Origin of the sequence: Citrobacter sp. wls714 (genome assembly GCF_005281025.1) — a bacterium.
GTDB lineage: Bacteria > Pseudomonadota > Gammaproteobacteria > Enterobacterales > Enterobacteriaceae > Citrobacter > Citrobacter werkmanii.
Genome location: NZ_SZWZ01000028.1, coordinates 115,344 through 173,014, shown reverse-complemented (window position 1 = coordinate 173,014; position 57,671 = coordinate 115,344). Strand labels below are relative to the sequence as shown.

At 50.9% G+C, this 57,671-nt stretch carries 54 protein-coding genes, 1 tRNA gene and 1 pseudogene (2 of these 56 cut by a window edge); 36 read left to right on the top strand and 20 right to left on the bottom strand.

Annotation, left to right across the window (positions count from 1 at the left end; translation table 11 throughout):
• A protein-coding gene (locus FDX11_RS05770) for a hypothetical protein (protein WP_137397615.1) crosses the window boundary here: on the bottom strand, positions 1–126 show its start. It extends 873 nt beyond the left edge of the window; 126 of the gene's 999 nt are visible here — the first part of the coding sequence; it begins with the start codon at positions 124–126; the stop codon falls past the left edge of the window.
• Positions 127–1,320: 1,194 nt separating this feature from the next.
• Between FDX11_RS05770 and FDX11_RS05765 the strand changes: the two genes are divergently transcribed.
• From FDX11_RS05765 to FDX11_RS25635, 5 genes are all read left to right on the top strand, one after another.
• A complete protein-coding gene (locus FDX11_RS05765) occupies positions 1,321–1,908 on the top strand; it encodes an inovirus-type Gp2 protein (protein WP_137397614.1) in 588 nt (195 codons plus the stop codon).
• Positions 1,909–1,997: 89 nt separating this feature from the next.
• Positions 1,998–2,204: an AlpA family transcriptional regulator gene (locus tag FDX11_RS05760; protein WP_137397613.1), complete on the top strand. Its 207-nt coding sequence runs from the start codon at positions 1,998–2,000 to the stop codon at positions 2,202–2,204.
• Between the two features lie 116 nt (positions 2,205–2,320).
• Positions 2,321–2,482, top strand: coding sequence for a hypothetical protein (locus FDX11_RS25730; protein WP_170975595.1), 162 nt, complete (start codon positions 2,321–2,323; stop codon positions 2,480–2,482).
• A 98-nt stretch (positions 2,483–2,580) separates the two neighbouring features.
• Positions 2,581–2,979 carry a hypothetical protein gene (locus FDX11_RS25725; protein WP_371414795.1) on the top strand — a complete coding sequence of 133 codons (399 nt, stop codon included), beginning with the start codon at positions 2,581–2,583 and terminating at the stop codon, positions 2,977–2,979.
• Between the two features lie 15 nt (positions 2,980–2,994).
• Positions 2,995–3,120 carry a zinc-ribbon domain-containing protein gene (locus FDX11_RS25635; protein WP_256372623.1) on the top strand — a complete coding sequence of 42 codons (126 nt, stop codon included), beginning with the start codon at positions 2,995–2,997 and terminating at the stop codon, positions 3,118–3,120.
• Positions 3,121–3,230: 110 nt separating this feature from the next.
• Here the strand turns inward: FDX11_RS25635 and FDX11_RS05750 are convergent, their stop codons facing one another.
• Complete coding sequence (locus FDX11_RS05750) at positions 3,231–4,889, bottom strand: sigma 54-interacting transcriptional regulator (RefSeq protein ID WP_137397612.1); 1,659 nt, start codon at positions 4,887–4,889, stop codon at positions 3,231–3,233.
• A gap of 175 nt (positions 4,890–5,064) precedes the next feature.
• Between FDX11_RS05750 and FDX11_RS05745 the strand changes: the two genes are divergently transcribed.
• From FDX11_RS05745 to FDX11_RS05710, 8 genes are all read left to right on the top strand, one after another.
• On the top strand, positions 5,065–5,430 hold the full coding sequence (locus FDX11_RS05745) for a hypothetical protein (RefSeq protein WP_040229907.1): 366 nt from the start codon (positions 5,065–5,067) through the stop codon (positions 5,428–5,430).
• A 61-nt stretch (positions 5,431–5,491) separates the two neighbouring features.
• Complete coding sequence (locus FDX11_RS05740) at positions 5,492–6,748, top strand: GTPase (RefSeq protein ID WP_040229904.1); 1,257 nt, start codon at positions 5,492–5,494, stop codon at positions 6,746–6,748.
• A gap of 369 nt (positions 6,749–7,117) precedes the next feature.
• Positions 7,118–7,237, top strand: a complete 120-nt coding sequence (locus FDX11_RS05735; protein WP_137397611.1) for a helix-turn-helix domain-containing protein — start codon at positions 7,118–7,120, stop codon at positions 7,235–7,237.
• A 77-nt stretch (positions 7,238–7,314) separates the two neighbouring features.
• Positions 7,315–9,996 carry a hypothetical protein gene (locus FDX11_RS05730; RefSeq protein WP_137397610.1) on the top strand — a complete coding sequence of 894 codons (2,682 nt, stop codon included), beginning with the start codon at positions 7,315–7,317 and terminating at the stop codon, positions 9,994–9,996.
• 17 nt (positions 9,997–10,013) lie between these two features.
• Entirely contained in the window at positions 10,014–11,012 is a 999-nt protein-coding gene (locus FDX11_RS05725; RefSeq protein WP_137397609.1) for an alkaline phosphatase, read from the top strand.
• Between the two features lie 39 nt (positions 11,013–11,051).
• Positions 11,052–14,315, top strand: coding sequence for a DUF1156 domain-containing protein (locus FDX11_RS05720; protein ID WP_137397608.1), 3,264 nt, complete (start codon positions 11,052–11,054; stop codon positions 14,313–14,315).
• A complete protein-coding gene (locus FDX11_RS05715) occupies positions 14,312–14,818 on the top strand; it encodes a 5'-nucleotidase (RefSeq protein WP_137397607.1) in 507 nt (168 codons plus the stop codon). The genes FDX11_RS05720 and FDX11_RS05715 overlap by 4 nt, the downstream gene beginning before the upstream one ends.
• Before the next feature lie 11 nt (positions 14,819–14,829).
• Entirely contained in the window at positions 14,830–17,553 is a 2,724-nt protein-coding gene (locus FDX11_RS05710) for a DEAD/DEAH box helicase (protein WP_137397606.1), read from the top strand.
• 284 nt (positions 17,554–17,837) lie between these two features.
• Here FDX11_RS05710 and FDX11_RS05705 read toward each other — a convergent pair.
• The 3 genes and pseudogenes from FDX11_RS05705 to FDX11_RS05695 all read right to left on the bottom strand — a co-directional run.
• Positions 17,838–17,951 (bottom strand): annotated as a pseudogene (locus FDX11_RS05705) (restriction endonuclease); the annotation flags it as partial.
• A 214-nt stretch (positions 17,952–18,165) separates the two neighbouring features.
• Positions 18,166–19,431, bottom strand: coding sequence for an integrase arm-type DNA-binding domain-containing protein (locus FDX11_RS05700; protein ID WP_137397605.1), 1,266 nt, complete (start codon positions 19,429–19,431; stop codon positions 18,166–18,168).
• Positions 19,432–19,617: 186 nt separating this feature from the next.
• Positions 19,618–19,702, bottom strand: a tRNA-Leu gene (locus FDX11_RS05695).
• Positions 19,703–19,922: 220 nt separating this feature from the next.
• Between FDX11_RS05695 and FDX11_RS05690 the strand changes: the two genes are divergently transcribed.
• A complete protein-coding gene (locus FDX11_RS05690; RefSeq protein ID WP_061382765.1) occupies positions 19,923–20,942 on the top strand; it encodes an NAD(P)-dependent alcohol dehydrogenase in 1,020 nt (339 codons plus the stop codon).
• Positions 20,943–21,078: 136 nt separating this feature from the next.
• Positions 21,079–22,581, top strand: a complete 1,503-nt coding sequence (locus FDX11_RS05685) for a helicase HerA-like C-terminal domain-containing protein (protein WP_042312864.1) — start codon at positions 21,079–21,081, stop codon at positions 22,579–22,581.
• Between the two features lie 39 nt (positions 22,582–22,620).
• Here the strand turns inward: FDX11_RS05685 and lptG are convergent, their stop codons facing one another.
• The 3 genes from lptG to FDX11_RS25235 form a co-directional block, all read right to left on the bottom strand.
• The gene (gene lptG / locus FDX11_RS05680) at positions 22,621–23,703 is read right to left on the bottom strand and encodes an LPS export ABC transporter permease LptG (RefSeq protein WP_042312673.1); all 1,083 of its coding nucleotides are present in this window, start codon (positions 23,701–23,703) and stop codon (positions 22,621–22,623) included.
• The gene (gene lptF / locus FDX11_RS05675) at positions 23,703–24,803 is read right to left on the bottom strand and encodes an LPS export ABC transporter permease LptF (protein ID WP_042312675.1); all 1,101 of its coding nucleotides are present in this window, start codon (positions 24,801–24,803) and stop codon (positions 23,703–23,705) included. Before lptF ends, lptG begins: the two co-directional genes overlap by 1 nt.
• A gap of 62 nt (positions 24,804–24,865) precedes the next feature.
• Positions 24,866–24,916: a hypothetical protein gene (locus FDX11_RS25235; protein ID WP_212723231.1), complete on the bottom strand. Its 51-nt coding sequence runs from the start codon at positions 24,914–24,916 to the stop codon at positions 24,866–24,868.
• Between the two features lie 153 nt (positions 24,917–25,069).
• Between FDX11_RS25235 and pepA the strand changes: the two genes are divergently transcribed.
• The 3 genes from pepA to FDX11_RS05660 all read left to right on the top strand — a co-directional run bounded on the left by pepA (position 25,070) and on the right by FDX11_RS05660 (position 29,978).
• On the top strand, positions 25,070–26,581 hold the full coding sequence (pepA, locus tag FDX11_RS05670) for a leucyl aminopeptidase (protein WP_038636783.1): 1,512 nt from the start codon (positions 25,070–25,072) through the stop codon (positions 26,579–26,581).
• A 98-nt stretch (positions 26,582–26,679) separates the two neighbouring features.
• On the top strand, positions 26,680–27,123 hold the full coding sequence (gene holC / locus FDX11_RS05665) for a DNA polymerase III subunit chi (RefSeq protein WP_042312678.1): 444 nt from the start codon (positions 26,680–26,682) through the stop codon (positions 27,121–27,123).
• Positions 27,123–29,978 carry a valine--tRNA ligase gene (locus tag FDX11_RS05660; protein WP_137365058.1) on the top strand — a complete coding sequence of 952 codons (2,856 nt, stop codon included), beginning with the start codon at positions 27,123–27,125 and terminating at the stop codon, positions 29,976–29,978. Before holC ends, FDX11_RS05660 begins: the two co-directional genes overlap by 1 nt.
• 82 nt (positions 29,979–30,060) lie before the next feature.
• On the opposite strand, the gene FDX11_RS05655 is transcribed toward FDX11_RS05660, so the two are convergent.
• Positions 30,061–31,251: a YjgN family protein gene (locus FDX11_RS05655; protein ID WP_137365057.1), complete on the bottom strand. Its 1,191-nt coding sequence runs from the start codon at positions 31,249–31,251 to the stop codon at positions 30,061–30,063.
• Positions 31,252–31,444: 193 nt separating this feature from the next.
• Between FDX11_RS05655 and FDX11_RS05650 the strand changes: the two genes are divergently transcribed.
• Positions 31,445–31,948 carry a GNAT family N-acetyltransferase gene (locus FDX11_RS05650; protein ID WP_137397604.1) on the top strand — a complete coding sequence of 168 codons (504 nt, stop codon included), beginning with the start codon at positions 31,445–31,447 and terminating at the stop codon, positions 31,946–31,948.
• Positions 31,949–31,974: 26 nt separating this feature from the next.
• Here FDX11_RS05650 and FDX11_RS05645 read toward each other — a convergent pair whose 3' ends face one another.
• The 3 genes from FDX11_RS05645 to rraB all read right to left on the bottom strand — a co-directional run bounded on the left by FDX11_RS05645 (position 31,975) and on the right by rraB (position 34,209).
• On the bottom strand, positions 31,975–32,805 hold the full coding sequence (locus tag FDX11_RS05645; RefSeq protein ID WP_137397603.1) for a topoisomerase II: 831 nt from the start codon (positions 32,803–32,805) through the stop codon (positions 31,975–31,977).
• A gap of 168 nt (positions 32,806–32,973) precedes the next feature.
• Positions 32,974–33,732, bottom strand: coding sequence for a tRNA isopentenyl-2-thiomethyl-A-37 hydroxylase MiaE (gene miaE / locus FDX11_RS05640; protein ID WP_042312687.1), 759 nt, complete (start codon positions 33,730–33,732; stop codon positions 32,974–32,976).
• Between the two features lie 51 nt (positions 33,733–33,783).
• Positions 33,784–34,209: a ribonuclease E inhibitor RraB gene (rraB, locus tag FDX11_RS05635; RefSeq protein ID WP_042312689.1), complete on the bottom strand. Its 426-nt coding sequence runs from the start codon at positions 34,207–34,209 to the stop codon at positions 33,784–33,786.
• A gap of 98 nt (positions 34,210–34,307) precedes the next feature.
• On the opposite strand from rraB, the gene FDX11_RS25720 reads away from it, so the two are divergent.
• Positions 34,308–34,403, top strand: a complete 96-nt coding sequence (locus FDX11_RS25720; protein ID WP_371414783.1) for a hypothetical protein — start codon at positions 34,308–34,310, stop codon at positions 34,401–34,403.
• Positions 34,373–35,380: an ornithine carbamoyltransferase gene (gene argF, locus FDX11_RS05630; protein WP_137397602.1), complete on the top strand. Its 1,008-nt coding sequence runs from the start codon at positions 34,373–34,375 to the stop codon at positions 35,378–35,380. The genes FDX11_RS25720 and argF (FDX11_RS05630) overlap by 31 nt, the downstream gene beginning before the upstream one ends.
• 100 nt (positions 35,381–35,480) lie before the next feature.
• Here the strand turns inward: argF (FDX11_RS05630) and FDX11_RS05625 are convergent, their stop codons facing one another.
• Positions 35,481–35,933, bottom strand: a complete 453-nt coding sequence (locus FDX11_RS05625; RefSeq protein ID WP_042312693.1) for a YhcH/YjgK/YiaL family protein — start codon at positions 35,931–35,933, stop codon at positions 35,481–35,483.
• Between the two features lie 672 nt (positions 35,934–36,605).
• Between FDX11_RS05625 and arcA the strand changes: the two genes are divergently transcribed.
• The 5 genes from arcA (at position 36,606) to FDX11_RS05600 (ending at position 41,910) form a co-directional block, all read left to right on the top strand.
• A complete protein-coding gene (gene arcA, locus FDX11_RS05620; RefSeq protein WP_137397618.1) occupies positions 36,606–37,826 on the top strand; it encodes an arginine deiminase in 1,221 nt (406 codons plus the stop codon).
• Between the two features lie 9 nt (positions 37,827–37,835).
• Positions 37,836–38,768, top strand: a complete 933-nt coding sequence (gene arcC / locus FDX11_RS05615) for a carbamate kinase (RefSeq protein WP_042312696.1) — start codon at positions 37,836–37,838, stop codon at positions 38,766–38,768.
• A gap of 54 nt (positions 38,769–38,822) precedes the next feature.
• Positions 38,823–39,827, top strand: coding sequence for an ornithine carbamoyltransferase (argF, locus tag FDX11_RS05610; RefSeq protein ID WP_137350082.1), 1,005 nt, complete (start codon positions 38,823–38,825; stop codon positions 39,825–39,827).
• Between the two features lie 55 nt (positions 39,828–39,882).
• Positions 39,883–41,286, top strand: a complete 1,404-nt coding sequence (locus tag FDX11_RS05605; RefSeq protein WP_042312700.1) for a YfcC family protein — start codon at positions 39,883–39,885, stop codon at positions 41,284–41,286.
• Between the two features lie 144 nt (positions 41,287–41,430).
• Complete coding sequence (locus FDX11_RS05600; RefSeq protein WP_042312701.1) at positions 41,431–41,910, top strand: arginine repressor; 480 nt, start codon at positions 41,431–41,433, stop codon at positions 41,908–41,910.
• Here FDX11_RS05600 and FDX11_RS05595 read toward each other — a convergent pair.
• Positions 41,907–42,029: a hypothetical protein gene (locus FDX11_RS05595; RefSeq protein WP_087857458.1), complete on the bottom strand. Its 123-nt coding sequence runs from the start codon at positions 42,027–42,029 to the stop codon at positions 41,907–41,909. The genes FDX11_RS05600 and FDX11_RS05595 overlap by 4 nt on opposite strands.
• Here FDX11_RS05595 and pyrL point away from each other — a divergent pair.
• The 5 genes from pyrL (at position 42,009) to ridA (ending at position 44,020) form a co-directional block, all read left to right on the top strand.
• Positions 42,009–42,110 carry a pyr operon leader peptide gene (pyrL, locus tag FDX11_RS05590; protein ID WP_003025819.1) on the top strand — a complete coding sequence of 34 codons (102 nt, stop codon included), beginning with the start codon at positions 42,009–42,011 and terminating at the stop codon, positions 42,108–42,110. The genes FDX11_RS05595 and pyrL overlap by 21 nt on opposite strands.
• Positions 42,091–42,144 carry a pyrBI operon leader peptide gene (locus FDX11_RS25715; protein ID WP_106875647.1) on the top strand — a complete coding sequence of 18 codons (54 nt, stop codon included), beginning with the start codon at positions 42,091–42,093 and terminating at the stop codon, positions 42,142–42,144. The genes pyrL and FDX11_RS25715 overlap by 20 nt, the downstream gene beginning before the upstream one ends.
• Positions 42,145–42,146: 2 nt before the next feature.
• Positions 42,147–43,082 carry an aspartate carbamoyltransferase gene (gene pyrB, locus FDX11_RS05580; protein WP_038636743.1) on the top strand — a complete coding sequence of 312 codons (936 nt, stop codon included), beginning with the start codon at positions 42,147–42,149 and terminating at the stop codon, positions 43,080–43,082.
• Between the two features lie 13 nt (positions 43,083–43,095).
• Positions 43,096–43,557, top strand: a complete 462-nt coding sequence (gene pyrI, locus FDX11_RS05575) for an aspartate carbamoyltransferase regulatory subunit (protein ID WP_003025816.1) — start codon at positions 43,096–43,098, stop codon at positions 43,555–43,557.
• Positions 43,558–43,633: 76 nt separating this feature from the next.
• On the top strand, positions 43,634–44,020 hold the full coding sequence (gene ridA, locus FDX11_RS05570) for a 2-iminobutanoate/2-iminopropanoate deaminase (RefSeq protein ID WP_000047544.1): 387 nt from the start codon (positions 43,634–43,636) through the stop codon (positions 44,018–44,020).
• Between the two features lie 91 nt (positions 44,021–44,111).
• On the opposite strand, the gene FDX11_RS05565 is transcribed toward ridA, so the two are convergent.
• From FDX11_RS05565 to mgtL, 5 genes are all read right to left on the bottom strand, one after another.
• Positions 44,112–45,398 (bottom strand): TRAP transporter large permease, encoded by a 1,287-nt coding sequence (locus FDX11_RS05565; RefSeq protein WP_003839607.1) that lies wholly within the window; start codon positions 45,396–45,398, stop codon positions 44,112–44,114.
• A 30-nt stretch (positions 45,399–45,428) separates the two neighbouring features.
• Positions 45,429–45,938 (bottom strand): TRAP transporter small permease, encoded by a 510-nt coding sequence (locus tag FDX11_RS05560; protein WP_061382759.1) that lies wholly within the window; start codon positions 45,936–45,938, stop codon positions 45,429–45,431.
• Positions 45,939–46,000: 62 nt separating this feature from the next.
• Positions 46,001–46,978: a TRAP transporter substrate-binding protein gene (locus FDX11_RS05555; protein ID WP_042312705.1), complete on the bottom strand. Its 978-nt coding sequence runs from the start codon at positions 46,976–46,978 to the stop codon at positions 46,001–46,003.
• Between the two features lie 375 nt (positions 46,979–47,353).
• Positions 47,354–50,062 carry a magnesium-translocating P-type ATPase gene (gene mgtA, locus FDX11_RS05550; protein ID WP_137397601.1) on the bottom strand — a complete coding sequence of 903 codons (2,709 nt, stop codon included), beginning with the start codon at positions 50,060–50,062 and terminating at the stop codon, positions 47,354–47,356.
• A 144-nt stretch (positions 50,063–50,206) separates the two neighbouring features.
• On the bottom strand, positions 50,207–50,260 hold the full coding sequence (gene mgtL / locus FDX11_RS25230) for a mgtA regulatory leader peptide MgtL (protein WP_137350111.1): 54 nt from the start codon (positions 50,258–50,260) through the stop codon (positions 50,207–50,209).
• Between the two features lie 190 nt (positions 50,261–50,450).
• Here mgtL and treR point away from each other — a divergent pair, with 190 nt between their 5' ends.
• From treR to FDX11_RS05525, 4 genes are all read left to right on the top strand, one after another.
• On the top strand, positions 50,451–51,398 hold the full coding sequence (gene treR / locus FDX11_RS05540; RefSeq protein WP_042312708.1) for a trehalose operon repressor TreR: 948 nt from the start codon (positions 50,451–50,453) through the stop codon (positions 51,396–51,398).
• Positions 51,399–51,508: 110 nt separating this feature from the next.
• On the top strand, positions 51,509–52,927 hold the full coding sequence (treB, locus tag FDX11_RS05535) for a PTS trehalose transporter subunit IIBC (protein WP_042312710.1): 1,419 nt from the start codon (positions 51,509–51,511) through the stop codon (positions 52,925–52,927).
• Between the two features lie 49 nt (positions 52,928–52,976).
• A complete protein-coding gene (treC, locus tag FDX11_RS05530) occupies positions 52,977–54,629 on the top strand; it encodes an alpha,alpha-phosphotrehalase (protein ID WP_137397600.1) in 1,653 nt (550 codons plus the stop codon).
• Positions 54,630–54,790: 161 nt separating this feature from the next.
• Positions 54,791–55,534, top strand: coding sequence for an oligogalacturonate-specific porin KdgM family protein (locus FDX11_RS05525; RefSeq protein ID WP_061382756.1), 744 nt, complete (start codon positions 54,791–54,793; stop codon positions 55,532–55,534).
• A gap of 4 nt (positions 55,535–55,538) precedes the next feature.
• On the opposite strand, the gene FDX11_RS05520 is transcribed toward FDX11_RS05525, so the two are convergent.
• Positions 55,539–56,198 carry a MurR/RpiR family transcriptional regulator gene (locus FDX11_RS05520; protein WP_042312717.1) on the bottom strand — a complete coding sequence of 220 codons (660 nt, stop codon included), beginning with the start codon at positions 56,196–56,198 and terminating at the stop codon, positions 55,539–55,541.
• Between the two features lie 180 nt (positions 56,199–56,378).
• On the opposite strand from FDX11_RS05520, the gene FDX11_RS05515 reads away from it, so the two are divergent.
• Positions 56,379–57,671 carry the 5' portion of a PTS fructose transporter subunit IIC gene (locus tag FDX11_RS05515; RefSeq protein ID WP_137397599.1) on the top strand. 117 nt of this gene lie beyond the right edge of the window, so the window shows 1,293 of its 1,410 coding nt (coding positions 1–1,293); it begins with the start codon at positions 56,379–56,381; its stop codon lies beyond the right edge, outside the window.

Below are 57,671 nucleotides of genomic sequence, written 5' to 3'. Positions count from 1 at the left end.
CTTGTTATTCCTGAAAGCGGTGAACAGATATTTCCTGCTGATGTCACCCCATGTATGTTCGGGTTTTTCATAAAACCGATCCTCCCTGCGTAATTCAAAAACCCGGAAATCATCCCATATCGTCATGCCTCGTTCTCCTTTTTGTCGCTGACAGGTGATACCATAGCCTGGGAAATTTAATCCAGATTGTACTCTTTTTTACTTTAAATGCAGCTGTATTATAGTCTTTTTTTTGTGGTTTTTTATTTACAATTGATATTGTAACTAACTGATTATAATGTGCTGCTATGATGTGGTTGTTGCTGAATTCGCTGATTGGATAAGGTTGATCTGATCTTCATTACTGGCAAGCAGTCAGTGTCCGTGGAACTGAGTGGGGGGAAGTAACGATATACAGTGGATATGTAAACGGGGGATGAACGGAGGAACGTGCTGTTTTCAGACTCCGGCAGCAGACCGGACAGAATGTGTTACGGATACGCTGTCAGGGTAAGCCGTTCGTAAGAGGAACAATACGATAACAGACAGCGCTTCCATATTTTGTTGGTGATAAATAAAAATAATAGCGGAGATCTTTTTTAGGCTGGAATGTTAAGGTGTTCCCTGAGTCTGCTACCCCCTGAGCAGTGAATGAATCCGGTTAGATGGGAGTGTGTCTGATTGTCCGGTATGTGCATTTCAGTTGTAGGTCCGAAAAAATATTCGTAAATATATTTTAGTTTTTCGGGTGTTCTGAAAAATGATAACTGGGTTATTTACTGCCTGCTGGTTTGTATGTTGTTTTAGCCTTTTTTCATAAGGAGCATTTTTGTCAGGATGCTTTTCCTTCCGGGATACTATCCTCTTCGCACTGGTTCGTTACGGGAGTTGATGATGGTGAGGAAAAATTTAATATGTTGTTTAGAACGTGTGTTTTGAGTATTGCTGGCTGTCACATCTTTGTACTAATTTAGGTATTATTATTTTTACTTAAAGAAGTTAATTATTTACGTTTAATAAAATAATCCATCTCAGATATATTTAAAAGAGATGCACTGCTTTAAGTAAGTACGATAACTCTCCATAACATTAAACAACAAACCATTCTCCTTCATCAAGTAATATACCCTGTCAGGTGATGCGCTTAATATTCTCTCAGAATCAGTTTCTTTTACAACTGAATTATATCATGACAGTGTTTTTCAGTATCGCATCATTTTGAATCGTCTCTCGTTACTCGTCATTCAGTAAACGCGGGTACATATTTTTGAACTGAGCATTTGAGTCATTAAAATTTGATATATCTCTCTTATCCAGTGTTAACCACAGGAGAGAAATAACATGACTTATCGAATTAATGATAATTATACCCTTAACGATGAATTGTTTCATGATCTGACGGATCATATGGAACGTATGCGCGACCGTTACTCTGACGTTATTCCTCTACGTATGGATTTCGCTTATAAGACGACCAGTCGCCGTTATGCTGATCGTTATCGGGATCGCTGGGATATGGACATGTACCGGCTGGCAGAAAGAGTTATGAGTGCGGGTGTTGTTATTGGTTATGTGTGGGTGATGGAGTTCACTTATCGGCATGGCCTGCACTTTCACGCCATGTTTTATCTTGATGGACAACGTAAGCGGAATTGTTACCGCTCTGCGCGGGTGATTGCTGAAGAGTGGCGAAGCATTACGGATGGTGAGGGGATATTTGAGAACTGCCAGAAGAAGGTTTACCACAAAGTTAACGGTGCCAGATGCCTGCACCACTCAGACTGTGAAGGCTATCGGGACCTGGCGTTTATTCTTAGCTATCTGGCTAAGCAAGAGCAAAAAGAAGACTGTGAAGCCCCTGTATTCTGGCTGAGTGAGATAAAGCCCAGAGGACGAGGAGGAAGGCCCCGAATCAGTAGTATTGGTTAAAAAATTACGTCAGCGCGTCATCGTTTGAAGAAGTCTGCACCATTCGAATACCTAGCTTCTTCTCCCTTACCACCAACGGAGAACAAACGATGACCACACCAACCAGTCTTCTTACCGACAAGTTTGTCGATATGGCGTTCATTACGCAGCTCACAGGCTTAACCGACAAATGGTTCTACAAACTGATTCAGCTCGGGGAATTTCCTAAGCCCATAAAGCTGGGCAGAAGTTCTCGCTGGCTTGAAAGCGAAGTGGAAGCCTGGCTGCAGCAACGCATAGCAAAGTCCCGTCAGTAAGCCGTCGAACGCAATCACATTCCCCACCTGATTTAAATCAACCAGTCGTATGCCTGCACTGCTGCCCTCCCCGGGACGGCTTAGCCCTGCGCGTCGTCCGGCTAAGGACCATTATTATGACCATTTACACCAAATCGTTTATCGCGCTTGACGGCAATCAGCTTCTTACAGGCGCCACCACTGCACAGATTTCCCCTTACGACCGCTACTCTTGCCACCTCTGCAGCAGTGCGCTGGCATTCCACCCTGAATGGGCCTCCAACCACCCGTGGTTCTAGCACACATGGGAAGATCTGACGGAGAACGGACGCCACTGCCCGTATGTGCCCCGTGAGCCGCTGGAGGCGCGACGGATACGCATGCTGCGTCGTTACCATTGGTACGCAAGGCCGACGGGCACCGCCTTGGTTGCTTCAGCGAGCGCTACTGCCTGCCCTGTCGTACCGGTGACCACAGTACCGAACGTTGCGCAGAATACACCTGCGTTATCTTCCACCTGCTATCAGGATCCCATGACAGTATTTACACCATGCAATTTCGCACTATTCGTACCGCCCTTGACCACGAGGGCGTAGTCACTCACCTCTGGGATTTGGCTCCGCATTCACGGGGGATCTGGTTCTACCGTTCCTGCAACAATCCCCTGCGTCTGCACTGGACGCATGACAGCGGAGGTTATTTCGAACATAACTTGGAAGACGCTGACGAACGCAGGTTAACGCATTGTGAGTACCGGAGCATTACCCAGGATAAATCGGTATCCACTTTTGACTAGGCTGTGAATGCACTGATGGAACGTGATGATATATACGCCACAGCGCCTTCAAAAAAGGATTACTTCTGCGTGCTCTGTCAGCATGAAGATTATGGTATTCGCTGCTGTCCGGAGTGCGGACGGCATATGCGCAAAAAATAAACATCAGATTCTTTGTTGACGTACCGCTGGTAACATTAATGCTCTAGCCAGTTGCTTTAGTGATATTTCCGGAAGTTTGTCACAGTTCATCAGACCATTTCAGCCCGCCCTTAAGAAGTGATCGGCTTATAGTTTTCAGGTCCCTTCCGTCCTGCAATCTCGGAGGTGATGATCTTCGTAATTTTGGAGTCAGCCAGAAATCCCTTACTGAACTGAGCTCTGTTTTCGCGAATGAATCCTTTCAGAGCATTGTAGGTTCGCAGACGATACACACCGAGTTCAGGCAGTGAGGCTTTCAAGTTGAAATGGTTTTTTTTGATAATGTTTTCCACTTCGCTGAATATTGTGGGGGCAGTTTGCTCGTTGTTGATTTGCTGTGCTTCAATAAACGAGGCAGGAATACGATTTGCTTCCTCTTTGAGCAGACTGTCAATAATCTCGTTGGTCACTCTGGTTCTGTCACCGAGGACAAAGAAGAGATCCCACGCAAAGCGTTCTAGTTGGCGAAAGTTTCCTGGCCAAGGAGCGCACAATATTTTATCTATAACACCCTCTTCATAAACCGTAAAAAGCTGCGACAGCGCCTGCATCGATTTTCCATCGCTGGCAAAAACGGGCTGGTTAAAGGATTTCCATCGGTAGAGCGTGAGGATGAGTGTTAACAACGCGTGAGCACGGTCCTCAGCAAACAGCTCGTTGAGTGATTTGAATTTCACTACGTCTCGGATACGGTGAAACAAATCGCGGCGTAACCGACCTTCGGCCAGCAGGCGCGAGACAGGCTCATTGACCGCGAGTACCACTTTGACATCGTATTTTGTCTTCGACGCATCCTCCCCCACTTTGCTGATCCAGACGTCGTTACTGATAGCGGACAATAAATCCAGTAACTGTGTTTGTGAGGCCAAACTTGCGCTTTGCAATTCATCCAGGAAGAGCACACCATTATGTGCTTCTTCAAAAAAGCCATTTTTGTCGATCGCGTCGGTAAATGCACCTTTCGTTGATCCCCGCATGCGGGTTTCCAGCAATGTTTCACTGACTGCGGCAAGGTTAATTTCAACCATTGCTTTACCCATCTTCGTAGCCAGATGTTTAGCCGCCGCGCTTTTTCCAGTGCCGGTATCTCCCTCGATAAGCAAGGGGCCATGCTTGATGTGAATACCTGTGTCTTCATCCAACCGTAATTGCGAAGTCCTGGCAAACAGCGACGCCAGCACGGTGTTGAAAATTGAAACATCTCCGCCGGTTTTATTTCCGGATTTTGCCAGTGCAATAGAGGTATTTCCTGCGCTGAGGAATGCAGAAAGGGAACGGATAAATTCGTTACGGTCATCCTCCCGATACAGCGCTGAGCTTGATGGCGAGCTGTCTGGCAACAAAAAAACCGTTTTGCGCGTCACGATAGTTCGCGCCTGACTGACAAAGAGGCGGTCATTAACCTGATCGTAGGGATCCGTTATCGCTAAGTCGGAAAATAGGTTATGTTCATTTTGTAATACAACACCGGGTCCTTGAGCGGTAATTAACGCGATCCACTGCATAAAGTTCGGATATCTTTTCTCCAGTGCTTTGATATTTTCCTGTTTCACAAGCAGATTCAGCGCCTGCTTCCATTCATCCATTACGGCCTGCGAAATCATGTCTGTGATATCACCGGTAAGTGAAACCGTCTGTTGGCGGGATGATTTCAAGCCGGCCTGATACCAATACAGCGCCAAATCGGCGGGACGTTTCTCTTCGCTAAAATTGATAATTCGAATATCCACAGTGTCGATTTCATCATTAAGTTAAATATTAAATAATGTTTTCATCACTAGACAATGAAGTCAACATAACATGAAATTTATAATTATATGATAAGTAACGATTAATTTTTTATTTGAAAGTTGGCACGCAATTCGCATTAGTTATATCACTACACACAAACGAAGAGATAAAACGATGAATATCCAAATTGCGAGTCCAGACCAGATCAGTAAACTGTTAGCCTTTATTGCCGTGAAAGCCAAAGGGACACGCTTCGAAATCCCGGCTAGCTTGCTGCAAAACGTTGAAAGCGAACTGCGTGATTTCTGCAAAGCGCACCGTATTACGGTTCAGTTTAAAGATGCTTCAACCGGGCGTGTGATTGTTTTTTGTGCCGCAGGGGCGGCAACCGGAACGGTGGTGGGGGCGATGTGCGGCGGCATGCTTGGCGCGTTGACCGGCGCGCTGCTCGGGAGTGCGGCAGGCGCAGCTTTAGCGCAGATGCGTATTACCATTTATCCGGTAGCGGGTAGCGATAATCTTGTCTTGGCATTAGCCTAACTTTATACAGTGAACGCAGGTGCAGCGGTATGGCGCAGTACCTGTTTAAAAGGAAAAAATAATGAACAAAACTCTTTCACTCGTTGATGTATTACAACGCTCGCTGGCACAGAACAAAGAAGATATTACGCCACTGCTTGGCTATCTTAGCACCACCAAGGAAGAATTGAAGGTACAGATGGAGCGCAGCAGCACCCGTTCCGATGCTGAAAAAATTGCCCATTACCTGCGCAAAATGGGCAGCAATGATATTGCCAGCCTGTTTCGCAGTGGCGAAGGTGTGGAATATGAAGAAATCGTCTGTGATGTTGGCGAAAAGCTTAAGGTTAAAGGGGTCAACAAAAACATGTCGGTAGAGCTCAACGAAGAGTTCATCATTCAGCATCTCTTTTCCGATGCACTGAAAAAAATGAGTGATGAAGAACGCAGTGCGTTAATGCGTTCGATGAACCTTTCCGAGAAAGATCAGGGAGCAATTCTGGCGGGTACATTAATGGCCTCACAGGTGATGCTGAACCAGTTTGGCGGCTTTGCGGTGTATCGGATGTCCGTTATTCTGGCCAACATGCTGGCCCGCTCGCTGATGGGTAATGGCCTCAACTTTGCGGCAAATGCTGCTCTGGTACGCGGTGTCGGTGCATTCCTGGGGCCAATTGGTTGGATAGCTTCCGGTGCATGGCTGGCGGTAGAAATTGCAGGCCCGGCGTTTCGTAAGACGGTTCCGGCGATCGTACATATCGCGATGCTGCGTCAGAACGTATTAAAACGCCTGACTATCAGCGTAGTGGGAGATGGTTCCGTCGGCAAAGATGCGCTCTTTAAAAGCGTATTCGGTGTTGATACCGGCAATATCAATCCCATTGCAGGGTCTACATCTGATACTAAAGTGTATGACCTTGGACACACAGGTACTATTAAACTTATTAACTTCCCTGGATTTCACGACGTGCGTTCCGAGGTCAATGACTTGGTGAATGATAATATCAAGCATACCGATCTGTTCTTGCTGGTGGTCGACGTCAACCGTGGTGTCTCAGGTCATGACGTGCAGACACTGGAGAAGTTAAAGGCGGAGGGCAAGCCTGTGTTGGTCTGTCTGAACAAGGTGGATATGTTGCGCCCGAATGATAAAGATAGGATGGTTCATGTCGCCAAAACACGCCTTCAGAACCCCTATGTGATTGAAACGGCCTTTGACCCTGATCCGCGCTTGTCGCAGGATGGTCCGATTGGCACACAAGTCGTGTTTGACTGGGTTGTAAATCAGTTAGAGGCACAGGGTAAAGAGACCGCGCACCTGAAAGCCGAGCAGAAATAACGTCTATATAACTAAACCAGGGGCATGCCCTGGTTTAGTTATTTTCTTCGGACTCAAAAGAACGCAACAGCGCACCCGCTTTGCCATAGCTGAATTTTGTGCCGTAATGATGGTAAGCATGAGGAGTCAGGGTATAGCATGTTACTGCGTTGCCCGGATTAACAATCCCGACGTACTGAGTTATTGCTGTCTCATCCATTATCCAGAATCGCATTACTCAAGATTTTTACGATGTCCCTGTCCGGGAGCTAGAGCGGTGGAGCTAGGTATTAAGCAAACACAGCCTTGACATTTAGAGATAATTTTGAAGAAAAAAGGACCTCCTTGTACTATACCGACAAAACATTGTACTCACTACGGACAACAAACATGAGTGAGCAAATAATGACCGTTAAGGATGTCGCGTCGTACCTCAAGCTCAACGAGCGTACTGTCTATCGCATGGCCACAGCAGGTAAGATACCTGCGTTCAAAGTGGTCATCTCGTAGCGTTTTAATAAAGAAGAGATAGATACCGGGATAGCGCAGCATCACAACCAAATATCAAGTAAAAATGAGATCTAACCATGCTAGGACTGAAGTTACGTGAAGAATTTTCCGGTCGTCGTATCAAAGGAACGATGATCGAAATGCATAACCGGAATGGCACTGGTGCGCTCGATAAGTCTGCAAGTGAATTTCTGAAAATCACTTACCCCTCAATCGACATGCTCAAGACTGTGGAAGCTGTACAAGCTGGCCGGGCTGAGCCTGTTGTAATTATCGGTGCGCGGGGCCAAGGTAAATCACACCTTATGGCCGCATTGTCACATATGCACCAGGATAAGGATGCAACAGTAAACTGGTTGAATGACTGGTCTACCCGACTGAAAAATCCAGACATTGCGGACCTTAAGTTACAGTATGGCATGCATGTCATTACCGAAAGCTTGCATTTGCAACGCTATAAGCATGTATGGGATGTTCTGTTCGACCAGCATCCGCACGGCAACATCATCAAAGCCAAGTGGGAAGTGCACGGTACCGAGGTGCCAAGTTATGACCTGATTCTGGAAATGGCAGAGAATAAACCATTCATCCTTATTCTGGATGAATTCCAAACGTGGTTTGAAGGCTTAACTAACTCCAACCAGTACAAGCGCAAGACCTGGGCGTTTAACTTCATCCAAATTCTCTCGGAAATATCTGAAAAGCACCCTGAGCTTCTGACGCTTGTGGTATCTGTGCGCGAAGGTAGCTCCGACGCGGCGCAGCAGCTGTTCCGCGTAAACCCAGTGCGGATCGATTTTAAAGGGCCAGAAGCCAAACGAGACAGACAGCGCTTGCTGCTCTATCGGATCTTCGAAAACAGGATGAACATCCCAGAGTCTGATATTGCCTCTTTGATTAAAACCCACGTGGATGAATTTCTGCGTTTAAGTCATATCTCAGGCTCTGAGCATGAAAAACACAGACTGCAATTCATTGAGGCTTGGCCATACTCGCCAAGACTTCTGCAATTGTTAGATGATCAGGTACTTATCGCAACAGAAACTCAAGAGACACGTGATCTCTTGCGTATTCTGGTGGATGTCTTTAAGGAATCAGGTGACGACACGGCCATACTTACACCAGCGAACTTCAGCTTAACCAGTGAAAAATCAGGCGTTACCTCACTACTGGATTCGGTAGCAAGTCAACTGCATAGGGATTTGCGTGAGAATGCACTGCGCAATCTTGAAGCTGTTAAAAACGGTGTACCTACTGCTCAGGTGCCGCATCTTGAGCCTATTCTTTCAGCTCTCTGGCTTCGTTCTTTGTCATTGGAAAATCATGCCGGTGCTGAACCGTCAGAATTGCAGCTGGATATTACCGAGCGCAAAGCGATAGATGACAATCTATTTGCCGCCGAGCTTGCAGTAATCGAGGACAACAGCTTCAACATTCACCGCCAAGCCAACCGTTTGGTGTTCAAGAATGAGGTGAATCCACAGGCCAAGCTGTTAGCACATGCTAAAAACGACAAGCTCTTTCAAAAGGATGAGGATGTAGAACATCTTGCCAAAGAGATTCGTTACGCCCTGGTTGGAGATGGCAATCAGTCGAGTATCTATCGAACTATTGTATTGAAGAAACAGTGGCGCACTGCGCCATGGTCGGATATTGAAGAAAAAGATCATCCTCAGCATTGGGATAACCGTATTCCAGTGATTGTTATGCCCAAAGCATCGCTGGATAACAAAGAGCTAGGTGAATGGCTGAAGAACCGTGTGGCCAAAGCAAGAAACACCGTGCGCTTTCTGCTGCCACGTGCGGGTACTGGCGATATTTTTTATGACAAGTCTTTGCTGGTATTAGCCCGTGCAGTTTATCTCGCTAGCGATTGGAAAAACTCAGAGCGTGAGTACTCTCAATTGCATCTGAAGTACCAGAAGGAACTGCGTGAGCAGTTGCAATCCCGCTTTGATCGTTTTGCAGTCTTGGTTGTGTGGAATTTCGCAGACCCATCTCAATGCGAGTTTGAGATTTCACAGCACGGCGCAGAAGGGTTACAGATCCTCGAAAAACTGGATGAGAAAATCCGCAGCGAGCTGTTCATTCCCGAAGAATTCGACACCATGCTGCTTGATGCCGCAACGAATAGCCGCAGCGTGGCCGAATTCATCGAACAGTTGAAAGAGCCAGCCCCAAAAGGTGCAGAAAGCATTCCTTGGCTGGGTGAAACAGCCGTTAAAGAGCGCATTGGCCGAGCTTGTGCAGAAGGCAAAATTGCTATCAATGCCAAAGGCAGTCTGTACGAGAAAAAGCCGTCAGAAACCACAGAAGATGCTTGGTTGCGAGTACGAGGAAAACTGGGCAGCGGTAAAGATTTGGAAGATACAACACTGCACCTGCCCGGAGGCTCTGTTGGCTCAGGCGGTTCAGTCCCTGTTCAACCTGTTCCCGGCGTGCCAGAAGAAATCAACACCGGTGGTGTTAACGAGCCACCCTTAGGCTCAGGCAGTAGCAGCACAGCATCCGGTACGACACCAACACCAGGATCGCTTTTCGGTGGTTCCAGTGGTGGTTTCGTTGCCCACCACAGTGCGCAAAATACCTCGACACTGAGCCTGCTCGGCAAGCTTGAGCAATGGGGAATTAACAAAGGCAGTAAGGTGAAGGACGTTAAGTTATCCACCTCACAGCTCACTGGAGCTCAATTAGAGCACCTGCTGAAAAACTTACCGGATGGCGTTACTTACTCTCTGGATCTGGATAAAGAACAATAATCGACGAGCGAAAGTATATGGATAAGTCACTGATCGCTGATATACACAGGCTGCCACCACAGGAAGCGTGGCTGAAAATTTTTTCGGCTCTCTGGCCCCTTTTTGCGGAACCGATCAGGCAGGATCTGGCAGATGCAAGAACAACCGAACGGGATAGAGCCATCAAACCATTGGATGATGTGTTGGCAGGCAGTGCCTGGGATTTATGGGTATCGTTCGAGAGTGCTTCGCCAAAAACCGTAGATGCTCTGAAAGCATTCTGGCAACGCCATACAACACCGAAAGCCATTCTGATTCTGGACGCATTATCGCTGCGAGAGGTGCCTTGGATTCTCGAAAGTGCACAACAGCGTGGCTATACCGTTCACAGCGCCGGTGCAACTGCCTCTGAGCTACCCGGTGATACCACGCCGTTTGCTCGGGCAATGGGGTTTGGGCAGCGCGCTAGATTGCAAAACAACCAGGGGAATAGTGCTGCGTTCCCTGAGGCCTTCACAGAATCCACCGACCTGCCATGGATAGATTGTGCATCCCTGATTAAGGCTGATCCCAACATTATCTTCTGGCATCACTGGCCTGATGAACGTATGCACCACTTGGCTGAACAGGGGGCTGGTTACCGGGTGTTGGCTAAAGAAGCCGCAGCTGTATTAATTGGCGATGAATTCTGGGCTTTCATCGACAAACTTGCCACAGGCCGTCGTCTGGTTATTACTGCTGACCATGGGTATTCAAACCCTGCGTTGTTTCCTGATGTTTACCCGGAAGACCAAAAAGCCTATCTAAAAGGGCAATTTAAGTCTGGTCGTAATAACGAAATAAAAGACGCAAAAACCGAACAACATTGGGTTCCGCCATTATCTCAGGTACTGACGACGCAGCATGGCAACTGGAACATGGTGCTGGGCCGCAAAAAATGGCGTTCACAAGGCGGCTACCCAAGCCTTGCCCATGGTGGACTGAGCCTATTAGAAGTGGCTGTACCCTTTATCGAACTGTCGAAACCGAATAATTAATGGTCAGCATTCTTTGCTGGCCTTTGGATAAGTAATTTTATGGCATCTAACAAAACGAAAGCAGAACTGACAGAAGAATTGGTGGCAGAAGCCGTTAGTGCCGGTAAAAAAGCACAACTGGAATCGGTCGATTTTTCTGACCCCAATCGCCCTTTAACCTGTCTTGAAATTGATTTTCCGATTCTGCCAATTAACCAGATTGCGCAGATTGAAGGTAATGCGGGCAAACCAATCTACCAGATGAGTAAGTGGTGGGCACGTCGCCGTTCCAGTGTATTCCGCTCTATGTTGATTGCGGCTGCTACCAAAGCGCCCGATGAACCATCAGAATCTGCCAAATTAGTTTGGGATAACTATTACGCCAATCACCAGAACAACCAAGCGTTCAAAAAATTGAAAGTGGCTGATATTTTCATGGGAGGCGGTACCACATTGGTGGAAGGTGCTCGGCTCGGCATGCAGATGACCGGCAACGATCTCAACCCGGTAGCCTGGCTGGTTGTAAAGAACGAATTAGCTGATGTCGATCTGGATGAGGTGAACAAACTATTTGATCACGTCGAACATGAAGTAAAACCCCAGATCATGCCGTTTTACGCCTGCGAAGGCCCTGATGGCGAAAAAGGGAAATGGACACAGCGTTCTACTGGCAAAGTCATGGGCAATGATTTTGATCCACTGGCTCTGACACCTGAGGAGCGCAAAGATTACGCATACGAAGGCCCGGAGGTCATTTATACCTTCTGGGCTAAGCACGGCCCTTGTGCTGCCCCCGGATGCGGACACCGTACTCCATTGATGACATCCCCAGTGGTAGCGGTCAAATCTCTATCGGTTAAAACTTGGCAGGATGTTGAATGCCAACACTGCGGATCAAGCTTTGATATTGAGCGCCAGGAAGCCCGCATGGCTCCTAATGTTCCGCTGGTCGTAACCGATTCAGAAGCTCCTTACGCCATCATGGACAGCGTTGGCAACTACCAATGCCCTCATTGCCAGCATCCGTATCACGATGAAGCTGCGGCGCAAAAAGGCGAATCCCCGCGTTTACTTAAGAAGATGAGTAAAAATAAAAAGATTGATTTGTCTCTCCTTGTTCATCCTGATTGGCTGAAAGGTTCTTCAAAGGCTGACGATACAGGAATATTTGGCGGCACCTCCTTAAGCGAAGTTGAAGCAACGCAGCGTTGGAATCTACACAGAACAAAGACACTGAAACTTCTTGAAGTGCGCGGTAAATTGCCTGAAGAAATTATTTGTCCGGATTTAGGGTTGGTAATAAACACTCAGCAAGGCACCATTCCTAAGAAATCTAATTTCACTTGTCAGGAAAGTACATGTGGTCGTCAGCAAGATGTACTCGACAGCATCAAAGCTTCTGGCCAAACAGGCCCAATGGCTGCTTACGTATTGCAGTGTTATTCACCTGGTCGTGATGCAACAGGTGCACCTTATAATGGCCGCTACTTTGCTCCATCAGACAGCAATGCTGCCAAGCGACAAAATTTGGCGGTATCTGAGTGGCAAAAAAGGAAAAATTCGGATTTGCGAGGTTATTGGCCCGAGTCTGAATTGCCTTATGGATTTATGACACACCACTTGCAAGGCGGCGTTCCCAATCATGGTTTTACACACTGGAACACCATGTTTAACCCGCTTCAGCTTCTTATTCATGCACAGATTCTCAAGGCTATCGATACATCTCATGGATTCAGTGACACCAGTAAAGAAATAGTTTTGGGTGCATTTCAGCAATATCTGCGCAATCAGAATATGTTTTGCTTCTGGAATAACAATGCAGACAAAATGGAGCCGATGTTTAGCAATAATAACTATCACCCTAAATCTACTGTAATTGAGAACTCAGTATTTTCTAATTTAGGGAGAGGGAATTGGGCATCATGCAGAGCAAACACTCTGAAAGGTCTAGGGTGGTGCAAACAGCCATGGGAAACCGTATCTAACGAGATGCTGAGCAATATGTCCGACGACATCGGCAAATTGGTCAGCGGGAAAAGCTCCAAAACCATGCCAAATGACCCTGTGTTACCGGGTACCTTAGTAACCTGTGGTTCATCGACGGAATTAAAACAGTATGCTGATCAATCGTATGATCTCGTAATTACTGATCCACCATTTGGTGGTCTGCTGCACTACGCTGAGTTAGCGGATTTCTTCTATGTGTGGCTACGTCTGCTGTTGAAAGATAAATACCCTGAGGTTTACGCAGGGGAATACACGCCAAAAACGCTGGAAGCTGTTTCTAACAGAGCGCGCCATCCAGATGACCCAGATGCGTTCTATAAGCGTCTGCTGACCGAATGTTGGCGGGAGGCGAATCGTCTGTTGAAACCGGGGGGCATTTTGGCTTTTACCTTCCATCACAGCGAAGATGAGCCATGGGTTGATGTATTAGAAAGCTTGTTCGACGCGGGCTATTATCTGGAAGCAACCTATCCTATTCGCAGCGATGAAACCAAGGGCAAAGGTGAGTTTGGCTCCAAGACTATTGAATACGACATCATTCATGTATGCCGCAAGCGTACTGAAGCACCCAGCAAAATCAGCTGGGCGCGCCTTCGTCGCAAGATTCTCGCCGATGTGCGTCAGCTACAAGGCTTGTTAGAACATCACCAGTCAAAAGGTTTGCCAGTAGCAGATATTCAGGTCATCAAGCGCGGTAAAGCTTTGGAATATTTCTCACGCCACTATGGCCAGGTGTATGTTGAGGAAGGCCGCGAATTCACGGTTAACGAAGCGTTGGTAGGGATTAACCAAATCCTAGATGACCAATCAGAATCAGAATCGGGTGGTACCCCGGTAGTGTGTGAGCCAAACACCCGCCAATTCCTGCGTATTTTTGCACGCCAACCCTCAGTAGAACGTGATCAGATGCAGAAATTCCTACGCGGTAGCGGTATAGCTCCTTCTACTTTTGTCGCTTTGGGCTGGGCCACTGAAACCACTCGTCCAAAGGCATTTCATTGGCGCTCGCCACTAGAATTCGCGCAAGAACGAATGGCCAGCAATCGCAGTGTGAGCCGTGACTTCGATCAGGCGATGTTGCTTGTTGGTGCCTGTTACCCGGAAAGCGGCATCAACACCAAGAAAATTCTGGATGAAGACTTTAAGCCTCACCCCGCATTAGGGAACCTATTGGATTGGCTTGTTCACAACGGAGCCGACTCTTCTATGCGCAATGCCTGTACTTTGGCAAGGCAATTGTTTAATAGATGGGAAGCAGATCATCAGCAGATTATGCAGGCACAAATATCATTGTTTGGTATGGAAGATGAAGTATGAGCGATGTTCTGACCAACGATAAATGGAAACGACGCGGTATCTCAGTGCTCTGGTGTGGCAAAACTTTGGCTGAACTAAATGCTGCTAGCCAGGTTATCAGCCTTCGTCAATTCATCAGCTACTACGAAGCGGGCTGGCCGGATGATATGCCACTGCTAAATGACGATGGCTTATACGTCGCAGGGTTGGACGTAGCAGTAGACGCTTTATCGCCAGGAGATGCACTGGAATGGCTGGAGTCAGAGATTTACGAAATGATCTACGACTTCCAGAACCATGCTGATGCGGCGTTGATTTTCTGGATGCCAGATCAGGGCCGCTGGAAGGAAGATCTGACCACCAGTACCTACCACTGGTGCTTGGCTGGTAAATACAATGCTCAGATGTTTCCGTTAGGGCAATGCATCTGGAACGGTGCACAGAAAGATGTGCGCCGTATTGAATCCTCCTCTGGTGGAAAAACTAACGAATGGCTGGGTTTATACCTAGAGCGGATCAGCTAATAGGGGTAGCCATGAATTTTCAACCCGGTGAACGTGTCAGTCATTATGAATTTGGCCAAGGTGTTGTTATCTCAGTTGGGGGCGGTTACGCCCGTGTCTTTTTTCCCCAAGGTGAGCGGCAGGTGCCTTTCAGCACCTTGGTGGCAGCACTCAGTCATAATGAGCGCGTGGTGGCCAGTATTGGCAAACATGCAGATAGCGACACGAAAGCGTGGCTTTCCTGGAAAGCGCATGAATTACCGCTTCAGGATTCCGCCAGCTCATTGACTTCGGCCAAGATTGATTTGCTACCCCATCAGGTAGTGCTGACTCATAGGGTTGCCTGTGCGAGCCCGCGTCGTTTTCTGATTGCCGATGAAGTGGGATTAGGAAAAACTATTGAAACCGCATTGGTTCTGAGGGAATTGGCCAGTCGTGGTGAGCTGAACCGGGCGTTGATGGTTGTTCCGGCGGGTCTGGTTAACAACTGGCACCGCGAGCTGAATGAAGTTTTCAATTTAAACTTTGAAGTCTTCGGGCACGAAGGCGATGTCAGCGATCGCCGCAGTAATGCGTTTGCGAAGCATAATCTGCTGATTGCCAGTATCGACACCTTAAAGCGCCCGGCGAGAATCAAGAAAATACTCGAGGCACCCCGTTGGGACTTAATCGTTTTTGATGAAGCGCATCACTGTACTGCATATAAGCAAGGTGGCAAAACGCGCAAAACCCAGAACTACAAACTGGCGGAAGCCTTGCGCGACCACAGTAGAGATATGATTCTGCTGTCAGCCACACCACACCAGGGCGATCATTTCCGTTTCTGGAAGCTGATTGATTTACTTGACCCCACGTTGTTTTCCAGTGAAACCGAGATGGTGGAAGAACGTCACCGCTTGAATCCGATTATTTTTCGCCGCACCAAAGCCGATGCCTGCAAAGCTGATGGTTCCACGCTGTTCGCTAGGCGCTGGGTTCATACCGAAGCTTTTTCGATGTCAGAGCAAGAGCGCGATTTCTATAACGCCTTGAATGAATACTTGCGCGACGGTTTTGCTCTGGCCAAGAAGCAGGGCGGGAAAGGAACTGCGTTGGGCTTTGTAATGACGATCTTCCAAAAGATTGCAGCGTCCAGCTTTGCTGCCGTGCATCGCACTTTGAGGCGAAGACTTTTGGCCCTGACTGTTCATGAGGGCTTAATGCACGATGAGAATCTCGATATCGACGCCAGAGACATTGCGTTTAACGAGGCAAAAGAACAAATTCGCGTCGAATTTGATTTTGGTAATGATCGTCTGTCTGACCTTGAGATCGACCGCATACTGAATGACATCAAGCGTCGTCTGCTCAAAAAGATCAATGAAGAGCAGTTGGCCGCTGTATCCGATATTTTTTCCGTTGAGCTGGAAACTGCCGCCGCTGAAGATGCGGCCATGGATGCTGTGGCTTACGCGCTACCAGAAGAGCGGTTCCGCATTAAAGAACTACTGGGGCTGTTCCCTTCAGCCCGAGAAACTAAAGTAGATAAGCTCATTGGAGCTTTGGGTGTGCTGTGGCAGCAAAACCCAGAGGAACGCATTGTGATATTTGCCACCTATCTGGGTACGGTGGAAATGTTGGGTGAGCAGATTGAAAAGGCATACCCAGGCCAAGGCGTTGTTGTGTTGAAAGGTGGCGATCACGGAAGTAAGCTCGCGGCGGAAAAACGCTTCAAGCAAGCAAATGGCCCTCGTGTGATGATCTGTACAGCAGCCGGTCGGGAAGGTATCAACCTGCAACATGCACGGGTGTTGTTTAACTTTGACCTGCCGTGGAACCCAATGGATATGGAACAGCGCATTGGCCGTATTCACCGCTATGGGCAGCGTGATACGGCACAGGTTTATAACCTCGTTCTGGGTGACACTATTGAAGGCCGCATTTTCCTGCTGCTTGATGAAAAGCTGGAGGAGATTGCCAAGGCGCTTGGCAAAGTGGATGAGAAGGGTCAGGTGGAAGAAGATCTTCGATCACAAATCCTAGGCCAATTATCGGAGCAGGTTAACTATCAGCAACTTTACTCGCAGGCACTGCAAGACCCTGAGCTGAAGCGTACCCGACTGGAGCTTGAGGCGGCCATGGATAATGCCCGCCATGCCAAGGATGCGGTATTCGAACTATTCCAGGATCTGGATGGTTTCAGTTTGGATGACTATGCACCACTTTCAGATACCGGGGAATCCATAGATGACCTGATCAGGTTTATGCAGATGGCGTTACCATACGAAGGTGAATCCATTGAGATTCGCGGACAAAAGCAATTTGCATTGGTAAAAGATGGTTTCGAGCAAATGCTATTTACCACGGATCGAGAAGAAGCAACCAATTCAGAAAAATTGCATTTGGTTGGTTTGGATCACCCAGTGATTGCAGAACTGCTCGATAAATACCGCAATCTTGATCCTGAATACCTTAGTTTCTATTCTAGTGAGCTGAATTCTGGTGAAACCGTTTCTGTGTGGGAAGTAAGGGCTGCCAACGAAAAAGGACATAACATTCACTCTATCATGAAACTTGCTGTCGATGGAGATGGTAACCGAATACCTCATTTAGAAAAGCAAATAGATACTGTGTTTAAAGCTAAGGGGAAGAACAGCGCTCACGGAGTGGATTCGCATAAAATTGAAGCCGTCTTGGAGCGTGAACTTCATCATCGGAATATCGTGAAACCTGAGCAGTCGTATTCAGCCAAGCTGATCGGTTTAGCATGTGGTTGATTTAATGAAAATCGTTTCGGAACAGCTGGTGACAAAATTGAGCTTTTGTCACCAGTCGGATGCTAACCTATGGACAAAATGGAAATAGCCTGTAATGTAGAGAAATCTTGGCCTAAAGCCATCGCCATCAGTGGTGAAGATTACGGGTGAAGCGGCACCGGTGGTTTTCTGGCAACCAACTATGGATAGTTACCGGAAAAATACAGATCGCTGGAATCCATTCATACTGAAGTTGGTAACAACAAACGTGGAGCAAAAAATCATTACTGGCGAGAGATCATGCCGTGGCGTGAGAGGACGTGCAGCAACAATAATGGCTTATGTGGCGCACGCTGTTCGCCTTTGCGCCAAATAGTAATATTTGATATCGCTTGCTTTAGGGTTTTATCAGAGGTCATTGCGTTGGAGAATCCATGAGTACATGTTTGCGATGATGCTAGCAACTATATGTACATTCAAGGCATTATTGCAGACATCCTTTTTGTCTGGCGGCTTTGTACCTGGCAGATGGAATTCTGATAACACGGTAAAAAATACAACTACCAACCAGTCCTAAGTGGGCTGGTTGGTCTTTTTAATATAAACATCAACCGAGAAATAAAGGCATTCAACTCATTCGCCATTACCCCGATTTATCTTCGCATAGTCAAACGGACTCACCGCTTTCTCACGGTTCGCATCCAGAAAATCAGCCCACCACTGTAGCATCAACCTGCGCTCATCCAGATGCTCGGCCTTATGAATATAAGCCGCGCGCACAGAGTTACGCTCCATATGGCTCATCTGCCGTTCAACCACATCCCTCGACCACAGTCCTGATTCAATCAACGAACTGCACGCCATTGTCCTAAAGCCATGCCCACAAACCTCTACCTTTGTGTCATAACCCATAACACGCAGGGCCTTGTTCACCGTGTTTTCACTCATCGGTTTGCGATGGTCGTGATCGCCAATGAAAACAAAATCGCGATCACCACTAAGCTTATGTACCTGTTTAAGGATTGCTAACGCTTGACGAGATAACGGCACCAAATGAGGTGTACGCATTTTTGAGCCACGCTGGGAGTGCTTTACCCCTTCAATAGCTTCTCGCTCTGCTGGTATCGTCCACATTGATGTTTCAAAATCTATCTCAGACCAACGAGCAAAACGTAGTTCACTGGAACGAATGAAGACCAGGAGGGTTAACTCAACGGCAAGACGAGTCAAAGGCCTACCGGTATAACTGTCAATGCGCTGAAGGAGTTCAGGAGTACGTTTCAACTCTAACGCAGGCCTATGCTGCCGGTTACTTGAAGCAACAGCACCAACCATCTCCTGAGCAGGATTATAGTCAAGCAAACCGCTCTGTACTGCATAACGCATAATTGCTGTAGTTCGCTGTTGCAACCGTGACGCAACCTCAAGACGTCCAGACATCTCCACGGCTTTTATTGGGGCTAACAAGTCCCGCGTTTTAAGTTCGGCAATATTACGTTTGCCAATGGTTGGAAAGAGATTGTCCTCCAGGCTTTTCAGCACTCGTCGGCTATGTTCTTCCGACCACTTTTTATTTGTGGCATGCCACTCAATAGCAAGCTGTTCGAAAGTACGTGCTTCTTCCTGCTCAACCTTATCATTTTTCTTTTTATCTCCCGGATCGATGCCGTTTGCCAACAACTTACGAGCCTCATCACGACGAGCTCTGGCATCCGCAAGAGACACCTCAGGATAAACGCCCAAAGCCAGCATCTTTTGCTTCCCGCCAAAGCGGTACTGCAGACGCCAGTATCTTGAACCATTTGGATGGACGAGAAGATGCATACCGTTGCCATCAGTAAGCTTGTATTGCTTATCCATTGGCTTGGCTGTTCTGACTTTGATATCTGTTAGAGCCATGCTTATCCCCTCCCTGTTGGTACAAGCATTATCGAACCGGAAATACCATCATCTGTACCAACATCTGTTGGTAGATGTACGTTGAAGTCGGTTGACCTTGAGAGAGTTAATATAACGGGAATGATGGGTAAATACTGAATTTTAGGCACAAAAAAAGACGTCCGTTGACGTCTATTGATGTTCCGATGGTGCCGAAGGCCGGACTCGAACCGGCACGTATTTCTACGGTTGATTTTGAATCAACTGCGTCTACCGATTTCGCCACTCCGGCACGGAAGGGATGCGGAAAACGTTGTGGATTATACCTGTCATGCGCCACCATGCAAGCACCTGCATGTGTCTGGCTCGCTAAGTGTTGAAAATTTCAGCATTACCTTTCTTAACTGTAACCATCATCACAGTTTGCCACCTCCTTAATCCCCCCTTCTGCGAAGCGCCCGGTTTCCCCATGCTCTACACTTCCAGTTCAACACCACACTGAGGGAAACACGATGTCGATGATAAAAAGCTACGCCGCAAAAGCGGCGGGCAGCGAACTCGAACTCTATGAATATGATGCGGGCGAGCTTAAGCCGGAAGATGTCGAGGTACAGGTCGATTACTGCGGTATCTGCCATTCCGATTTGTCGATGATCGACAACGAATGGGGGTTCTCTCAGTATCCGCTGGTTGCCGGGCATGAGGTGATTGGTCGCGTGGCGGCGCTCGGCAGCGCGGCGCAGGATAAGGGGCTGAAAGTTGGCCAGCGCGTCGGCGTTGGCTGGACGGCGCGCAGCTGTGGGCATTGCGACGCCTGTATCAGCGGTAATCAGATTAACTGCCTGCAAGGTTCCGTTCCCACAATTCTCAATCGGGGTGGCTTTGCCGAGAAGCTGCGGGCAGACTGGCAGTGGGTGATCCCGCTGCCGGAGAGCATCGATCTGGCGGCAGCTGGCCCATTGCTGTGCGGCGGTATCACGGTGTTCAAACCGCTACTGATGCACCACATCACTGCCACCAGCCGCGTCGGGGTGATCGGCATCGGCGGGCTGGGGCATATCGCCATTAAGCTGTTACACGCGATGGGCTGCGAGGTGACCGCGTTCAGCTCCAATCCGGCGAAAGAGCAGGAGGTGCTGGCGATGGGAGCGGATAAGGTGGTCAACAGCCGCGATCCGGATGCGCTAAAAGCGCTGGCGGGCCAGTTCGATCTCATCATTAACACGGTTAACGTCGACCTCGACTGGCAGCCCTATTTTGAAGCGCTGGCCTACGGCGGTAACTTCCATACCGTCGGTGCGGTGCTGAAACCGTTGCCGGTACCGGCATTTACCTTAATTGCCGGCGATCGTAGCATCTCCGGTTCGGCGACCGGTACACCCTTCGAGCTGCGCAAACTGATGAAGTTCGCCGGGCGCAGCAAGGTATCGCCGACCACCGAACTGTACCCGATGTCGCAAATTAACGAAGCTATCCAGCACGTGCGCGACGGCAAGGCCCGCTACCGAGTGGTGCTGAAAGCCGACTTCTGATTATCTCTGCCGGGGGGAGTAAACCTCCCGGCTATTCCCGCCACTTTGGAATTCTCCTCGCAATCTCCGCAATTTAGCGGTGAAGAGTGCGTCACGGTTGCCTATACTCCAGGCAGGATAAATGGAGGAAATCTCAATGAGCGCACCCCTGCTAATCGCCCGCACGCCGGACACCGAACTGTTATTACTCCCAGGCATGGCCAACCGTCACGGGCTGATTACCGGCGCGACCGGGACCGGTAAAACCGTCACGCTACAGAAACTGGCCGAATCGCTGTCTGAGATTGGCGTGCCGGTATTTATGGCTGACGTAAAAGGTGACTTAACCGGCGTAGCGCAGGAAGGACAAGCCTCTGAAAAGCTGCTCGCCCGCCTGAAAAACATCGGCATTACCGACTGGCAACCGCATGCTAATCCGGTCACGGTGTGGGATATCTTCGGCGAAAAAGGCCACCCGGTGCGGGCCACGGTGTCTGACCTCGGGCCGCTGCTGCTGGCGCGTCTGCTGAACCTCAACGATGTGCAGTCCGGCGTGCTGGATATTATCTTCCGTATTGCCGATGACCAGGGTCTGTTGCTGCTGGATTTCAAAGATCTGCGGGCCATTACGCAGTACATTGGCGATAACGCTAAATCGTTCCAGAACCAGTACGGCAACATCAGTAGCGCCTCGGTGGGCGCTATCCAGCGCGGACTGTTGTCACTGGAACAACAGGGAGCGGCGCACTTCTTTGGCGAGCCGATGCTGGATATCAAAGACTGGATGCGTACCGATGCCAGCGGTAAAGGGATGATCAACATCCTCAGCGCCGAAAAGCTGTACCAGATGCCCAAACTGTACGCCGCCAGCCTGTTGTGGATGCTCTCCGAGCTGTATGAACAATTACCGGAAGCCGGCGATCTGGAAAAACCGAAGCTGGTGTTCTTCTTCGATGAAGCCCACCTGCTGTTCAACGACGCTCCGCAGGTGCTGCTGGATAAAATTGAACAGGTGATCCGCCTGATCCGCTCGAAAGGGGTCGGCGTGTGGTTCGTTTCGCAAAACCCGTCCGATATTCCGGACAACGTACTCGGCCAGTTGGGGAACCGCGTGCAACATGCCCTGCGCGCCTTCACGCCGAAAGATCAGAAAGCGGTGAAAACCGCAGCGCAAACTATGCGCGCCAACCCAGCCTTTGATACTGAAAAAGCCATTCAGGAGCTGGGCACCGGCGAAGCGCTAATTTCCTTCCTTGATGCCAAAGGTAGCCCGTCGGTGGTGGAACGGGCGATGGTGATTGCGCCGTGCTCGCGCATGGGACCGGTAACCGACGACGAGCGCAACGGGCTGATTAATCACTCCTCGTTGTACGGAAAATATGAGGAAGAGGTCGACCGTGAGTCCGCCTATGAGCGTTTACAGCAAGGCGTACAGGCCAGCACCGAGCAGCAAAATACCCCTCCCGCCAACGGTAAAGCGATCGACGTGGATGGCGGTATTCTCGGGGGGTTGAAAGATATTCTGTTTGGCAGCACCGGACCACGCGGCGGTAAGCGCGATGGCGTAGTACAGAGCGTGGCGAAAAGCGCGGCGCGACAGGTCACTAATCAGATAATTCGCGGCATGTTGGGAAGTTTGATGGGCGGCAGAAAACGCTAGCAGTGAAATGCCCCTCCCGCACTACGGGAGGGGCGGATATTATGACTTACGCAGCATCAGCCACAGGCTTATCAGGAAGAAGCTGGCGCTAGGCAGCAGCGCGCCGATAATCGGCGGAATGCCGTACACCAGCGTTAATGGGCCAAAGATTTGGTCCAGCACATAGAACACAAAACCGAAGCTAATCCCTGTCACCACGCGCACGCCCATCGGGACGCTACGCAGCGGGCCAAAGATAAACGACAGCGCCATCAGCATCATGACCGCCACTGACAGCGGCTGGAAGACTTTGCTCCACATATTGAGCTGGTAACGTCCGGCGTCCTGGCCGCTCGACTTCAGGTACTTCACGTAGTTATGCAGACCGCTAATCGAGAGCGCATCAGGGTCCAGCGCGACAACGCCGAGCTTGTCCGGCGTAAGGTTGGTTTTCCAGGTCCCGCTAACCATCTGCGAACCGGTGATTTGCTTTGGATTGGTCAGGTTAGATTCATCCACCTGCGACAGACGCCAGACCTTCTGCTCCGGGTCAAACGTCGCGCTCGCAGCATAGCGAACGGACTGCAAACGACGCTTATCGTTAAAGGAGTAGATGCTAATCCCGCCTAATTCGGCGTCGCCTTTCACCCGCTCGATGTAGACAAAGCTGTCACCATCTTTCGCCCACAGACCCTGCTGGGTAGAGAGCAGCGAGCCACCGTACATCTGCTGCGCACGGTAGTTACGCGCCATCTGTTCGCCCTGCGGCGCCACCCATTCACCGATGGCCATCGTCAACAGCACCAGCGGAATCGCGGTTTTCATCACCGACAGCGCCACCTGCATACGGGTAAAGCCGGAAGCCTGCATCACCACCAGTTCACTGCGCTGAGCCAACATGCCCAGCCCCAACAACGCGCCGAGCAGCGCCGCCATCGGGAAGAAAATCTGGATATCTTTTGGTGCGCTGAGCAGGGTATACAGCCCGGCGCCCATCGCATCGTAGCTCCCCTGCCCGGCTTTTTTCAGCTGGTCGACAAACTTGATGATCCCGGAGAGCGACACCAGCATGAACAACGTCATCATGATGGTGGTGAAAATGGTTTTACCGATATAGCGGTCAAGTACACCAAAGGGCTGCATTATACCGCTCCTTTACGCATAAAACGGGCACGCAAGCGGCGCATCGGCACCGTATCCCAAAGGTTAAGTACAATCGCCAGCGCCAGATACGCCAGGTTAACCGCCCACATCCAGAACACCGGATCCAGCTTACCTTTGCCGCCATTCGACTTCAGCGATGTCTGGACCAGGAAGAACAGCAAATAGAGCAGCATTGCGGGCAGCATCGACAGTACGCGCCCCTGACGTGGGTTCACCACGCTCAGCGGTACGACCATCAGCGCCATCATAAATACAGTGAATACTAATGTGATACGCCAGGTCAGCTCCGCGCGGGCACGATCGTTGTCGGTCGTCCACAGCGTACGCATATCCATCTGGTCGGTATCGTTTGGATCCAGCGCCACGGCCTGATGGCCGATAATCGCCTGATAATCCTGGAAGTCAGTGATGCGGAAATCACGCAGCAGCGCGGTCCCTTCAAAGCGCGTACCCTGGTTCAGCGTCACGACCTGGGAGCCATCGCGCATCTGGGTAAGATGTCCGGAATCAGCCACCACCACCGAAGGACGGGCATTACCTTTCGGGCGGATTTGCGCGAGGAACACATCTTTGAAGTTGCTGCCGTCAACGCTTTCGATAAACAGCACCGAACCGCCGTTAGTCGCCTGCTGGAATTGCCCCTGAGCAAGCGCGGCCATGCCGGGGTTAGCTTTCGCTTCCGCCAGCACTTCGTCCTGATGCCTGGAGGACCATGGTCCGGCCCACATCACGTTAACCGCCGCAATAATACTGGTAAACAACGCCAGCACCATCGCCGCTTTCACGAGCACAGCCTTGCTCAGCCCACAGGCGTGCATGACCGTAATTTCACTTTCGGTATACAGTTTGCCCAGCGTCATCAGCAGCCCGAGGAACAGGCTTAAGGGCAAGATAAGTTGCGCCATTTCTGGCACGCCCAGCCCCAGCAGCGAGAGCACCAGATTCGCCGGGATATCACCGTCAACCGCCGCACCAAGGATCCTGACTAACTTTTGACAAAAGAAGATCAAAAGCAGGATGAATAGGATCGCAAGTTGGCTTTTGAGCGTTTCCCGAACCAGATATCTTATGATTATCACTTTAAATACGCCCGTAAAAACCCGTCTTTTGCCGGAATTTAGCTTGTTTCATGGCTTAAACGTCATTTATTCTCTTGAGTCGTCGAAATCGTCGCTAAGATCATTATACTCAACGGATCCACCTCTCAGAAATTGTTCTGACGTGCCAATGCCGTAATAACGTTAAGATTAACACGAAGTCACCGCAACAGCGGGAATGAGTTACGAAAGCTTGCAATTCTATCCGTAGCCACCGCCGTTGTCTTTAAGATTCAGGAGCGTAGTGCATGGAGTTCAGTGTAAAAAGCGGTAGCCCGGAGAAACAGCGGAGTGCCTGCATCGTCGTGGGCGTCTTTGAACCACGCCGCCTCTCTCCGATTGCAGAGCAGCTCGACAAGATCAGCGATGGGTACATCAGCGCACTGCTGCGTCGTGGCGAACTGGAAGGCAAACCAGGTCAAACCCTGTTGCTGCACCATGTTCCTAACGTCCTGTCTGAGCGAATTCTCCTCATCGGTTGTGGTAAAGAGCGTGAGCTTGATGAACGTCAGTATAAGCAGGTCATTCAGAAAACGATAAATACCCTGAATGATACAGGCTCAATGGAAGCCGTCTGCTTCCTGACTGAGCTACACGTTAAAGGTCGCAATAACTACTGGAAAGTGCGTCAGGCGGTTGAGACGGCCCAGGAAACGCTGTACAGCTTTGATCAGTTGAAGACTAACAAAAGCGAACCACGTCGTCCGCTGCGTAAAATGGTCTTCAACGTACCGACCCGCCGCGAATTGACCAGCGGTGAACGTGCCATTCAGCACGGCCTGGCGATTGCCGCCGGGATCAAAGCGGCAAAAGATCTCGGCAACATGCCGCCGAATATCTGTAACGCCGCCTACCTGGCCTCTCAGGCGCGTCAGTTGGCTGATAGCTATAGCAAAAATGTTGTCACCCGCGTCATAGGTGAGCAGCAGATGAAAGAGCTGGGCATGCACTCCTATCTTGCGGTCGGCAATGGTTCGCAAAACGAGTCGCTGATGTCGGTGATTGAGTATAAAGGTGTCGAATCCGAAGACGTACGCCCGATCGTGTTGGTGGGTAAAGGGTTAACCTTTGACTCCGGCGGTATCTCCATCAAACCTGCCGAAGGCATGGATGAGATGAAATACGATATGTGCGGCGCGGCAGCTGTGTATGGCGTGATGCGCATGGTGGCAGAGCTACAGTTGCCAATCAACGTCGTCGGCGTACTGGCGGGCTGTGAAAACATGCCGGGTGGTCGCGCGTATCGCCCGGGCGATGTGCTGACGACCATGTCTGGTCAAACCGTTGAAGTGCTGAACACCGATGCTGAAGGCCGTCTGGTGCTGTGCGACGTGTTAACCTACGTCGAGCGTTTTGAACCGGAAGCGGTCATTGACGTGGCAACGCTGACTGGCGCGTGCGTGATTGCCTTGGGCCATCACATCACCGGCCTGATGTCGAACCACAATCCGCTGGCGCACGAGCTTATTGGCGCGTCTGAGCAGGCGGGCGACCGCGCGTGGCGTCTGCCGTTGGGTGATGAATTCCAGGAACAACTGGAGTCCAACTTTGCGGATATGGCTAACATAGGCGGCCGTCCTGGTGGTGCTATCACCGCGGGCTGCTTCCTGTCGCGCTTTACCCGTAAATATAACTGGGCGCACCTGGACATCGCGGGTACCGCATGGCGTTCCGGTAAAGCCAAAGGCGCCACCGGTCGTCCGGTAGCGCTGCTGTCGCAGTTCCTGCTTAATCGCGCCGGATTTAACGGCGACGAGTAAGTTTGAGATTACCCCGTAGGCCGGATAAGCGCCGCGCCATCCGGCCTACGGGGTGCATCATGGCAACGCATTTAAATTCACCACAAGAAGCCCCATATATGAAGAATGCGACGTTCTATCTTCTGGATAATGACACTACCGTTGATGGCTTAAGCGCCGTCGAGCAACTGGTGTGTGAAATTGCCGCAGAACGTTGGCGTGCTGGCAAGCGCGTGCTGATCGCCTGCGAAAACGAAAAGCAGGCCTTTCGTCTTGATGAAGCCCTGTGGGCAAGACCGGCAGAAAGCTTCGTGCCGCATAATCTGGCGGGTGAAGGTCCCAGAGGCGGCGCACCGGTAGAGATTGCCTGGCCGGAAAAACGCAACAGCAGCCCGCGCGACCTGCTCATCAGTTTGCGCGTTGGCTTTGCAGATTTTGCCACCGCTTTCACAGAAGTGATAGACTTCGTCCCTTACGAAGATTCTTTGAAACAATCGGCACGCGATCGCTACAAAGCTTACCGCGTGGCTGGTTTTAACCTGAATACGGCAACCTGGAAATAATGGAAAAGACATATAACCCACAAGATATCGAACAGCCGCTTTACGAGCACTGGGAAAAGCAGGGCTATTTCAAACCTAACGGCGATGAAAGCAAAGAGTCCTTCTGCATCATGATCCCGCCGCCGAACGTCACCGGCAGTTTGCATATGGGTCATGCTTTCCAGCAAACCATCATGGACACCATGATTCGCTACCAGCGCATGCAGGGCAAAAACACTCTGTGGCAGGCCGGTACCGACCACGCGGGTATCGCTACCCAGATGGTGGTTGAGCGTAAGATTGCCGCTGAAGAAGGTAAAACTCGTCACGACTACGGTCGCGATGCGTTCATCGACAAAATCTGGCAGTGGAAAGCGGAATCCGGCGGCACCATTACCCGTCAGATGCGCCGTCTCGGCAACTCCGTTGACTGGGAGCGCGAGCGCTTCACCATGGACGAAGGTCTTTCCAATGCCGTGAAAGAAGTCTTCGTTCGCCTGTACAAAGAAGACCTGATTTACCGCGGCAAGCGCCTGGTGAACTGGGACCCGAAACTGCGCACCGCCATCTCTGACCTGGAAGTGGAAAACCGCGAGTCCAAAGGCTCGATGTGGCACATCCGCTATCCGCTGGCCGACGGCGCGAAAACCGCAGATGGTAAAGATTATCTGGTCGTCGCCACTACCCGTCCGGAAACCATTCTCGGCGATACTGGCGTGGCCGTGAACCCGGAAGATCCGCGTTATAAAGATCTGATCGGCAAATTCGTGATGCTGCCGCTGGTTGACCGCCGTATTCCAATCGTTGGCGACGAACACGCCGATATGGAAAAAGGCACCGGCTGCGTGAAGATCACCCCGGCGCACGACTTTAACGACTACGAAGTCGGTCGTCGTCACGCCCTGCCGATGATCAATATTCTGACCTTTGACGGCGACATCCGCGAAACCGCGGAAGTGTACGACACCAAAGGCGAAGAGTCTGACGTTTACTCCAACGCGATCCCGGCTGAATTCCAGAAGCTGGAACGTTTTGCTGCCCGTAAGGCGATCGTCGCTGCCGTTGACGCGCTGGGCCTGCTGGAAGAAATTAAACCGCACGACCTGACTGTCCCTTACGGCGACCGTGGCGGCGTGGTTATCGAACCGATGCTGACCGACCAGTGGTACGTGCGTGCTGACGTGCTGGCGAAACCAGCGGTTGAAGCCGTTGAAAACGGTAGCATTCAGTTCGTGCCGAAGCAGTACGAAAACATGTACTTCTCCTGGATGCGCGATATTCAGGACTGGTGTATCTCCCGTCAGCTGTGGTGGGGTCACCGTATCCCGGCATGGTACGACAACGACGGCAACGTCTACGTTGGCCGTACAGAAGACGAAGTGCGTCAGGAAAACGACCTCGGCGCCGACGTTGCGCTTCGTCAGGACGAAGACGTTCTCGATACCTGGTTCTCCTCCGCGCTGTGGACCTTCTCCACCCTCGGCTGGCCGGAAAATACCGACGCCCTGCGTCAGTTCCACCCAACCAGCGTGATGGTTTCCGGCTTCGACATCATCTTCTTCTGGATTGCCCGCATGATCATGATGACCATGCACTTCATCAAAGATGAAAACGGCAAGCCGCAGGTTCCGTTCCATACCGTCTACATGACCGGTCTGATTCGCGACGACGAAGGCCAGAAGATGTCCAAGTCCAAGGGTAACGTTATTGACCCGCTGGATATGGTCGACGGCATCTCCCTGCCGGAGCTGCTGGAAAAACGTACCGGCAACATGATGCAGCCGCAGCTGGCTGAGAAGATTGCCAAGCGTACCGAGAAGCAGTTCCCGAACGGTATCGAGCCGCACGGCACCGACGCCCTGCGCTTTACCCTGGCGGCGCTGGCTTCGACCGGCCGCGATATCAACTGGGATATGAAGCGTCTGGAAGGTTACCGTAACTTCTGTAACAAGCTGTGGAACGCCAGCCGCTTCGTGCTGATGAACACTGAAGATCAGGATTGCGGCTTCAACGGCGGTGAAATGACGCTGTCGCTGGCTGACCGCTGGATCCTGGCTGAATTCAACCAGACCGTGAAAGCGTACCGCGAAGCGCTGGATAACTTCCGCTTCGATATCGCCGCGGGCATTCTGTACGAGTTCACCTGGAACCAGTTCTGCGACTGGTATCTGGAGCTGACCAAGCCGGTAATGACCGGGGGTTCCGAATCTGAACTGCGCGGCACCCGCAATACGCTGGTCACCGTGCTGGAAGGTCTGCTGCGCCTGGCGCACCCAATCATCCCGTTCATCACTGAAACCATCTGGCAGCGCGTGAAGGTCATTTGCGGTATTACCGCCGATACCATTATGCTGCAGCCGTTCCCGGAATATAACGCCGCGCAGGTTGATGAAGCCGCGTTGGCCGATACCGAATGGCTGAAGCAGGCGATCGTTGCCGTGCGTAACATTCGTGCGGAAATGAACATCGCCCCGGGTAAACCGCTGGAGCTGCTGCTGCGTGGTTGCAGCGCTGACGCGATGCGTCGTGTGAACGACAACCGCAGCTTCCTGCTGAACCTGGCGCGTCTGGAAAGCATCACCGTGCTGCCTGCCGATGACAAAGGTCCGGTTTCCGTGACCAAAATCATCGACGGAGCTGAACTGCTGATCCCGATGGCTGGCCTCATCAACAAAGAAGATGAGCTGGCGCGTCTGGCGAAAGAAGTGGCGAAAATCGAAGGTGAGATTGCCCGTATCGAAGGCAAACTCTCCAACGAAGGTTTCGTCGCTCGCGCACCGGAAGCGGTGATCGCCAAAGAGCGTGAGAAGTTGGACGGTTACGCAGAAGCGAAAGCGAAGCTGATTGAGCAGCAGGCGGTCATCGCCGCGCTGTAACACTGTTTGCCGGATGGCGCTACGCTAATCCGGCAAACAGGCACAAAAATTTAAGGCCGGAGCATGCTCCGGCCTTGTTGTATCAGATGAACGGGAAGTAGGTCATCACACCACGAGAAAGCCACATCGCCGGGCCGGTTTCCAGCGCATTGTCGTCGTTAGTCAGCGCCAGCGAATCCAAATCGCCCTGAACATGGGAGTTGCTGGCCAGCCAACTGACAAGCCACATTTTCATCCACGGATAAGCCAACCCAAGCGTTATACCCGAAATAAACATCACCAGCACAAAACGCCAGACCAGACCATGCGCCGTTACTGAAGAATGAAAACGAATCTTACCCTCTGCCAGTACCAGGTTATTCATAAACAGATTGCGTAGCGTGACATATAAATAACTTACGGCGACAATAATCCCGACGAAATAGAGGAAATAGCAAGCCATTATTCTGCTGTGATTTTCCATGATAAACGCGTCATCAGCCACGCCTAACACAGCCAGCATCACCATTTGCAGAAAAATAGGAGCAATCAGCCAGGCTATCACCACAACAAATGGCAGCAGTACCAGCACGGCTTTAATACAACCTACAACGCACGCTTTCATATTAACGTCAATGGCAAAACGGTGAATACCAAAACTCCCGCCATTACCAACCAACTGCATCCATTTTGCATAGGTAATACCATAGGTGATACCCATACCGACAATGCCCACCAGCGCAATAAACGCTATTCTGATCAGCGTTCCCGTGCTGCCATCCAGCCATTCTGTAGCCAGGCTCAGAAGATAAACCACACCCCAGTTAACCAGAGAAAGCACCACTGGCACGAGCAGCATAAAGAGCCAGGCCTGTAATTTTGAGCAGGAAAAACCAAAGCAGACACCGTTAAGCGATGTCATCGCCGCCTGATATTGCAGGCTTTTTATTGCCATTAACGGAATGGCCGCTATCAGTAAGCCGATCAAAGTAAATCCAATGAGATGACTACCGTGAGCGATGAAACTCACGCTCGCGCCATAAATCACCATGATCAACAGGAAGCTAACAAAAATAGCGCCACCCGTTGCCTTATAGGTAAAAGCCTGACCATTAAGAGTCATATTCTCATAAATATAACGGCGACATTTCACTATCGCCCACGGCATATAAATACCCAGGGTAATGCAACTCAACAAAAAATTGATAAGACAAAGCACAAAATACTGCCATCCTTTACCGGTAAAAACAAATGTGTGGCTTTGATTCTCCTGACCACGAACAAACTCATTCATGAATAATATCCCTAACATGCATTCTATTAATAGAAAAAATAAAAACCAGCATTTAATTACTGGTTCGCTTACGATACTATTTTTAATTACTTAATGTTTTTTATTTTTCTCCAATTAAGGAACGTCTTGCACACGACAGAAGAGAGTGGTATTAAATAAATATATAAATGTATTTTTAGAATTGAGCCATATTATGAATATTGTGCTGTCCTCCACGCTGAAGCTACGTCGAATCACCGAAACAGACAATGCCGCCATCGCTGCGGTAATCCGTCAGGTTTCCGCAGAATACGGGCTTACCGCTGATAAAGGCTATACCGTCGCCGACCCTAATCTGGATGAGCTGTTCCAGGTTTACAGCCAGCCGGGCGCGGCCTATTGGGTCGTTGAGCAGAATGGTCAGGTGGTGGGCGGCGGCGGCGTCGCGCCGTTAGGCTGTAGCGAGCCGGACATTTGCGAGCTGCAGAAGATGTATTTCCTGTCGAGCGTACGCGGCCAGGGGCTGGCGAAAAAGCTGGCGCTGATGGCGCTGGATCACGCCCGTGAGCAGGGTTTCAAGCAGTGCTATCTGGAAACGACCGCGTTTCTGACCGAGGCTATTCGCCTGTATGAACATTTAGGCTTTGAGCATATCAGCGAAGCGCTGGGCTGCACCGGGCACGTGGATTGTGAAGTACGGATGTTAAAGCCCCTCTGACCTTACGCTGAGGGGCTATGGCAACCTTACTGCATCTCAGCTGAAAGCATCAGACGAATCACGCCGGCCGAACGCGCGGTCGGCAGCTTCAACACCTGTAACCAGAGATCCTGCACTATCTCACAGGCAATCTTCTCTTTGCCGACAGCTTTAGTCGGATCGGCCATGATTTGAATATCCGGTCCATAGCGCTGTACTAGTCCAGGACTTATTGCTTGCAGATCCTGCAACGCCAGCTGTTTCTCTTCTGCCGTGACCGTATGTTTGTTCGGACCATAGGCAGCACGCATCATACTCATATCACTCGCCATACGACGGTTCATGATCTCATGCGGAATCAGACGTGCCGGGTTAATCCCCCCTTTTACTGCCGGAAACAGGAAGCGGAAGCATTCGTCATCACCTATTTTGGCCACGGCGGCGATCTGCTCAAGATTAATTTTCATATATTCAATGACATTGGCATCAGGAGCTTGCTGCAATCGTGCCATCTGCAACTGAAGAATCTGCGGCTGTATCGCGTCGATAACCTGCTGTTCGCTGCTCCCCGCTTTCTTCATCTGCGCTGCCTGGCTGATAATTTTTTGTGTCAGCGCGGGCTCCTGTTCCTTAATCACCTGAAACGCCGGATTAGAGAGCATCGCCTTTTCAAACTGCTGCTCTTCGGTCAGACCATAATCCGGGTTTTCACGTGGGATCAGGTAGTGCACATCAAACAGATTCCACGCAATAATCGCCACCACAAAGACCACCGCGCCTGAGATCTTGCCCAGCCAGCCTTTTTTACGAAACATGCCAACGACGATGGCAATCACCACCCCGATATAGCCCGCTAACCATACGTGTGCCCAGTTCATTAACCATCCTTATGCAAAACAATCTCTGGTAAGGGGATATATTTCCCCCTTCGTGTGTTTTGATTATTACGGCAGCTGCGAGCGATTTCCAGCCACCAGATTTTGCTAGCGGAAATGGGGGAAGAGGTAATACGCGCGATGATTGAACACCGCACGTCACGGAAAGAATCAAGCCGGTACGCCGCTGTGAAAGCGGAACTCGTCGTCAGGAGAGGTAATCAGCGCGGCTTCGACTTCGCCAAAAAATCGCACCCGGTCGCTGATATCATCAGCAGAAACCTGCTGCGCCAGCGCCAGATAATCCTGATAGTGCCGCGCCTCGGATCGCAGCAGCGACAGATAAAACGCCTGCAAATCAGCCTCCAGATACGGTGCCAGCGCGGCAAAACGTTCACAGGAGCGGGCTTCGATATACGCCCCGCAAATCAGCTTGTCGATCAGCGTCAGCGGCTCGTGGGTGCGTACCTCTTTGAGCATGCCTTTGGCGTAACGGCTGGCGGTAATTTTGATGTAAGGAATATTGCGGCTCATCATCGCCTCGCGTACCTGCGAGAAGTGATGTAGCTCTTCTTTAATCAGCAACACCATGCTGTCGATAAGCTTTCGTCCCCACGGGTCGTCGGTTTGCGGCATGACGCTTTTGCTTATCTGTTTATTCAGCGCGATAAAATCCGGCTCATCCCCTTCTCTGAAGGCAAAGGCCTCATAGGGTTTCAGCCAGTCCAACAGCGCCTGCGATCCCTGTTTATCCGCGACATACTTACGCACCAGCAGCATTGCCGTTTGCGCCGCTTTCAGTTCGCAGACGAGGTGATCGGTCAATAACAGCGGCAGATTCGCCGGGTCTCGCGCTTTATCAAGCCAGGCCTGGGGCGTTTTGCATTTCAGGAAGTTGTGGATCGGGGAGAGTATTTGCGGGTAATCCATACGTTGTCCTTGGCCTGCGGCAGCCTGTGCTACCGCAGGTCAGCAGATGACTTAGTGACGCACGCCGTCATCATCTTCGTCGACGAGGTCTTCATCGTCGCCGTCTTCACCTTCTTCGCCGTTCGGGTCTTCAAAATAAGTGCCCCAACCGTCGTATTCCACTTCAAATTTTTCAGCCAGGTTCATCAGTTGCTCAACCTGCGCGTCAATCAGCTCGGCATTCAGGGCGCATTCGCTGAGGATGTCACAGCAAATAACCGTGTCGCCTTCTTCCACTTCCAGCTCTTCCGGCTCGGTCACTTCATAACCCAGCTTGAAGGCTTCTACTGCCGCTTTTTCCAGGGTTTCAAAGTCGTCCGCGGAAAGGTGATGCTCAATGGTGTACAGCGCGTCTGGATCGCTGCCATCTTCGAGTAACTCTTCAATAATCAAGCGTGTTTCTTCACGCTGCTCTTCCAGTAGTTCCGGGTTTGCCATGGCTCGTTCCTCATAATGTCCTGCCGATACTCTTATTGTCACATACCGCTGTCATTGCCTCCACCTTTCCAAGAAAGATTTGTTAAACAAGGTTGCAAATGAATAAACATCCATATAAATTGAATTTTAATTCAATAAATGGCTTAAGCCATGTGAGGAAACCATGTCTACGTTTTATCAGAAGCACTTTTTGAAATTGCTCGATTTCACCTCTGCTGAACTCACGTCACTGCTCAAGCTCGCCGCGCAGCTCAAGGCAGATAAGAAAAACGGCACCGAGGTCGCTCAACTCACCGGTAAAAATATCGCGCTCATCTTCGAAAAAGACTCGACTCGTACTCGTTGCTCTTTCGAAGTTGCCGCATACGATCAGGGCGCTCGTGTGACATATCTCGGGCCAAGCGGCAGCCAGATTGGACATAAAGAGTCGATTAAAGATACTGCCCGCGTGCTTGGCCGCATGTACGACGGTATTCAGTATCGGGGTCACGGTCAGGAAGTGGTGGAAACGCTGGCGGAATATGCCGGGGTGCCGGTGTGGAATGGATTAACTAACGAGTATCATCCCACCCAGTTACTGGCGGATCTGTTAACTATGCAGGAGCACCTGCCGGGTAAAGCATTTAATGAGATGGCGTTGGTCTACACCGGCGATGCCCGTAACAATATGGGCAATTCAATGCTGGAAGCCGCCGCGTTAACCGGGTTAGATCTGCGTCTGGTTGCACCGCAGGCCTGCTGGCCGGAAGAGAGTCTGGTGGCAGAATGCAAAGCGCTGGCACAGAAAAACGGTGGCAATATTACGCTGACCGAAGATATCGCCACGGGCGTAAAAGGTGCAGACTTCATCTACACCGACGTATGGGTGTCAATGGGCGAAGCGAAAGAGAAGTGGGCCGAGCGTATTGCGCTGCTGCGCAAATATCAGGTAAACAGCGCGATGATGGCGTTCACCGGCAATCCGCAGGTGAAATTTCTGCACTGCCTGCCCGCGTTCCATGATGATCAAACCACGCTTGGCAAACAAATGGCGCAACAGTACGGTTTGCACGGCGGGATGGAAGTGACCGACGACGTCTTTGAGTCACCCGCCAGCATCGTATTTGATCAGGCGGAAAACCGGATGCACACTATTAAAGCGGTAATGGTGGCGACGCTTTCCAAAAAATAACGTTGCATGATTGATTTGCCGGATGGCGATGCTAAGCATCTTATCCGGCAATCTGCACCGTTGTGCCTGATGGCGCTACGCTTATCAGGCCTACGGTCCGTCACTCAACCAACAGCTTAACCACCGCTTTGCGTACCAGCGCCGGAGCACCGACTGCGCACAGCGGTTTGTGCACTTCCCCCGGATAGAACACCACAAAGTCACCCTCGTTCAGCACCACCGTTTTCTCCTGTGCCCCTTCCGGCAGGAAGGCAATATCTTTATCCGCCAGCCAGTCAGTTTCCGGCGCGCCCGCAGGCTGCGTACTAAAGGCCATGCCTTCCTGCCCTTTGAGCAGGATCTGAATATCCAGATAGCGGGCATGATATTCGGCACGGCGCTGTGCAAACGGCTCCGTCATATCTTCGGCAATCAGATAAAACAGGCGATCGCCATCGATGTCGTGCTTACCCTTTTCCGTCGCATCCGTAACATGCGTTTTAATGTGCTCAATCGCCTGACGCAGCTCTTCCGGCAGCCAGGCACCCAGGTTGTGAATATTGCCGACAATCATCTCAAACCCCTTAATTAAAACATCGTTTCATTTTTGTTGTTATACGAAAAAACGGCCTGCCATACCACTCCTAATTACCGATATTTTGCGGCAACGCATGTTTATCGCTGATGATGTTAGATAGTTGTTAACCTAACGCATCAGGTTATGCATAAACACTGCATAACTCTTACCCTCTCATTTTTCTCTTTGCTGGTAACTTGCTGGTTTTGAAAGTGTTATGATAAAACCCAGCCGTCGATCACAATTCACACCTCCCCCACTCGCTTTGTTCGCCACCATATTTATTTGGCAATAAACTGTCCCGTACAAATAATAGAATCACAGAACCGCATAAACATTCACCTCATAATAAAAAACACATAAAAATCAATTGATTATTAAGTGTATATATTTTTAAAAATGTACATGAAATTAACATAGATAAATAACAAGACATATTCATGCGTAGCAATTCAGTTATTGTATTTATTATTTTTTAAAATCTCAGAGCCATCTCATATATTAGGAAAGCAAATTCAAATATCGAACCGACTGTGAAACAAATCACGTTTCCGTATCAAATAAGATCTAAATATAGATTCTGAAATCAGCTGAAAAATCATGACTGCAATAAATTGCATTTGCAGCCATCTCCTCTTTATTTTTTAAAATCGTATTAAAGGAATAATGATGGAAAAGCATTATGTCGGTTCTGAAATCGGTCAATTACGTAGCGTGATGCTGCATCGCCCTAATCTCAGCTTAAAAAGGCTGACGCCATCCAATTGTCAGGAGCTGCTTTTTGATGATGTGCTTTCGGTAGAACGTGCAGGTGAAGAGCACGACATTTTCGCCAACACGCTGCGTGAACAGGGAATTGAGGTTCTGTTACTCACTGATTTATTGACACAAACTCTGGATATTCCAGACGCTAAAAGCTGGCTGCTGGATACGCAAATTTCTGATTATCGCCTTGGCCCCACTTTCGCCGCCGATGTCCGCGCCTGGCTTGCGGACATGCAGCACCGGGAACTGGCACGGCATTTAAGCGGCGGGCTGACCTATGGCGAAATCCCAGCGTCAATCAAAAATATGGTGGTTGATACTCATGATATTAATGATTTTATTATGAAGCCATTGCCCAACCATTTATTTACCCGCGACACCTCCTGCTGGATATATAACGGCGTGTCGATTAATCCGATGGCTAAAACTGCCCGGCAACGAGAAACTAATAATCTGCGGGCGATTTACCGTTGGCACCCGCAATTCGCCGATGGTGAGTTTATTAAATACTTCGGTGATGAAAATATTAATTATGACCACGCCACATTAGAAGGTGGAGATGTGCTGGTCATTGGTCGCGGTGCGGTACTTATTGGCATGTCTGAGCGTACCACGCCACAGGGAATCGAGTTCCTTGCCCAGTCACTCTTCAAGCATCGCCAGGCAGAGCGCGTCATCGCGGTCGAACTGCCTAAGCATCGTTCCTGTATGCATCTCGACACCGTTATGACCCACATCGATATCGACACTTTCTCTGTCTACCCGGAAGTGGTGCGCCCGGACGTGCAGTGTTGGACTCTGACGCCGGACGGGCGCGGCGGCCTGAAACGGACGCAGGAAAGTACGCTGGTTCATGCCCTGGAAAAAGCGCTGGGGCTCGATCAAATTCGCCTGATTACCACCGGCGGTGACGCCTTCGAAGCCGAACGTGAACAGTGGAATGACGCCAACAACGTCCTGACGCTACGTCCCGGTGTGGTTGTGGGTTACGAGCGCAATATCTGGACCAACGAGAAATACGACAAAGCCGGCATCACCGTTTTACCCATTCCTGGCGACGAACTTGGACGCGGACGCGGCGGCGCGCGCTGCATGAGCTGCCCGCTGGAACGCGACGGTATTTAAGGAGACGTCATGGAAAATAAACCGACCCTGGTTGTGGCTCTGGGCGGCAACGCGCTGCTCAAACGCGGCGAGCCGCTGGAAGCTGACATCCAACGTAAGAACATTGAGCTGGCGGCAAAAACCATCGCCCGGCTTACGCAACAGTGGCGTGTGATTCTGGTACACGGCAATGGCCCACAGGTTGGACTGCTGGCGTTGCAAAATAGCGCTTACGCCAGCGTCACCCCCTATCCGCTCGACATTCTCGGCGCGGAAAGTCAGGGAATGATTGGCTATATGTTGCAACAGGCGCTGAAAAACCAGCTTCCACAGCGGGAAATTAGCGTCCTGCTGACGCAGGTTGAAGTCGATGCCCACGATCCGGCCTTCAGCAATCCCACCAAATATATCGGCCCCATTTACGACCAAACCCAGGCCAATGCATTGCAGGTGGAAAAAGGCTGGGTTTTCAAAGCCGATGGTAAAGCGTTCCGTCGCGTTGTGCCCTCTCCGCAGCCCAAACGCATTGTTGAAAGTGACGCGATCCAGGCGTTGATCGCCCGCGATCATCTGGTCATTTGCAACGGCGGTGGCGGTGTGCCGGTCGTGGAAAAGGCCGATGGCTACCACGGTATTGAAGCCGTGATCGACAAAGATCTCTCCGCCGCCCTACTCGCCAGCCAGCTTCATGCTGATGCGTTGCTCATCCTGACCGACGCCGACGCGGTGTACCTCGACTGGGGCAAACCCACCCAACGGCCTTTGGCTCAGGTCACCCCCGAGATACTCGGCGAGATGCAGTTCGACGCCGGTTCTATGGGTCCAAAAGTTACCGCCTGCGCGAATTTTGTCTCTCAATGCCATGGGATAGCAGGCATCGGCTCGTTGGCCGACGGTCCGGCCATTCTCTCGGGAGAGAAAGGCACATTGATTCGGCCCGAAACCATTGCTTACGACGCGTGACCCATTTTGCCGGATGGCGCCTGCGCCTTATCCGGCCTACATAAGGACATTCTGATGACTGTTAACTTAAAAAATCGCAATTTTCTTAAACTGCTCGACTACACCCCGGCAGAGATCCAGTACCTGATCGATCTGGCTATCGAATTAAAAACGGCGAAAAAGGCCGGACGCGAAAGACAGACGCTGGTCGGTAAAAATATCGCGCTCATCTTCGAAAAAACCTCAACCCGCACCCGTTGCGCCTTTGAAGTTGGCGCTTTTGATCAGGGCGCGCAGGTAACCTATCTCGGCCCAAGCGGCTCACAGATTGGTCACAAAGAATCGATGAAAGATACCGCCCGCGTGTTAGGCCGCATGTACGACGGCATCGAATATCGCGGATATGGCCAGGAGATCGTAGAAGAACTGGGGCAGTTCGCCGGTGTTCCGGTATGGAACGGGCTGACCAACGAATTTCACCCTACGCAGATCCTCGCGGATCTGATGACCATGCTGGAACACGCGCCGGGCAAAACCTTACCTGAACTGAGCTTCGCCTACCTCGGTGACGCCCGCAATAACATGGGTAATTCGCTGATGGTTGGCGCGGCGAAAATGGGGATGGACATCCGCCTCGTCGCCCCTAAATCCTTCTGGCCGGATGAAAAACTGGTTACCGAATGCCGTGAGATCGCCGGCGTGACGGGCGCGCGCATTACGCTCACGGAGGACGTTGAGGAAGGCGTTTACGACGTGGATTTCCTCTATACCGATGTCTGGGTCTCCATGGGCGAACCCAAAGAGGCATGGGCAGAACGCGTAAGCCTGATGACGCCTTATCAGATTAACCAGCGAGTCATCAACGCAACCGGCAACCCCAATGTGAAATTTATGCACTGTCTGCCCGCCTTCCATAACGAACACACCAAAGTTGGACGTGAAATCGAAGCGGCTTACGGCCTGAAAGGGCTTGAGGTCACGGAGGAGGTGTTCGAGTCAGCACACTCCATCGTCTTCGACGAAGCAGAAAACCGGATGCATACCATTAAAGCGGTCATGGTAGCGACACTCGGCGACTAACCCCTGCGGGCATATGTCGCCTGACGGCATATGCCCGAGTTATCCGGAGAACATCATGGGCAAATTCAAATTTCCCAGCGCGTATACCATCCTGTTTATTCTTATTGCACTCGTCGCTGTTATGACCTGGATTGTCCCGGCAGGGAAATATCAGATGGCGATGAATGCGACCCTGGGCAAAGAAGTGCCGGTTGCCGGGACTTATGCCCCCACCGAGGCGCATCCCCAAGGTATTACCGCTGTACTGCTGGCACCGATTGACGGTCTTTATAATCACGAGACCTACACCGCTGGCGCCATTGATGTGGCGCTGTTTGTCCTGATCATCGGCGGGTTTCTCGGCGTAGTAAACAAAACGGGGGCCATCGACGCCGGTATCGAACGCGTGACGGTCAGGCTTAACGGCAAAGAAGAGTGGATGATCCCCATCCTGATGGGACTTTTCGCCGCCGGAGGTACGATTTACGGGATGGCGGAAGAATCGCTTCCTTTTTACACGCTGCTCGTCCCGGTGATGATGGCGGCCCGCTTTGATCCACTGGTTGCTGCTGCGACCGTTTTGCTCGGCGCAGGTATCGGCACACTCGGTTCGACAATTAACCCTTTCGCAACGGTTATCGCTGCCAATGCTGCCGGGATCCCCTTCACTCAGGGAATGCTGATGCGCATTCTGCTGCTGGTCATCGGCTATGTGATCTGTGTGGTGTGGGTCATGCGCTATGCCCGGAAAGTTCGCAGCCATCCTGAGCTGTCTATCGTGGCGGATAAAATGGAGGAAAACCGCGCCCATTTTCTCGGTAGTCGCGCCAATACCAATCTGGAATTCACGGCAACGCGGAAATGGATCCTGCTGATTTTCGCCGCCGCCTTTGCGGTAATGATCTATGGAGTAGCGGTACTCGGGTGGTGGATGGCAGAAATATCCGGTGTTTTTCTGGCTGCTGCGATTATCGTCGGTGTAATCGCCCGCATGAGTGAAGAGGCATTTACCAGTACGTTCATTGACGGTGCGCGGGATCTGCTTGGCGTGGCGCTGATTATCGGTATTGCGCGCGGCATCGTCGTGGTGATGGATAACGGCATGATCACTCACACCATTCTGCACAGCGCTGAAAATTTAGTCTCCGGCCTTTCCACCACCATTTTCATCAATGTGACCTATTGGCTGGAAGTTTTGCTCTCCTTCCTGGTCCCATCGTCCTCTGGGCTGGCGGTCCTCACCATGCCCATTATGGCCCCGCTGGCCGACTTCGCGCATGTACAGAGGGATCTGGTCGTCACCGCGTATCAATCCGCTTCCGGCATTGTGAATCTGATTACACCCACATCTGCGGTTGTGATGGGTGGGCTGGCCATCGCGCGCGTTCCCTATGTGCGTTACCTGAAATGGGTCGCTCCGTTACTGCTCATTTTGACGTTACTGAACATGGTCGTCCTGAGTATCGGCGCGATGCTGTAACCCTTTTAGCCGTCGGATACCGGCGGCTTTTTTGATCGTTCTCTCGTTTTTCTGCACAACCGCCCGTTTGAGCCGTTATTGATACTGCAAATGTGGTGAATTTCGCCATCGCATTGATACAGATAATAAATATAAGGTGATTTTATGAAGGAATTCGATGATTACTCTGCCAAAGAGCAAAAACAGCTGGCGATGTGTCAGCGCCTGATTAGCGAAAAAAGCTACCTGTCTCAGGAAGCGCTGCGTCGCGACCTGCAAAGCCACGGCTTTACCAGTATTAGTCAGTCGACGGTGTCTCGTTTGCTGAAGTTGCTCGGGGCCATAAAAATAAGAAACACAAAAGGGCAAAAAATTTATTCTGTGAATCCTCAGTCACGACCCGCTCCAGATGCCGCGCGATCGATCGCTGAAATGGTGGTCAGCATAGAACACAATAGCGAGTTTATCCTCATTCACACCGCAGCAGGATATGGTCGCGCGGTTGCCAGAATCCTCGATTATCACGCCTTGCCGGAAGTTCTGGGCGTCATTGCCGGTAGCAGTATCGTCTGGGTCGCGCCGCGCGTCGTGCAGCGAACGGGCCTGGTTCACAAGCAGATTAATTATCTCTTTAAAATGAATTAAAATTCAGAAGAACCGTTTGCGATGAATAAATCGTGCATTTTTCGCTTGATCCCATAACGTAGCTGAGTATAATCGCGGACAATTTGCCGGGAGGATGTATGGTTCAGTGTGTACGACATTTTGTCTTACCGCGTCTGAAAAAGGACGCTGGCCTGCCGTTTTTCTTTCCGTTGATCACCCATTCCGAGCCCCTCAATTGAGGGGCTTTTTTTTTGCCCAGGCGTCAGGAGATAAACATGGCTAACCCGCTCTATCAAAAACACATCATTTCCATAAACGACCTCAGCCGCGATGACCTCAATCTGGTCCTCGCAACGGCGGCGAAATTAAAAGCGAACCCACAGCCGGAGCTGTTAAAGCATAAGGTCATCGCCAGCTGTTTCTTTGAGGCGTCCACCCGCACCCGTCTATCCTTTGAAACTTCTATGCACCGTCTGGGCGCCAGCGTGGTAGGTTTCTCTGACAGCAGCAACACGTCTCTGGGCAAAAAAGGCGAAACGCTGGCTGACACCATTTCCGTCATCAGCACCTATGTCGACGCCATCGTCATGCGTCATCCGCAGGAAGGCGCCGCGCGTCTGGCAACAGAATTCTCTGGTAACGTTCCGGTTCTTAACGCGGGCGACGGCTCTAACCAGCATCCAACCCAAACGCTGCTGGATCTGTTTACCATTCAGGAGACACAGGGCCGCCTGGACAATCTGCAAATCGCCATGGTGGGTGATCTGAAATATGGCCGCACTGTCCACTCCTTAACTCAGGCGCTGGCGAAATTTGAAGGCAACCGCTTCTACTTCATTGCCCCGGATGCGCTGGCCATGCCGCAATACATTCTGGATATGCTGACTGAAAAGGGCATCGCCTGGAGCCTGCATGGCACTATCGAAGAGGTAATGGCGGAGGTCGATATCCTCTATATGACCCGCGTACAAAAAGAGCGTCTGGACCCATCCGAATACGCCAACGTGAAAGCACAGTTTGTCCTGCGCGCCAGCGACCTGAACGGCGCCAGAGCCAACATGAAGGTACTACATCCGCTGCCGCGTATTGATGAAATCACCACCGACGTCGATAAGACGCCGCACGCCTGGTATTTCCAGCAGGCTGGCAACGGCATCTTCGCCCGCCAGGCGTTATTGGCACTGGTACTGAATAGCGAACTGGCACTGTAAGGGAGAAAAAGAGATGACACACGATAACAAACTGCAGGTTGAAGCCATCAAACGTGGCACCGTGATTGACCATATTCCCGCACAGGTTGGTTTTAAATTGCTGACGCTGTTCAAGCTGACAGAAACCGACCAGCGAATCACCATCGGTCTGAACCTGCCGTCCGGTGAGATGGGTCGTAAGGACTTGATTAAAATTGAAAATACCTTCCTGACCGACGAGCAGGTTAACCAGCTCTCTCTGTATGCCCCGCAGGCAACGGTGAACCGCATTGACGATTACGATGTTGTGGGTAAATCACGTCCGAGTCTGCCAGAGCGCATCGACAACGTGCTGGTGTGCCCGAACAGCAACTGTATCAGTCATGCTGAGCCGGTTTCTTCCAGTTTTGCAGTGAAAAAGCGTGCTGATGACATCGCACTCAAATGCAAATACTGTGAAAAAGAGTTTTCGCATTATGTGGTGCTGGCCAACTAATTTGGGTTGGTTATGAAATGTGGCCTCTCTATAATGGCCGGGAACATTCTATTACCGCTGTAATTCAGGAGAAATCATGAGCAAGACTATCGCGACGGAAAATGCACCAGCAGCAATCGGCCCATACGTACAGGGTGTTGACCTGGGTAGCATGGTAATCACTTCCGGTCAGATCCCGGTCGATCCGAAAACCGGCGCCGTAGCGGAAGACGTGTCCGCTCAGGCGCGTCAGTCGCTGGAAAACGTAAAAGCTATCGTTGAAGCAGCAGGTCTGAAAGTGGGCGACATCGTAAAAACGACCGTCTTCGTGAAAGACCTGAACGATTTCGCTACCGTCAACGCCACCTACGAAGCGTTCTTCACTGAGCACAACGCGACCTTCCCGGCGCGTTCTTGCGTGGAAGTTGCCCGTCTGCCGAAAGACGTGAAAATCGAGATTGAAGCGATCGCCGTTCGTCGCTAAATCTGCTTGTGCCGGATGGCGGCTTCGCGTAATCCGGCCTACGCAAGCGTAGTTTGTAGGCCCGGTAAGCGCGAGCGCCACCGGGCATTTATCACATCACGCCAAACAGTTTCGGCAGGAATAGAGAAATCGCCGGAATGTACGTCACCAGCATCAGCACCAGGAACAGCACCAGGTAGAATGGCAGCATCGCCTTCACCACCTGCTCGATTTTCTGCTTACTCACCGCACTGGCCACAAACAGCACCGACCCCACCGGCGGCGTAATCAGACCGATCCCTAAGTTCACCAGCATGATCATGCCAAAATGGACCGGGTCAATGCCGAGCGCGTTGGTTACCGGTAGTAGCACCGGCGTCAGGATCAGGATCAGCGGCGCCATGTCCATCAGCGTACCGATCAGCAGCAGCATGATGTTAATGCACATCAGGATGACATATTTGTTATCCGAGATGCTGGTGAAGGCTTCGGTAATCCGCATCGGCAACTGCATATAAGTCATGACGGCCCCAAACGCGGCGGCAAAACCTATCAGGATCATGACGATAGTGACCGTTTTCACCGTGCGGAACATCAGCTTCGGCAGCTCAGACCATTTATAGTCACGATAGATAAACATGGTGACAAAGAAGGCCCAAAGACAGGCAATCGCCGCGGATTCCGTGGCGGTAAAGATACCTGACAGGATCCCGCCCATGATGATCACCACCGTCATTAATCCCCACAGCGTATCGACGAAAATCTTCAGCGCCTGGCGAAACGGTACGCGCTCCCCTTTTGGATAACCGCGTTTATGGGCAAAAGCCACGCACATCACCATCAGGCTAAAGCTCAGCAACAGGCCCGGCAGGATCCCGGCGATGAACAGCGCGGCAATCGACACCGTCCCGCCCGTTGCCAGCGAGTAGATAACCGAATTATGGCTGGGCGGCGTGAGGATCGCCTGCACCGAGCCGCTGGCGGTTACTGCCGCGGCAAAATCGCGCGGGTAGCCTTTTTTGTCCATCTCCGGGATCATCACTGAACCGATAGAAGCGGTATCGGCCACCGACGATCCTGAAATTGCGCCAAAAAAGGTCGAGGCGACGATGTTTACCAGCGACAGCCCACCGCGGATAAAGCCAACGAAAATATAGGCAAAATTCACCAGGCGGCGCGCGATTCCCCCTTCTGCCATGATTGCCCCGGCCAGAATAAAGAATGGGATCGCCAGTAGCGAAAACTTGTTTACTCCGCTGGTCAGTTGGATCATTACTGCTTCCAGCGGAATATCAATATACCAGGCTCCAATGATGGCGCTAATGCCAACCGCGTACGCTACCGGTACCCCAATCGCCAGCATAATGCCAAGCGTAAAGACGAGAATAAATGCATCCATCTGCTTTCCTTAATGAAATGGGGGCGGTAACTAGCTGGTTGAACCCAGCATGACAACGGGACGTTGATATTGCGGGCCGCGGAATATCTTTTCTGCGATAAACAGCAGCGTGATAGCGGAGCCAATCGGCAACGGCAGATAGTTTTGCCCGGCGCTTAAAAGCGGGAATTCCGCTACGGGCTGGTCCCACAGCTCAAGACACAGATTGGTTCCATACCAGAGAATAAACAGGCTGATCGCCACCAACATGATATCTGCGATAATCGAGCAGTAACGACGGGCGGACTCCCCCAGACGGTCAATGACCATGCTCACCGCGATATGTGAACCTGCGCGATAGCTCACCGCCGCGCCAATAAAGGTGAACGTCACCATACAAAGAATGGCGACCGGTTCAGGCCATGACAGGGCATTGTTCAGGACATAGCGTGCAAATATGCCAATGGGGATAATAGCGACCATAACCAATAATGCGACACCGGCAATCCACATAGAGACCCGATAAAGAAAATCCATTACCGATGAATAGCATTCACCCATAATTATCACCTCGAATTAATCAAAAGACTCAGGCAGAGGATTGCTTCCCTCCGCCTGATGAATTACTTCACATCCTGAATACGTTTGATCAAATCCTGGTGGTCTTTACCGTAATTATCCCGCACTGACTGCGTGGCTTTATAGAAATAGTCAGTATCAATATCGTGGAACTGAACGCCATTGGCTTTCATAGTCTCCAAAGATTTCGCATTATATTCTTGCCAAAGTTTGCGTTGTTCTATCTGCGCTTCTTTGGCGAGCTTAATAATGAGTTCCTGGTCTTCTTTTTTCAATTTATCCCATTTGGCTTTGGAGAACAGAAAAAGCTCAGGAATAATAAAGTGTTTGCTCCAGGTATAGTTTTTAACGACCGGTAAATAGTTGTGCGCAACAAATGTTGGCGGGTTATTCTCTGTGCCATCAATAACGCCGGTTTGCATACCGCTAAACACTTCGCTGACGCCCATCACGATGGCGTTAGCTCCCATCGCTTTTAGGGTATCCAGCGCTATCGGACTCCCTTGAACGCGGATTTTCATACCGTGTAAATCTTCCGGTTTCACCACCGGATTTTTGGTAATCAGGTTGCGCGTCCCGGCATCCATCCAACCAAGAAATACCAACCGCGATTTCGTATTAGCCGTCAGACGGTCGCCAATCTCTTGACCGATCATGCCGTCAAGGACCTTATGCAGATGGTCTTCATCGCGAAAGATATACGGCAGGGTAAACACGTTAATTTCAGGAAGAATGGCGGCAACAGGCGTCATTGAGACGCGAATAATATCGATAGCACCTAATTGCGCCTGCTCAATCATCTGTTTTTCATCACCTAACACGCCACCTGGAAATGTTTTAATCTCCAGACGGCCATCGGTCGCAGCGCTGAGTTTCTCCCCCATATGTTTCACTGCGACAACGTTCGGGTAATCAGCCGGATGCACATCCGCGGCGCGAAAAGTTTGTGCCAGCGTTGCATGACTCGCCAGTAATACGGACGCGCCAATACACAGACTTAACAGTTTTTTTGTCAGTTTCATTTGTCCTTCTCCAGAAGTTCATAATATCCATTAACAGGAATAGCTTGCAGAGCAAATGACTGCCGGAATTAAAACGGGCAGCGAGAAACTTTCTTAACGACGTTACCTGTGCAGACTAGCTGGTGTAACAATTTATTTCGATGACTGTGTTCACAAAAAATCGCAGATGCTAATAATTTTTAGCACAGTGTTTCATTTTTGCAACGCAGATCGTTTTCTTGATAAAAAAACAACGCAAGGAAGGCGATTTGATACTAATTCCCTCCGCTAGTATTTCAATAAAAATAAAACACTAATATTTCGTGGGAATATCTTTCGAATGAAAAAGAGAAATGCAGGATGGTATTTACACCATCCTGCTGAGAAGTTTGATGTTTACTGCCAACCGTAGCGACGGCTATAAAAACCTTTCACTAATTGGGTCAATGTCATGTAGCCCGCCAGAATCGCAATCAGCCACGGGAAGTAGCTCAGCGGCAGCGCCTGCAATTGCAGATAGCTGGCCAGCGGCGAGAACGGTAATGCAATACCCACCACCATCACGACCAGCGTCATTAGCATCAGCGGCCATGCGGCGCGACTTTGGATGAACGGCACGCGACGGGTACGGATCATATGCACAATCAGCGTTTGCGACAGCAGGCCCACCACGAACCAGCCCGACTGGAACAATGTCTGATGCTCTGGCGTATTGGCATGGAAGACAAACCACATCAGGCAAAAGGTCAGAATGTCAAAGATCGAGCTGATCGGCCCAAAGAAGATCATAAAGCGGCCCAGTTCAGCAGGATTCCAGCGCTGTGGTTTTTTGATCTGCTCTTCGTCGACGTTATCAAACGGAATCGCCACCTGAGATACATCGTACAGCAGGTTCTGGATCAGTAAGTGCAACGGCAACATCGGCAGGAACGGCAAAAAGGCGCTCGCCACAAGTACGCTAAACACGTTACCGAAGTTAGAACTGGCGGTCATTTTGATGTACTTCAACATGTTAGAAAAAGTACGGCGTCCTTCGATCACCCCTTCTTCCAGCACCATCAGGCTCTTTTCCAGCAGGATAATATCTGCCGCTTCACGCGCAATATCGACCGCGCCATCAACAGAGATACCGATGTCCGCCGCGCGCAGCGCAGGAGCGTCATTGATGCCATCGCCCATAAAGCCAACCACGTGGCCTTCACGCTTGAGCAGCGTAACAATGCGCTCTTTGTGCATCGGCGTCAGGCGGGCAAACAGCGTGGTGCGCTGGGCCAGTTTTGCCAGTTCGTCATCGCTTAACCCTTCAATGCTGCTGCCAATCACCACATCGCCCGCATCCAGCCCCACTTCATGGCACACTTTTGCCGCCACCAGCTCGCTATCACCGGTGAGAATTTTCACCGTAATACCGCTGGCTTTCAGCGCTTTCAGCGCCGGAGCGGTGGTCTCTTTCGGCGGATCGAGGAACGCGATATAGCCTTCGAGGATCAAATCCGACTCATCAATACGCTGGTAATCACCTTCACGCGCGGGCAGGTACTTGGTGGCCACCGCCACTACGCGCAGCCCCTGACGGTTCAGCGTATCCGTGACGCGTTTTACCCGACGTAGCATGCCCTCATCCAGGGGGACAATCTCGCCGTTGTGGCGCACCTGGGTGCAGACGCTGAGGATCTCCTGCAGCGCGCCTTTGCACACCAGCTGATGTACATCAGTTTCTTCAGCAACCACCACCGACATGCGGCGACGTTCGAAATCAAACGGGATCTCATCGATTTTTTGCCAGCGGGTAGAGAGCTGGCGGGCAGATTCTTCATCCACGCCTTCCAGCACCGCCGTATCCAGCAGATTCTTCAGCCCGGTCTGGTAATGGCTGTTCAGCCACGCAGAATGCAGAACGTGCTCGCTGGGTTTGCCGGAAATATCAGTATGATTCTCCAGCACAATTTTATCCTGGGTCAGGGTCCCGGTTTTATCGGTGCACAGGATATCCATCGCGCCAAAGTTCTGGATGGCATCAAGGTGCTTGACGATGACCTTTTGTTTAGACAGCTTCACCGCCCCGCGCGCCAGCGTCGAGGTGACGATCATCGGCAGCATTTCCGGGGTCAGCCCCACCGCAACAGACAGCGCAAACAGCGCCGCCTCCCACCAGTCGCCTTTGGTATAGCCGTTAATGATGAGCACAATGGGCGCCATCACCAGCATAAAGCGGATCAGCAACATGCTGACGCGGCTGAGCCCTTTCTGGAAGGCATTCTGCTCGCTTTCCTGCTCGCTGACGCGGCCCACCAGTTGCCCGAACCAGGTATTGGCTCCGGTCGCAATCACGATAGCCTGCGCCGTACCGCTCACCACGTTGGTGCCCATAAAGCACAGGGTATCGCACTCCAGCGGGTTGCTTTGCTGCGGGTCGCGGCTGGTTGCGACCTTCTCCACGGGTAGCGATTCACCGGTCAGCGAAGCCTGCGCCACAAACAGATCGCGCGCCTGGACGATACGTAAATCCGCCGGGATCATATCCCCTGCCGCGAGCTTAATAACATCACCGGGTACCAACTGGTCGATCGGCAGTTCAACCCAACCGTTCTCCCCTTTTTCGTTGATCACACGCAGCACCGTGGCGGTGTTGCTGACCATCGCTTTCAGCGCGTCTGCTGCTTTGGTAGAACGCGCCTCCTGCACAAAATTCAGCAGCGTCGAGATGGCGACCATCAGCGCGATGACGCCAGCAGCGAACAGATCCTCAGTGGCATAGGAAATGGCGCCAAGAATGGTCAACAGAATATTAAACGGATTGCGGTAGCAGACCCACAGATGCACCCACCACGGCGACGGCTTCTGCGCCGGCAACTGGTTTTCGCCATGGATTTCACGAGCGTTCTCGACCTCTGTAGCGTTTAATCCTTCCGGGTGCGCGCCAAACGTTTTCCACAACGCGGCTTCGTCCATCAGCGCCATTTTCAGGCAATGTTCGCTCAGTGAGGGCGGGATCGGCGTGCTGGCAACGGTTTGCGCATTGGGCAACGGATCGCGATGTACCAGACGATGCGGTAAATGGCGGTTAAGCCGGGCAAACAGCTGGCGAGTCATATTTTTGAACATAGGCAGTCCCCCTGCGCCAGTCTTAACGGGCGCAGTAAATCCTTCAGGCGTGGCAAAGCCTTGCCTGATGGCAATTTTCAAATCACAACAGGGACGTCAGAACGTCACTGTCTTACGCATCCGGTAAGACAGTGAAAGACAGGCTTACCGGAAAGTTTTGTTTCTCCGTCTCGGGAGAGGGGTGGGATCGGGATCCATATAGCCTCCGGTAAGTGAAAGATAAGCGCTGCGGATTATACGCAGAAAACCATAAGGTTTGTGGCAATTATGGCGGTATGATAAACCATAGAAACTAAACCAAACGTATACCAGACTTTGCCCATTGCACTGTGCTTGAGTAAAGTTATTCTCTTTTGGCATAACTTCACACGCGACACGGGAAAACAGGATGCAAAATCGGCTGACCATTAAAGACATCGCCCGCTTAAGCGGTGTGGGGAAATCCACGGTTTCCCGCGTTCTCAACAACGAAAGCGGCGTCAGCGAACGTACTCGTGAACGCGTCGAAGCGGTGATGAATCAGCACGGTTTTTCCCCTTCCCGCTCCGCACGCGCCATGCGTGGGCAAAGCGACAAGGTGGTGGCGATTATCGTTACGCGCCTGGATTCTCTTTCAGAAAATCTCGCTGTGCAGACCATGCTGCCCGCTTTTTATGAGCAGGGTTACGATCCGATCATGATGGAAAGCCAGTTCTCGCCTGAACTGGTCGAAGAACATCTGGGCATGCTCAGACGCCGCAATATTGACGGTGTGGTGCTGTTTGGTTTTACCGGCATTACCGAAACGATGCTCACTTCCTGGCAGGATTCTCTGGTACTGCTGGCCAGAGATGCCAAAGGCTTTGCCTCCGTCTGCTATGACGATGAGGGTGCTATTCATAACCTGATGCAGCGTTTATACGATCGCGACCACCGCCATATTAGCTTTCTTGGTGTTCCCCATAGCGACGTGACCACTGGTAAGCGCCGTCATGAAGCCTACCTGGCATTCTGTAAGAAACACAAACTGCATCCGGTTGCCGCACTGCCGGGTCTGGCCATGAAGCAGGGTTATGAGCAGGCCGCCAGTGTCATCACCCCGGAAACCACCGCCTTAGTCTGTGCGACGGATACCCTTGCCCTTGGGGTCAGCAAATATCTGCAGGAGCAGCGGATTGAAAATCTGCAGTTGGCGAGTGTGGGCAGCACACCGCTGATGAAATTCCTCCATCCGGAAATTATCACCGTCGATCCAGGCTACGCTGAGGCCGGACGACAAGCGGCCTCACAGCTGATCGAGCAGATCAACGGCCGTAGCGAACTGCGACAAATCGTTATTCCCTCCACCCTCGCCTGATCGCTTTCTGAGCGCTAATTTGTGATCTTCGCTGCGTTTCGGGAACGTTCCCATTTTTAAATATTCATCGAAGAGATACTCTGGCGGCAGGTCAACAACAGGGCTTAATAATGAGCAAAGTAAAACAAGCAGACATCGACCGGCTGATTGAGCTGGTAGGCGGGCGCGACAATATCGCTACGGTGAGTCACTGCATCACTCGCCTGCGTTTTGTACTGAATCAGCCTGCGAATGCCAGGCCGAAAGAGATCGAGCAGTTGCCGATGGTCAAAGGCTGCTTCACCAACGCCGGGCAGTTTCAGGTAGTGATTGGCACCGAGGTGGGCGATTACTACAAAGCACTGCTGGCGACCACCGGCCAGGCCAGTGCCGACAAAGAGCAGGCGAAAAAAGCCGCGCGGCAGAATATGAAGTGGCATGAACAGCTGATTTCCCATTTTGCAGAGATCTTCTTCCCTCTGCTGCCTGCGCTGATTAGCGGCGGCTTGATCTTAGGTTTTCGTAATGTGATCGGCGATCTGCCAATGAGTAACGGGCAGACGCTGGCGCAGATGCATCCGTCGCTGAAAACCCTCTACGATTTCCTGTGGCTGATTGGCGAAGCGATCTTCTTCTATCTGCCTGTCGGGATCTGCTGGTCAGCAGTGAAGAAAATGGGCGGCACGCCGATCCTCGGTATTGTGCTGGGTGTGACCCTGGTTTCGCCGCAGCTGATGAACGCCTATCTGCTCGGTCAACAGGTGCCGGAAGTGTGGAACTTCGGCCTGTTCAGCATTGAGAAAGTGGGCTACCAGGCGCAGGTTATTCCGGCCCTGCTGGCCGGTCTGGCGCTCGGGTTTATTGAAACGCGCCTGAAACGCATCGTCCCGGATTATCTGTATCTGGTGATCGTCCCGGTGTGCTCGCTGATCCTCGCGGTGTTCCTTGCGCACGCCTTTATCGGTCCGTTTGGCCGCATGATCGGCGACGGCGTGGCGTTCGCGGTTCGTCATCTGATGACCGGAAGCTTTGCGCCGATTGGCGCGGCGCTGTTCGGCTTCCTGTATGCGCCGCTGGTGATCACCGGCGTACACCAGACCACGCTGGCTATCGACATGCAGATGATCCAGAGCATGGGCGGTACGCCGGTATGGCCGCTGATTGCGCTGTCAAACATCGCTCAGGCTTCCGCGGTGGTCGGCATCATTATCTCCAGCCGCAAACACAATGAACGCGAAATATCAGTACCTGCGGCGATCTCGGCTTATCTCGGGGTAACGGAACCGGCGATGTACGGCATCAACCTGAAATACCGCTTCCCGATGCTGTGCGCGATGATCGGCTCCGGTCTCGCCGGTCTGCTGTGCGGCCTGAACGGCGTGATGGCGAACGGCATTGGCGTCGGCGGCCTGCCGGGAATCCTCTCCATTCAGCCAACTTACTGGCAGGTATTTGGCATGGCGATGGTCATCGCGATTGTTATCCCGATGGTACTGACCTCATTCGTCTACCAGCGTAAATACCGTCAGGGCACATTACAGATTGTTTAACTTTTCTTCGGGGCGCAGTTGCGCCCCATCGTATCTCCAGGAAACAGCAATGAATATTCCACACTGGTGGCAAAACGGCGTTATCTATCAGGTGTACCCCAAGAGCTTTCAGGACACCACCGGCAGCGGCACGGGTGATTTACGCGGCGTAACGCAGCGTCTCGACTATCTGCAAAAACTGGGCGTTGATGCCATCTGGTTGACACCCTTCTACATTTCGCCGCAGGTTGATAACGGCTACGACGTCGCCGACTACATGTCTGTCGATCCGGCTTACGGCACGCTTGCAGACTTTGACGAACTGGTAGCAGCGGCGAAAGCGCGCGGCATACGCATTATTCTGGATATGGTGTTTAACCACACCTCAACCCAGCATTCCTGGTTTCGTGAGGCGCTGGATAAAGACAGCCCGTATCGTCAGTTTTATTTCTGGCGTGACGGCGAACCGACCACCCCGCCGAACAACTGGCAGTCAAAATTTGGCGGCAGCGCCTGGGGCTGGCACGCCGAAAGCGAGCAGTATTATCTGCATCTCTTTGCCCCGGAGCAGGCCGACCTGAACTGGGAAAACCCGGCGGTACGCGCCGAGCTGAAAAAAGTCTGCGAGTTCTGGGCCGCTCGCGGCGTGGACGGCCTGCGTCTCGACGTAGTCAATCTTATCTCCAAAGATCAGGACTTCCCGAACGATCCCGACGGCGATGGCCGCCGTTTTTATACCGACGGCCCGCGCGCGCATGAGTTTTTACGCGAGATGAACCGCGACGTCTTCACCCCACGTAGCCTGATGACGGTCGGCGAAATGTCTTCCACCACGCTGGAAAACTGTCAGCAATACGCCGCGCTGGACGGCAGCGAACTGTCGATGACTTTTAACTTCCACCACCTGAAGGTGGATTATCCCAACGGTGAAAAATGGACGTTAGCCAAACCGGACTACGTGGCGCTCAAAACTCTGTTCCGCCACTGGCAGCAAGGGATGCACAATCAGGCATGGAACGCGCTTTTCTGGTGTAACCACGACCAGCCGCGCATCGTGTCGCGTTTTGGCGAGGAAGGGAAATACCGTGTGCCAGCCGCCAAAATGCTGGCGATGGTGCTGCACGGCATGCAGGGCACGCCCTATATCTACCAGGGGGAAGAGATTGGCATGACCAACCCGCACTTCCGCCAGATTACCGATTACCGCGACGTAGAAAGCCTTAACATGTTCGCGGAACTGAACGCTCAGGGACGCGATGCCGAAGAGTTGCTGGCAATCCTCGCCAGTAAATCTCGCGATAACAGCCGCACGCCGATGCAATGGGACGGCAGCAAACATGCCGGATTTACCCAGGGCGAGCCGTGGATCGCACTGTGCGACAATGCGACGGATATTAACGTGGCAGCCGCGCTTGATGATGCCGATTCCGTGTTTTACACCTATCAGAAGCTGATCGCCTTGCGCAAAACGGAGCCGGTTATTACCTGGGGCGACTACCAGGATCTGTTACCAGACAGCCCACTCGTATGGTGTTATCAGCGCGAATGGCAAGGACAGCGGCTGCTGGTCATTGCCAACCTGAGTGATACCTTCCAGAACTGGCAACCGACTCATACCAACGGAAACTGGCAGGTGCTTATGCACAACTATGACGAGGTCGCCAGCCAACCCGTTGACATGACGCTGCGTCCTTTTGAAGCCGTCTGGTGGTTGCATAAATAATGGCGCAAAGATACGGATAAGCGTCATTATTCGTATCTTCAATTACGCAGTTCGTATGGGATGTATAGCGATACCTGAAATGTACCATGATAAAATTTACAAGCTCTGGGGAATAAAATAAAAATACACCTGCCTCTTATTATATTACCCGGCAGGATATTATGAAAAATCTTATTAGAACATGTACTATTTCAGCATTACTGATTAGCAGCCAAGGATGGTGTGGGAATACTGCAGTTGATTTACGCTTTGGTCATAACACAAACTCTGAAGCAAATGACTCAAGAATTAAAGTTATGCATCAGGCTGACAACGGTTTTTATTTTTCCGTTGAGGCTGCACAAAATCACAATGACACGTTTTTTGGCGATACCGATAGAAACGATCCCGATGATAAAGGTGTGACTGAAGCAGCTCAAGAAATAGAAACTCGCTGGCGTTTTGACTTAGGTAATGGTTATGCAATTGCACCAGGCTTAGTTACTGTATTTACTTCCAGCAACACGCACTATCGACCTTTTATTCAGGGTTGGAAATCTTTTGATAATGGACTTAATCTCTCAGCGCGCTATCGCTATAACACAATAAACGACTCCCACAGTGACAGAAAATTAGACGGTAGCGGTTACACTCGCCGCGAGTCACACCAGTTCGATCTCTGGTTTGCCTATAATATTGGTAATTTTGGTATGTCTTATAATCCTCGTTTCCGCTGGCAGGATGGTGTCGACCAGGGAACAGGTGATGATACATACTGGGAGCATACCGTGGCGTTCAATTATAAACTGGACGATGGCTGGACCCCGTATGTTGAGTTAGTATCTCTTGATAAAACCTACATCAATGACCACGGGGATCATGAAAATGATTACGCCGTGCGTCTGGGGATTGTTAAGCAGCTCTGATGTTTCACGCCGCATCGTGTTGCAGCAAATAGCAACCGATGCGGTCAACCACAGTAAGCAGTTCAAGCTGGCCTTCCCGTTGGTATAAAGAAATCGCATCAATATCAATGTCCAGAGGCCAGCACAGTGTTGCCAGCGTCGCTAATGTTGATCCTCTCTTGGTAATCGCAATTATTTTTAGCCCTTTACGCAACGCATTTCTTGCCATTTCAACTAACGAGGCAGTTTCACCTGATTTACTGATGAGCACCAGCGTTCCTTGGGAAACCCGTGTGAGCTGGTGAATGTCATTGAGAATTAAATGGGGCAAACTCGCCAGCGAAAGAAAACGAGAAAGATAATTCAAACTGGTCAGCGATGCCCCGCGTGAATATAAAAATATATGACTTGAATTAATCAATTGGTTACATAGTTGTATTATCAGCTCTTCTTTTTCGTTGCCTATGCTAAATTTCACCGGCTCCGCGACACGTCTGTCTCGTGAAAACTGATACCGCAATTCGGTATAGCTTTGATACCCCATTTTTTTACACACTCGATTCACGGACGTGGTGGTGGTGAACGTCTCGGTAGCAATCACTTTGGCGGAAATACCAGAGATTTCATGTGCATGACACTGTATATATTCAAATATTAACCTTTCATTACCTTGAAAAGAATTCATAAAACAGCACTCTTTAACTAAAGATAGATTGATCATACCCGTATCTTATACCAGACACTGCAATGTGAATCACACTATCATGTTTCAGGTATCCCCATACGCAATAAGTATCACCAAACGTTTATTGGACTTTTTATTTCTCTTTATAATTCCTGTAGTTCTATTTTCAGAGATTTGACAATGACACCACAAAAAATAGTTGCAGTAACAGCATGCCCTACAGGTATTGCGCATACATTTATGGCGGCCAACAAAATTGTCGCCTGGGGAAAAGAAAACGGCTTTAACGTTAAGGTCGAAACACAAGGAAGCGACGGAGTTAAAAATAAGCTCTCCCGTCAAGATATCGCCAGTGCTGATGCTATCATCCTGGCGGTTGATGTCCCTGTCCAGGATGCCGAACGTTTTGAGAACGTACCTCATCTCAAAATACGTACGCAGGAACTAATCAAGAATACCGACCACTCTATTCATCGGGCGCTGGCTTTGGATAAAGATACGACTACCGCCAATGACGAACCAGAAGAACGCCGTTCCGCCTGGCAGATCTTTATCGGACATATTATGGCGGCAATTAGCTATATGTTGCCTGTCGTGGTGCTCGGTGGATTACTCATGGCGGTAGCGAAAATAACCGGGCAATTCATTCCCATCAACGGAACACCGTTTGAGGTGCTGGATAAACTGGGCTTTATGGTCATCAAGTTTATGTACCCGGTATTCGCCATGTATCTCGCCTTTTCTATCGCTGGAAAACCGGCGTTAATACCTGGCCTTATCGGCGGTATTATGTCTGACGAAGTCTATAAGCGCTTTTTTGATCTCGAAGGTTTTATGCCCTCGGGATTTTTTGGCGCTATCGCAATCGGCTTTTTTGTCGGTCATCTGGTGCAGTGGTTCAACGATACGATAAAAGTACGTCCGCAAATTACCACTATAAAAACCATGCTGATTGTGCCTATGTGCACCGGTATCACGCTGGTGATTGTCATGCAGTACCTGATTAACCCAATTTTTGGCGCACTAAACCAGGCGATGGTGACCTTTTTTACCTCTGCTGGCGACTCTGGACGCAATTTTTACTCGCTGATGATTGCAGCAGGTACTGCTTTCGACCTCGGCGGGCCGATTAACAAAGCGGCGGGTTCAGTGGCTCTGGGACTTAACGGCGTGAGTGAGACCTTCGATTTAACCGCCAGAGAGCTGGCCATTGTCATCCCTTCAATCGGCGTCGGCATTGCTGCATTGCTCAATAACCGCTTCGGCCTTCCTAACGTATTTAACAGCGAAGAAAAAACTATCGGTAGCACTTCACTGCTACTGGGTTTCATTGGGATTTCTGAAGGCGCGATCCCATTTATTCTGAAGAATCCCCGTCTGATCCCGGTATTTATGGTCGGGGCAATGGCAGGCGCACTCATTGCCACAACGTTAGGTGTCAAACAATCTTTACCGCTGCCTGCCGTTTGGGGA

What these genes read in the sequence shown, in the direction of transcription:
- FDX11_RS05765 (WP_137397614.1), top strand. Translation starts at nt 1,321, where the DNA reads ATGACTTATCGAATTAATGATAATTATACCCTTAACGATGAATTGTTT.
- FDX11_RS05760 (WP_137397613.1), top strand. Translation starts at nt 1,998, where the DNA reads ATGACCACACCAACCAGTCTTCTTACCGACAAGTTTGTCGATATGGCG.
- FDX11_RS25730 (WP_170975595.1), top strand. Translation starts at nt 2,321, where the DNA reads ATGACCATTTACACCAAATCGTTTATCGCGCTTGACGGCAATCAGCTT.
- FDX11_RS25635 (WP_256372623.1), top strand. Translation starts at nt 2,995, where the DNA reads ATGGAACGTGATGATATATACGCCACAGCGCCTTCAAAAAAGGATTAC.
- FDX11_RS05745 (WP_040229907.1), top strand. Translation starts at nt 5,065, where the DNA reads ATGAATATCCAAATTGCGAGTCCAGACCAGATCAGTAAACTGTTAGCC.
- FDX11_RS05740 (WP_040229904.1), top strand. Translation starts at nt 5,492, where the DNA reads ATGAACAAAACTCTTTCACTCGTTGATGTATTACAACGCTCGCTGGCA.
- FDX11_RS05735 (WP_137397611.1), top strand. Translation starts at nt 7,118, where the DNA reads ATGAGTGAGCAAATAATGACCGTTAAGGATGTCGCGTCGTACCTCAAG.
- FDX11_RS05730 (WP_137397610.1), top strand. Translation starts at nt 7,315, where the DNA reads ATGCTAGGACTGAAGTTACGTGAAGAATTTTCCGGTCGTCGTATCAAA.
- FDX11_RS05725 (WP_137397609.1), top strand. Translation starts at nt 10,014, where the DNA reads ATGGATAAGTCACTGATCGCTGATATACACAGGCTGCCACCACAGGAA.
- FDX11_RS05720 (WP_137397608.1), top strand. Translation starts at nt 11,052, where the DNA reads ATGGCATCTAACAAAACGAAAGCAGAACTGACAGAAGAATTGGTGGCA.
- FDX11_RS05715 (WP_137397607.1), top strand. Translation starts at nt 14,312, where the DNA reads ATGAGCGATGTTCTGACCAACGATAAATGGAAACGACGCGGTATCTCA.
- FDX11_RS05710 (WP_137397606.1), top strand. Translation starts at nt 14,830, where the DNA reads ATGAATTTTCAACCCGGTGAACGTGTCAGTCATTATGAATTTGGCCAA.
- FDX11_RS05700 (WP_137397605.1), bottom strand. Translation starts at nt 19,431, where the DNA reads ATGGCTCTAACAGATATCAAAGTCAGAACAGCCAAGCCAATGGATAAG.
- FDX11_RS05690 (WP_061382765.1), top strand. Translation starts at nt 19,923, where the DNA reads ATGTCGATGATAAAAAGCTACGCCGCAAAAGCGGCGGGCAGCGAACTC.
- FDX11_RS05685 (WP_042312864.1), top strand. Translation starts at nt 21,079, where the DNA reads ATGAGCGCACCCCTGCTAATCGCCCGCACGCCGGACACCGAACTGTTA.
- lptG (WP_042312673.1), bottom strand. Translation starts at nt 23,703, where the DNA reads ATGCAGCCCTTTGGTGTACTTGACCGCTATATCGGTAAAACCATTTTC.
- pepA (WP_038636783.1), top strand. Translation starts at nt 25,070, where the DNA reads ATGGAGTTCAGTGTAAAAAGCGGTAGCCCGGAGAAACAGCGGAGTGCC.
- holC (WP_042312678.1), top strand. Translation starts at nt 26,680, where the DNA reads ATGAAGAATGCGACGTTCTATCTTCTGGATAATGACACTACCGTTGAT.
- FDX11_RS05660 (WP_137365058.1), top strand. Translation starts at nt 27,123, where the DNA reads ATGGAAAAGACATATAACCCACAAGATATCGAACAGCCGCTTTACGAG.
- FDX11_RS05655 (WP_137365057.1), bottom strand. Translation starts at nt 31,251, where the DNA reads ATGAATGAGTTTGTTCGTGGTCAGGAGAATCAAAGCCACACATTTGTT.
- FDX11_RS05650 (WP_137397604.1), top strand. Translation starts at nt 31,445, where the DNA reads ATGAATATTGTGCTGTCCTCCACGCTGAAGCTACGTCGAATCACCGAA.
- FDX11_RS05645 (WP_137397603.1), bottom strand. Translation starts at nt 32,805, where the DNA reads ATGAACTGGGCACACGTATGGTTAGCGGGCTATATCGGGGTGGTGATT.
- miaE (WP_042312687.1), bottom strand. Translation starts at nt 33,732, where the DNA reads ATGGATTACCCGCAAATACTCTCCCCGATCCACAACTTCCTGAAATGC.
- rraB (WP_042312689.1), bottom strand. Translation starts at nt 34,209, where the DNA reads ATGGCAAACCCGGAACTACTGGAAGAGCAGCGTGAAGAAACACGCTTG.
- FDX11_RS25720 (WP_371414783.1), top strand. Translation starts at nt 34,308, where the DNA reads ATGAATAAACATCCATATAAATTGAATTTTAATTCAATAAATGGCTTA.
- argF (WP_137397602.1), top strand. Translation starts at nt 34,373, where the DNA reads ATGTCTACGTTTTATCAGAAGCACTTTTTGAAATTGCTCGATTTCACC.
- FDX11_RS05625 (WP_042312693.1), bottom strand. Translation starts at nt 35,933, where the DNA reads ATGATTGTCGGCAATATTCACAACCTGGGTGCCTGGCTGCCGGAAGAG.
- arcA (WP_137397618.1), top strand. Translation starts at nt 36,606, where the DNA reads ATGGAAAAGCATTATGTCGGTTCTGAAATCGGTCAATTACGTAGCGTG.
- arcC (WP_042312696.1), top strand. Translation starts at nt 37,836, where the DNA reads ATGGAAAATAAACCGACCCTGGTTGTGGCTCTGGGCGGCAACGCGCTG.
- argF (WP_137350082.1), top strand. Translation starts at nt 38,823, where the DNA reads ATGACTGTTAACTTAAAAAATCGCAATTTTCTTAAACTGCTCGACTAC.
- FDX11_RS05605 (WP_042312700.1), top strand. Translation starts at nt 39,883, where the DNA reads ATGGGCAAATTCAAATTTCCCAGCGCGTATACCATCCTGTTTATTCTT.
- FDX11_RS05600 (WP_042312701.1), top strand. Translation starts at nt 41,431, where the DNA reads ATGAAGGAATTCGATGATTACTCTGCCAAAGAGCAAAAACAGCTGGCG.
- pyrL (WP_003025819.1), top strand. Translation starts at nt 42,009, where the DNA reads ATGGTTCAGTGTGTACGACATTTTGTCTTACCGCGTCTGAAAAAGGAC.
- FDX11_RS05595 (WP_087857458.1), bottom strand. Translation starts at nt 42,029, where the DNA reads ATGTCGTACACACTGAACCATACATCCTCCCGGCAAATTGTCCGCGAT.
- pyrB (WP_038636743.1), top strand. Translation starts at nt 42,147, where the DNA reads ATGGCTAACCCGCTCTATCAAAAACACATCATTTCCATAAACGACCTC.
- pyrI (WP_003025816.1), top strand. Translation starts at nt 43,096, where the DNA reads ATGACACACGATAACAAACTGCAGGTTGAAGCCATCAAACGTGGCACC.
- ridA (WP_000047544.1), top strand. Translation starts at nt 43,634, where the DNA reads ATGAGCAAGACTATCGCGACGGAAAATGCACCAGCAGCAATCGGCCCA.
- FDX11_RS05565 (WP_003839607.1), bottom strand. Translation starts at nt 45,398, where the DNA reads ATGGATGCATTTATTCTCGTCTTTACGCTTGGCATTATGCTGGCGATT.
- FDX11_RS05560 (WP_061382759.1), bottom strand. Translation starts at nt 45,938, where the DNA reads ATGGGTGAATGCTATTCATCGGTAATGGATTTTCTTTATCGGGTCTCT.
- FDX11_RS05555 (WP_042312705.1), bottom strand. Translation starts at nt 46,978, where the DNA reads ATGAAACTGACAAAAAAACTGTTAAGTCTGTGTATTGGCGCGTCCGTA.
- mgtA (WP_137397601.1), bottom strand. Translation starts at nt 50,062, where the DNA reads ATGTTCAAAAATATGACTCGCCAGCTGTTTGCCCGGCTTAACCGCCAT.
- treR (WP_042312708.1), top strand. Translation starts at nt 50,451, where the DNA reads ATGCAAAATCGGCTGACCATTAAAGACATCGCCCGCTTAAGCGGTGTG.
- treB (WP_042312710.1), top strand. Translation starts at nt 51,509, where the DNA reads ATGAGCAAAGTAAAACAAGCAGACATCGACCGGCTGATTGAGCTGGTA.
- treC (WP_137397600.1), top strand. Translation starts at nt 52,977, where the DNA reads ATGAATATTCCACACTGGTGGCAAAACGGCGTTATCTATCAGGTGTAC.
- FDX11_RS05525 (WP_061382756.1), top strand. Translation starts at nt 54,791, where the DNA reads ATGAAAAATCTTATTAGAACATGTACTATTTCAGCATTACTGATTAGC.
- FDX11_RS05520 (WP_042312717.1), bottom strand. Translation starts at nt 56,198, where the DNA reads ATGAATTCTTTTCAAGGTAATGAAAGGTTAATATTTGAATATATACAG.